The 57,671-nt window shown below is 40.9% G+C and carries 50 protein-coding genes and 1 pseudogene (1 of these 51 running past the window's edge); 8 read left to right on the top strand and 43 right to left on the bottom strand.

From position 1 onward, the window contains the following. Nucleotides 1-17, top strand: partial view of a PilT/PilU family type 4a pilus ATPase gene (locus tag D9K81_RS01890; RefSeq protein ID WP_120373915.1) — the end only. The gene continues 1,105 nt to the left of window position 1, outside the view; 17 of the gene's 1,122 nt are visible here — the last part of the coding sequence; the start codon falls outside the window, past its left edge; it ends in the stop codon at nt 15-17. Between the two features lie 115 nt (nt 18-132). Here the strand turns inward: D9K81_RS01890 and fur are convergent, their stop codons facing one another. Further along, the gene (gene fur / locus D9K81_RS01885) at nt 133-570 is read right to left on the bottom strand and encodes a ferric iron uptake transcriptional regulator (protein ID WP_120373916.1); all 438 of its coding nucleotides are present in this window, start codon (nt 568-570) and stop codon (nt 133-135) included. Between the two features lie 112 nt (nt 571-682). Here fur and D9K81_RS01880 point away from each other — a divergent pair, with 112 nt between their 5' ends. After that, nucleotides 683-1,081, top strand: coding sequence for an outer membrane protein assembly factor BamE (locus D9K81_RS01880; RefSeq protein WP_120373917.1), 399 nt, complete (start codon nt 683-685; stop codon nt 1,079-1,081). 43 nt (nt 1,082-1,124) lie between these two features. Here the strand turns inward: D9K81_RS01880 and D9K81_RS01875 are convergent, their stop codons facing one another. The 24 genes from D9K81_RS01875 to ndhC form a co-directional block, all read right to left on the bottom strand. Beyond that, on the bottom strand, nt 1,125-1,448 hold the full coding sequence (locus tag D9K81_RS01875) for an RnfH family protein (RefSeq protein WP_120373918.1): 324 nt from the start codon (nt 1,446-1,448) through the stop codon (nt 1,125-1,127). Then, complete coding sequence (locus tag D9K81_RS01870; RefSeq protein ID WP_120373919.1) at nt 1,448-2,530, bottom strand: hypothetical protein; 1,083 nt, start codon at nt 2,528-2,530, stop codon at nt 1,448-1,450. Before D9K81_RS01870 ends, D9K81_RS01875 begins: the two co-directional genes overlap by 1 nt. 141 nt (nt 2,531-2,671) lie before the next feature. Then, complete coding sequence (locus D9K81_RS01865) at nt 2,672-3,127, bottom strand: bacteriohemerythrin (protein WP_120373920.1); 456 nt, start codon at nt 3,125-3,127, stop codon at nt 2,672-2,674. A gap of 279 nt (nt 3,128-3,406) precedes the next feature. Beyond that, nucleotides 3,407-4,255, bottom strand: coding sequence for a class II glutamine amidotransferase (locus tag D9K81_RS01860; RefSeq protein WP_120373968.1), 849 nt, complete (start codon nt 4,253-4,255; stop codon nt 3,407-3,409). An 89-nt stretch (nt 4,256-4,344) separates the two neighbouring features. After that, nucleotides 4,345-5,136, bottom strand: coding sequence for a GNAT family N-acetyltransferase (locus tag D9K81_RS01855; RefSeq protein ID WP_120373921.1), 792 nt, complete (start codon nt 5,134-5,136; stop codon nt 4,345-4,347). 158 nt (nt 5,137-5,294) lie between these two features. After that, nucleotides 5,295-6,203 (bottom strand): acetylglutamate kinase, encoded by a 909-nt coding sequence (argB, locus tag D9K81_RS01850; protein ID WP_120373922.1) that lies wholly within the window; start codon nt 6,201-6,203, stop codon nt 5,295-5,297. A 10-nt stretch (nt 6,204-6,213) separates the two neighbouring features. After that, on the bottom strand, nt 6,214-7,635 hold the full coding sequence (locus D9K81_RS01845) for a phosphomannomutase/phosphoglucomutase (protein ID WP_120373923.1): 1,422 nt from the start codon (nt 7,633-7,635) through the stop codon (nt 6,214-6,216). 584 nt (nt 7,636-8,219) lie between these two features. Beyond that, nucleotides 8,220-8,672, bottom strand: coding sequence for a dUTP diphosphatase (gene dut, locus D9K81_RS01840; RefSeq protein ID WP_120373924.1), 453 nt, complete (start codon nt 8,670-8,672; stop codon nt 8,220-8,222). Nucleotides 8,673-8,715: 43 nt separating this feature from the next. Further along, entirely contained in the window at nt 8,716-10,755 is a 2,040-nt protein-coding gene (locus D9K81_RS01835; protein WP_120373925.1) for a UvrD-helicase domain-containing protein, read from the bottom strand. A 383-nt stretch (nt 10,756-11,138) separates the two neighbouring features. Then, nucleotides 11,139-11,432 carry a cold-shock protein gene (locus D9K81_RS01830; protein WP_120373926.1) on the bottom strand — a complete coding sequence of 98 codons (294 nt, stop codon included), beginning with the start codon at nt 11,430-11,432 and terminating at the stop codon, nt 11,139-11,141. Nucleotides 11,433-11,515: 83 nt separating this feature from the next. Further along, nucleotides 11,516-12,151 carry a uracil phosphoribosyltransferase gene (gene upp, locus D9K81_RS01825; protein ID WP_120373927.1) on the bottom strand — a complete coding sequence of 212 codons (636 nt, stop codon included), beginning with the start codon at nt 12,149-12,151 and terminating at the stop codon, nt 11,516-11,518. Nucleotides 12,152-12,274: 123 nt separating this feature from the next. Continuing rightward, the gene (nuoN, locus tag D9K81_RS01820) at nt 12,275-13,819 is read right to left on the bottom strand and encodes an NADH-quinone oxidoreductase subunit NuoN (RefSeq protein ID WP_120373928.1); all 1,545 of its coding nucleotides are present in this window, start codon (nt 13,817-13,819) and stop codon (nt 12,275-12,277) included. A 3-nt stretch (nt 13,820-13,822) separates the two neighbouring features. After that, nucleotides 13,823-15,433: an NADH-quinone oxidoreductase subunit M gene (gene nuoM / locus D9K81_RS01815; protein ID WP_120373929.1), complete on the bottom strand. Its 1,611-nt coding sequence runs from the start codon at nt 15,431-15,433 to the stop codon at nt 13,823-13,825. 1 nt (nt 15,434) lies between these two features. After that, entirely contained in the window at nt 15,435-17,324 is a 1,890-nt protein-coding gene (nuoL, locus tag D9K81_RS01810) for an NADH-quinone oxidoreductase subunit L (RefSeq protein ID WP_120373930.1), read from the bottom strand. Next, complete coding sequence (nuoK, locus tag D9K81_RS01805) at nt 17,321-17,629, bottom strand: NADH-quinone oxidoreductase subunit NuoK (RefSeq protein ID WP_005007970.1); 309 nt, start codon at nt 17,627-17,629, stop codon at nt 17,321-17,323. Before nuoK ends, nuoL begins: the two co-directional genes overlap by 4 nt. Next, nucleotides 17,629-18,147 (bottom strand): NADH-quinone oxidoreductase subunit J, encoded by a 519-nt coding sequence (gene nuoJ / locus D9K81_RS01800; RefSeq protein ID WP_171406857.1) that lies wholly within the window; start codon nt 18,145-18,147, stop codon nt 17,629-17,631. Before nuoJ ends, nuoK begins: the two co-directional genes overlap by 1 nt. Beyond that, on the bottom strand, nt 18,147-18,689 hold the full coding sequence (gene nuoI, locus D9K81_RS01795; RefSeq protein ID WP_120373932.1) for an NADH-quinone oxidoreductase subunit NuoI: 543 nt from the start codon (nt 18,687-18,689) through the stop codon (nt 18,147-18,149). The genes nuoJ and nuoI overlap by 1 nt, the downstream gene beginning before the upstream one ends. A gap of 16 nt (nt 18,690-18,705) precedes the next feature. Further along, complete coding sequence (gene nuoH, locus D9K81_RS01790; protein ID WP_120373933.1) at nt 18,706-19,713, bottom strand: NADH-quinone oxidoreductase subunit NuoH; 1,008 nt, start codon at nt 19,711-19,713, stop codon at nt 18,706-18,708. A gap of 3 nt (nt 19,714-19,716) precedes the next feature. Next, nucleotides 19,717-22,395 carry an NADH-quinone oxidoreductase subunit NuoG gene (nuoG, locus tag D9K81_RS01785; RefSeq protein WP_120373934.1) on the bottom strand — a complete coding sequence of 893 codons (2,679 nt, stop codon included), beginning with the start codon at nt 22,393-22,395 and terminating at the stop codon, nt 19,717-19,719. An 11-nt stretch (nt 22,396-22,406) separates the two neighbouring features. Further along, nucleotides 22,407-23,738, bottom strand: a complete 1,332-nt coding sequence (gene nuoF, locus D9K81_RS01780; RefSeq protein WP_120373935.1) for an NADH-quinone oxidoreductase subunit NuoF — start codon at nt 23,736-23,738, stop codon at nt 22,407-22,409. Continuing rightward, nucleotides 23,735-24,244 (bottom strand): NADH-quinone oxidoreductase subunit NuoE, encoded by a 510-nt coding sequence (gene nuoE, locus D9K81_RS01775; protein WP_106985483.1) that lies wholly within the window; start codon nt 24,242-24,244, stop codon nt 23,735-23,737. Before nuoE ends, nuoF begins: the two co-directional genes overlap by 4 nt. A 13-nt stretch (nt 24,245-24,257) precedes the next feature. Next, on the bottom strand, nt 24,258-26,045 hold the full coding sequence (gene nuoC / locus D9K81_RS01770; protein WP_106985482.1) for an NADH-quinone oxidoreductase subunit C/D: 1,788 nt from the start codon (nt 26,043-26,045) through the stop codon (nt 24,258-24,260). Between the two features lie 87 nt (nt 26,046-26,132). Next, nucleotides 26,133-26,810 (bottom strand): NuoB/complex I 20 kDa subunit family protein, encoded by a 678-nt coding sequence (locus D9K81_RS01765; protein ID WP_086212662.1) that lies wholly within the window; start codon nt 26,808-26,810, stop codon nt 26,133-26,135. Between the two features lie 6 nt (nt 26,811-26,816). Beyond that, a complete protein-coding gene (ndhC, locus tag D9K81_RS01760; protein ID WP_120373936.1) occupies nt 26,817-27,362 on the bottom strand; it encodes an NADH-quinone oxidoreductase subunit A in 546 nt (181 codons plus the stop codon). 612 nt (nt 27,363-27,974) lie between these two features. On the opposite strand from ndhC, the gene D9K81_RS01755 reads away from it, so the two are divergent. After that, the gene (locus tag D9K81_RS01755; RefSeq protein WP_120373937.1) at nt 27,975-28,331 is read left to right on the top strand and encodes a hypothetical protein; all 357 of its coding nucleotides are present in this window, start codon (nt 27,975-27,977) and stop codon (nt 28,329-28,331) included. Between the two features lie 111 nt (nt 28,332-28,442). On the opposite strand, the gene bfmS is transcribed toward D9K81_RS01755, so the two are convergent. Both bfmS and bfmR read right to left on the bottom strand, forming a co-directional pair. After that, complete coding sequence (gene bfmS / locus D9K81_RS01750) at nt 28,443-30,101, bottom strand: sensor histidine kinase BfmS (RefSeq protein ID WP_120373938.1); 1,659 nt, start codon at nt 30,099-30,101, stop codon at nt 28,443-28,445. Nucleotides 30,102-30,141: 40 nt separating this feature from the next. Further along, the gene (gene bfmR, locus D9K81_RS01745) at nt 30,142-30,858 is read right to left on the bottom strand and encodes a response regulator transcription factor BfmR (RefSeq protein ID WP_106985478.1); all 717 of its coding nucleotides are present in this window, start codon (nt 30,856-30,858) and stop codon (nt 30,142-30,144) included. A 599-nt stretch (nt 30,859-31,457) separates the two neighbouring features. On the opposite strand from bfmR, the gene D9K81_RS01740 reads away from it, so the two are divergent. From D9K81_RS01740 to D9K81_RS01735, 4 genes are all read left to right on the top strand, one after another. After that, entirely contained in the window at nt 31,458-34,289 is a 2,832-nt protein-coding gene (locus D9K81_RS01740; RefSeq protein WP_120373939.1) for a ribonucleoside-diphosphate reductase subunit alpha, read from the top strand. Nucleotides 34,290-34,579: 290 nt separating this feature from the next. Next, the gene (locus D9K81_RS18755; protein WP_265091320.1) at nt 34,580-34,702 is read left to right on the top strand and encodes a hypothetical protein; all 123 of its coding nucleotides are present in this window, start codon (nt 34,580-34,582) and stop codon (nt 34,700-34,702) included. A 59-nt stretch (nt 34,703-34,761) separates the two neighbouring features. Continuing rightward, nucleotides 34,762-34,896: a hypothetical protein gene (locus tag D9K81_RS18750; protein ID WP_265091321.1), complete on the top strand. Its 135-nt coding sequence runs from the start codon at nt 34,762-34,764 to the stop codon at nt 34,894-34,896. Between the two features lie 139 nt (nt 34,897-35,035). Further along, nucleotides 35,036-36,325, top strand: a complete 1,290-nt coding sequence (locus tag D9K81_RS01735) for a ribonucleotide-diphosphate reductase subunit beta (RefSeq protein ID WP_120373940.1) — start codon at nt 35,036-35,038, stop codon at nt 36,323-36,325. 271 nt (nt 36,326-36,596) lie between these two features. On the opposite strand, the gene ppk1 is transcribed toward D9K81_RS01735, so the two are convergent. The 6 genes from ppk1 to D9K81_RS01705 form a co-directional block, all read right to left on the bottom strand. After that, a complete protein-coding gene (gene ppk1, locus D9K81_RS01730) occupies nt 36,597-38,678 on the bottom strand; it encodes a polyphosphate kinase 1 (RefSeq protein WP_120373941.1) in 2,082 nt (693 codons plus the stop codon). A gap of 532 nt (nt 38,679-39,210) precedes the next feature. Further along, entirely contained in the window at nt 39,211-41,319 is a 2,109-nt protein-coding gene (locus tag D9K81_RS01725; protein ID WP_120373942.1) for a TonB-dependent receptor family protein, read from the bottom strand. Nucleotides 41,320-41,549: 230 nt separating this feature from the next. After that, a complete protein-coding gene (locus D9K81_RS01720; RefSeq protein ID WP_120373943.1) occupies nt 41,550-43,952 on the bottom strand; it encodes a glucose/quinate/shikimate family membrane-bound PQQ-dependent dehydrogenase in 2,403 nt (800 codons plus the stop codon). A 170-nt stretch (nt 43,953-44,122) separates the two neighbouring features. Beyond that, on the bottom strand, nt 44,123-45,403 hold the full coding sequence (locus D9K81_RS01715; protein ID WP_120373944.1) for a carbohydrate porin: 1,281 nt from the start codon (nt 45,401-45,403) through the stop codon (nt 44,123-44,125). A gap of 301 nt (nt 45,404-45,704) precedes the next feature. Further along, the gene (locus tag D9K81_RS01710; RefSeq protein WP_120373945.1) at nt 45,705-46,889 is read right to left on the bottom strand and encodes a low temperature requirement protein A; all 1,185 of its coding nucleotides are present in this window, start codon (nt 46,887-46,889) and stop codon (nt 45,705-45,707) included. 182 nt (nt 46,890-47,071) lie between these two features. Further along, a complete protein-coding gene (locus D9K81_RS01705; protein WP_120373946.1) occupies nt 47,072-47,740 on the bottom strand; it encodes an HAD-IA family hydrolase in 669 nt (222 codons plus the stop codon). Between the two features lie 100 nt (nt 47,741-47,840). Here D9K81_RS01705 and D9K81_RS01700 point away from each other — a divergent pair, with 100 nt between their 5' ends. Beyond that, a complete protein-coding gene (locus D9K81_RS01700; protein ID WP_120373947.1) occupies nt 47,841-48,608 on the top strand; it encodes a hydroxymethylpyrimidine/phosphomethylpyrimidine kinase in 768 nt (255 codons plus the stop codon). Nucleotides 48,609-48,657: 49 nt separating this feature from the next. Here the strand turns inward: D9K81_RS01700 and D9K81_RS01695 are convergent. The 10 genes and pseudogenes from D9K81_RS01695 to D9K81_RS01645 form a co-directional block, all read right to left on the bottom strand. Further along, nucleotides 48,658-49,659: pseudogene (locus D9K81_RS01695) on the bottom strand (DUF1176 domain-containing protein). A 142-nt stretch (nt 49,660-49,801) separates the two neighbouring features. After that, entirely contained in the window at nt 49,802-52,234 is a 2,433-nt protein-coding gene (locus D9K81_RS01690; RefSeq protein ID WP_120373948.1) for an AI-2E family transporter, read from the bottom strand. 187 nt (nt 52,235-52,421) lie between these two features. Further along, a complete protein-coding gene (locus D9K81_RS01685) occupies nt 52,422-52,868 on the bottom strand; it encodes a YybH family protein (protein ID WP_120373949.1) in 447 nt (148 codons plus the stop codon). A 59-nt stretch (nt 52,869-52,927) separates the two neighbouring features. After that, nucleotides 52,928-53,581 carry a DUF2939 domain-containing protein gene (locus D9K81_RS01680; protein ID WP_171406852.1) on the bottom strand — a complete coding sequence of 218 codons (654 nt, stop codon included), beginning with the start codon at nt 53,579-53,581 and terminating at the stop codon, nt 52,928-52,930. A 181-nt stretch (nt 53,582-53,762) separates the two neighbouring features. Further along, entirely contained in the window at nt 53,763-54,098 is a 336-nt protein-coding gene (locus tag D9K81_RS01675; protein WP_120373951.1) for a YegP family protein, read from the bottom strand. A 165-nt stretch (nt 54,099-54,263) separates the two neighbouring features. Beyond that, nucleotides 54,264-54,632, bottom strand: coding sequence for a 5-carboxymethyl-2-hydroxymuconate Delta-isomerase (locus tag D9K81_RS01670; RefSeq protein WP_120373952.1), 369 nt, complete (start codon nt 54,630-54,632; stop codon nt 54,264-54,266). Nucleotides 54,633-54,774: 142 nt separating this feature from the next. Next, nucleotides 54,775-55,119, bottom strand: a complete 345-nt coding sequence (locus tag D9K81_RS01665) for a zinc ribbon domain-containing protein YjdM (protein WP_120373953.1) — start codon at nt 55,117-55,119, stop codon at nt 54,775-54,777. Between the two features lie 217 nt (nt 55,120-55,336). After that, a complete protein-coding gene (locus tag D9K81_RS01655; protein WP_120373955.1) occupies nt 55,337-55,783 on the bottom strand; it encodes an SRPBCC family protein in 447 nt (148 codons plus the stop codon). Between the two features lie 287 nt (nt 55,784-56,070). Beyond that, nucleotides 56,071-56,454, bottom strand: a complete 384-nt coding sequence (locus D9K81_RS01650; protein WP_120373956.1) for a ribonuclease E inhibitor RraB — start codon at nt 56,452-56,454, stop codon at nt 56,071-56,073. Between the two features lie 206 nt (nt 56,455-56,660). After that, nucleotides 56,661-57,326, bottom strand: a complete 666-nt coding sequence (locus D9K81_RS01645) for an RluA family pseudouridine synthase (protein WP_120373957.1) — start codon at nt 57,324-57,326, stop codon at nt 56,661-56,663. Nucleotides 57,327-57,671: the final 345 nt, after the last annotated feature.

Below are 57,671 nucleotides of genomic sequence, written 5' to 3'. Positions count from 1 at the left end.
TCGATGGTCAAGTTTAAGCTGTAATTTTGTTAAGCTCTAAATTAAAGCATAACAAAAGGCTGATATATCAGCCTTTTGTTATGCTCAGTAGATTTGCTTTACCTCAAGGATAAACCAAACTCTAATTTGCCATTATTTTTTACGGTATGCCTCTTGGCATTCTGGCGCATCGCAGTAGCCATATAAATTTAATGAATGGCCTGTTAGTTCGAAACCGAATTTTTTCGCTACTTCGTGCTGTTCGTGTTCAATCACATCATTGGTAAACTCGACCACTTTGTTGCAGTTTTGGCACACGATATGATCGTGGTGATCTTCTTGCATAATCTCAAATACAGAATGATTATTTTCAAAATGATGACGTTGAATAATACCCGCAGCTTCAAACTGTGTTAACACGCGATACACAGTTGCTAAACCCACATCTTCACCTTGTTCAAGTAAAGTCTTATAAATATCTTCCGCGCTTAAATGATGTTGTCTTGAATTTTCGAGTAATTCCAATATTTTAATTCGTGGAAGCGTAACTTTAAGTCCAGCTTTGCGTAAATCTTGGTTTGATATTGGCATGAAAAAAGGTCTCTCAACAAAATTAAAGTTGGAATAGGCAACAAACTTTAGATGCAGTATGATCTATCCTTGGATCAAATGCATCATAATTAATTTGGGATAGTGTAGCAAAATGCAAAAAATCATGCTGACGTTGTTCGTCACTTCATTGCTCGTAGGCTGTTCAACCTTGGGCGTTTATAAAGTTGATATTCCACAAGGAACGCCATTAACCAAGGCGCAAGCATCAAAAATCCAAGTGGGTATGACATTCCAACAAGTTCGTTTTGTGCTTGGCAGCCCAACCATTACAGATCCAATGAATCCTTTGCGCTGGGACTACATCTACAATTATACCCCAGGAACCTATGCTAAAAAAGCGAAGATTCCTGCTGCATCTGGTCAACATTTAAAAGTCTATTTTAACCAAAACGGCATTGTCGAAAAAATCGAAGGTTTAGACACTATTCCAGAATCGCAACCAGGCTTACCTGGTTCTAAGGAAGCAATTTTAACTGCCCCACCACTATAATTCGTTTCAGATAAAAATAAACCCCTCAATTGAGGGGTTTTTTTCATGACCATAATTGTTTAAAGCGATTTCCGCGACAATAACGGCTCACTGGATTTTTTGCAGCCCGATTACGGCGGATCTCTTTTGGATTAATCGTTAAAGCACGATAAATCTCAACACGATCACCCGCCTGTAATGGTTGTTGATGGTCTTTTAAACGTACACCAAAAATTCCCAGTTGTAGATTTTCTGGTAACTCTGTTTTTTTCTCAATCTCACTGAGGCGAATCGCCTCTAAAGCAGTCATGCCTTCAGTGAAGGGTACAGCAATATGAAACTGTTCTGTTTGGCTTGCATAAGCCACCCAAATTTTTTGTACTGCCATTAGAACATCTGACCCAATACGGCCACAATCGCCAACACAATCGACAGTGGAATAACAATTCGCACGGCTATACGCCAAATATTATAAAACGCTTCATTGGAAAAATTCAGCGCTTTACGCAGATGGCTAATTTTCATAATCCAGCCCACAAAAACTGCGTATACCAGACAAATCAGTAAGCCCCAAAGAATCAGCACAGTATTGAAAATTGCACCAATACTTGGAATAGCCCAAATAAATACAGGAATAAGTAACACCAGCCACTGTATAGGCATCGCAATTTGACGCTGATGTAATTGTTCACGCGCTAAATTCAGCAATAAGCCTGCAAACATGGTAGAACCAAATGCCAATGCGTATGCAGGTATGTTGGTTTTCACTGCAAAGAAGCCAAATGCAATCACTGCAAGCAATTGTGCAAACCAAATAGGTAATGCAGATTGTGTTGCCGAGCTTTGGCTTTGAGACGCCAATAAACTACTTTGCCAATACAGGCCCAATCCTAAACCACTAGCGACTAAAGCTAGTACCGTTGCACTTCCCCATTCACTAAATTCAACTGGCGTAACGTGCCATGCTGGAAGTTCTGTACCCACCACATTGGCCAAGACCAGCGAAGCCAGTACACCAATTGCAGTTAATAACACTGTAATTTGACGTGGGATAAAGGACAACACAATGGCCAATACCGCTAGAGCGACAAATACAATCTGTATTGATACCGCAGGAAGCGCTGTATATTGTAAAAGTTGGCTGATATTAAATAATACTCCACCCACCAAGAATGGAATAAACACAGCGGCCAACCAGCCTACCAAACGCCATTTTGCAGATGCATCTGCATCGCGTGTTAATCTAGATAATGCTTGTAAAGCGGTGGTATTTGAGCGTTTGGCAAGTGCGATTTCTAAATAGCACAATGGCAATGCTAATATGAGCATTGTTGCAAGCCAGAGCAACCAGAAATCTAGCTGACGGTCAATTTGAATACCCGTTATTGGCGCAAGAGTCGCAATAATAATAAACGAGACACAAAAAGCCATCAGAGGCGATAACCATTTTGACATAGCATTATCCTGCATGAGGCGTTCCTTTAAAAAAGCTAGCGCTATTTTGCCCTGCTCTGTCTGGAAAATCAAAAACAAAAAGCAAACCACCTTACGGTGATTTGCTGCGCAAAATCATTATTAGATTTTAGTTCTTCTTATCTCGTTCATCTTTAATTATGAGAAGAAGCGAGCGAACCAGTTTTTACCTTTTTTCTGTTCTTTTTCTTTAATAATGCCCATCATATTTTCTTTTACGGCACCCACATAATCTGCATCATCGTGCTGAATATGATTGATCAACCATTTAGATAATACTTCATGAAGTTCAGCTTCAATCGCATGACCCATATTAAAGCGATCACGATATGACTCAATTTTTTTAATAAATAAGTCATGTACACGTTTATGTGGTACACGATATTTATAACCTGCTTCTTCTTGAAGAGATTCTTCAAAAGTAAAATGAGACTGTGTATAGTCAACAATATTATTGAGTACTTCTTGAATACGTGCACGATCCGTATTGGCATCTACAGCATCAATTTCATTAATATAATCAAGAATACGTTTATGCTGATCGTCAATCACATCAATGCCAGTATTATATTCTGGGATCCATTTCATTTTCATTACGACCACCTACCACTTTTGAATTATTTATCACATAAAATTAATCATATAGAGAAATAGATTAAATAAAAATAAAGCGATTTACTCGGGATTATAAGTATTTATAGTAAAAAATTTTAAGTTATTGTTTATTCTTATTTTAATATTTAAACCTGACCATAAGAGTAAGATATTTTTTAATCAATTTGAGTATAAATCATATAAATAATCGCATCTATTTTTCAAAAAAAACAATTGTTTAAAAATATATAGATCATTAATTTTGAATCTATGATGCCATTAATACTGATCAGCTAAAGTCACACGTTTTAAAGAAGGGTCTAAACGCTCACGTTCTAAGCGTGCAATTTCACTCATTGCATGCCGAATAGGTTGCCCATGCTGAAATAAAATCATTTCACCGGGTTTAAATGCTGTCCAAACTTCATTTTGGGTTAAAGGCTCGGTGGTAATCACCGCCACACGGTCCTCTGCAGTGGTCACTTCACTAAAATCTACTTCTACATCTAAATCAATTAACTGCGCGGGTTGAAATGGGTACTCACGCACCAACCAATGTAATTTAGTAATGGCGTAGCTAAACAAAGCTTGACCATTGGATAAACAAAAGTTAAATGTGCCGTGTTCAGCAATTTGAGGGGAAATTTCGATTAACACATCAAAGACTTGATCTAAACTTGGTTCTTCATACCCAAAGCGTTTAACCAATTGCTCGAGCAAATAACAAAAAGCCAATTCGCTATCCGTATTCCCTACAGGAGTAAAACGCCCCGCTAATTCAGGTGAAAAATCATGCAAATCGCCATTATGGGCAAAAATCCATTGGCGCCCCCATAACTCACGACTAAAAGGGTGGGAATTTTCGAGATTGATTTTGCCTTGAGTCGCTTTTCGAATATGTGCAATCACATTGCGTGATTTAATCGGATAATTACGAACTAATTCCGCAATAGGCGATTCAACAGCGGATTGATTATCTACAAATAAACGGCAAGCTTTATCTTCAAAAAAAGCGATACCAAAACCATCACAATGATCTGATGTAATACCTGCACGTTGAGAAAAACCACGGAAAGAAAAGGTAATATCCGTTGGTGTCGCACAATTCATCCCTAACAGCTGGCACATAAGCGTCATCATCATAAGCGTGGTCAATGATAACGCTATTCTGCATGAGTCCCGAAACGATTACAAATCAGAAAACCTTTATGCTATCGCTATATTGATAAGTTTTGAGTGATTTTTTGCTGAAAAATAAAGTTTTTCGCCATTTTACTCACTTCTAAAAAAACAAAATAATCTAAGCAATTAAAGTCCTGATCATAATATGCTTGTTGTGATAAAGTCGCCTGCATTTTTAAATACACATCAAATAACTTTGGAATACGCTCATCCTGAGCAAAACTAAATGAAGGATAAGCAGGCTCATAGGACGGTTTTGCTTGTATAGCATTTAGGCCCTGTTGTAAGTTTTGGATAAATTGATGGGTGTAATATGCTTGCGCTTCATTCCCTTTGAGTCGAATACTTACGCAACCAATGACATACTTAGCTTTCATTTCCCACAAAATTTTAGGCAGTAAGTTGAGCCACAATACAGATAATGCTTTGCCTGAACGATAACGTGGATGCACACAGGTTCGTCCAATTTCCACAATATGGTCTAAATGACCTAATTGGCTGGCAATATCAAATTCACTTTGACTATAGCTTTGGGTGGCTAATTCATCCCCTGTTAAGCGTTTAATACGGGTATAAGCCACAATCTCTTGAGTAACTTTGTCGCGTAATACAGCATGTTCACAACTAAAATCATATAAATCTTGATCCAGACCATTTTCAAAATTTAAATCAAACTGTGCAGCGAATTGAGTGGCTCTAAATTTTTGGACTTGTTTTAAGCCAGCTAAGTCTTCGACCCACTCAAAACTATAACTCGTTGCTTTTTGGTTTTTTTTATTAAAGGCTAAGCTAAAATTTTGACGGTACTGATTCAGTTTATCCAACATGTGCACAACCTCAGTGTTTTGACTTATTTTCTACACTAGGTAAACGCGATGACATTTTCATGACCACTGCGCATTCTGTTGCAATTTAATCGTGCAAAAAAAGCCCCATCAAAATGGGGCTTTTACGTTCTTACTTTATAACAGTCGATCTTAAAGTCTTAAGCTTTTTTAGCAGGCTGGCGGTTGGTAATTAAAGTACCCACCCCATGATCTGTAAAAATTTCTAACAATGTAGCATGAGGTACGCGACCATCCACAATATGTGCACTCACCACACCACCTTTTACAGCGTCTAAGGCACAGCCGACTTTAGGAATCATGCCACCATAAATCACACCCGTTTCGATTAAACGGTCAACTTCTTGCGTGCTTAAACCTGTTAATAGGTTTTTGTTTTCATCCAGTACACCACTGATATTGGTTAACAAAATCAGTTTTTCAGCACCGAGGGCTTCAGCAACTTTACCTGCCACTAAATCCGCATTGATGTTATAGGTATTACCGTCTTCATCGACACCTAAAGGTGCAATTACTGGAATGAAGTCACCTTGGGTGAACATTTCCAATACATCAGTCTTAACGCCAACGACTTCACCAACCAGACCTAAATCGATTTCTTTCACAGAACCGTCTTCAGCTGTTTTTTGCATCAAAAGTTTTTGTGCGCGAAGTAAATTACCGTCTTTACCTGTTAAACCAATCGCACGGCCACCATGCTGATTAATCAGGTTCACAATAGACTTATTTACGCTACCACCCAACACCATTTCAACCACTTCCATAGTTGCAGGGTCAGTTACGCGCATACCATCAATACGGTCAGATTCACGGCCTAATTGCTTGAGAAATGAATCGACTTGCGGGCCACCACCGTGTACCACAATTGGATTTAAACCTACAGTTTTTAATAAAACAATATCACGTGCAAATGAGCTTTCTAGCTCAGGATCAGTCATTGCGTTGCCGCCATATTTTACAACCAGCGTTTTACCTGAAAAACGTTGAATGTACGGCAAAGCCTCAGTCAAAATCTGTGCTTTGTCGATGCCGGTATGCTGATGTGGCATTCGCCTCTCCTTATTGAGCATCTGAAATGTCTTGAGCAATGCTTGGATACTGCTCAACTAACATATTGACAAACAGGCGCTGTATTTGGCGCATACGCGTCATATCATCCGCATCAAAACGAAGGGTGAAATACTCGCCTGTATTCGATGCTCGAATGATGCCAAATCCATCATCAAAATCAAGACGTATCCCATCAATTTTACTGATTTCTGCATCAATCTGCTGAGATTGACGTTCTACTTCGGCCAAAACAGCTTTGGGGTCAACATGATTTGTGGAAATATAAAGATCTTCCGTACCCACACGTTCTGGATAGCGTGCCAAGAGTTCCGCCAAGCTTAATTGGTTGGCTTGCATATATTCAATCACACGCAGTGCTGCATATAGGCCATCGTCATAGCCCCAGCCACGCCCGTCATTAAATACATAATGCCCTGCATATTCGCCACCAAATACCGCCCGCCCTTTCGATTGAGCCAAATACTTGCGTAAAAATGTACTTCCCGTACGCAACATCGTGGCTTGGCCTTCTAATGCGTGTACTGTATTACGAACCATCGTCGAGCATTTTACGTCATATACAATTTCGGCTTGTGGATGTGTTTTCAAACACATTTCTGCAAACAAGCACAGCAAGCGATCCGCCGTAATCACGTTACCTTCAGCATCAATTAACACTAAACGATCCCCATCGCCATCTAAAGCAATACCAATATCTGCTTGTTGCTTAATGACCGCTTCACGCAACTGACCTAAATGCGCAATTTGTGAAGGATCGGGTGCATGGTCTGGAAACTCACCATTGGCAATGCAACGCAATGCGGTCACGTCACAGCCCAATTTATTTAAGACTAAGTTTGCACAGCGCCCTGCTGAACCATGCATACCGTCCAGCACAATTTTGACGGGTGCTTGAAGCTGAATGTCCGTTAATAATACATGCTGATACTGCAAACAATATTGAGGTAAAATCTGATGAGGCAATGCGCTAGGTAATACTGATTTTTTAGGTACAAAATGATGTTTTGCATCTGTCGCTACATGCTGAATCATTTCTGGGGTGGGTGGCTCCCCTTGCACAATCCATTTTATACCATTGTCTGTTTTTGGATTATGGCTGGCGGTTACCATAATACCATTGCCATCAAAATCACGCGCAATGTAATACAGCATTGGGCTCGAACAGCAACCAATAATACATACATCTAGCCCATAGCTTTCACATACTTCTTCAATAATTGAAGCATATAGAGGGCTATTGATACGTGCGTCATAACCGATGGCTAAGCGGGTTTGACCAACTGCCAAAAATTGCTGTGCCAAACCGTGGGCGATCGAACCCACCATGTCACTGGTCAATAAGCTTGATTTACCACGGATGTCGTATGCGCGGAAAATATGAGACGGAAAATTGTTATAGAGTAAGCCCATAAGATATTCTTCTTTTAATTGCCCGCATCAACAGTAGCCTACTATTAGGAGGAACCATCAGTTTGATTTAACAATTAAGACATAAATACTTTAAAAAAGTGTTTCTTTTTTAAATCATTTTAGTTTAAGAATCAATTAATAAAACTTAAGCTTTTGAAGCTAAAAAGATAATATCAATTTACCATTGAGTAAAATTATTTTAGCCAAAATTCCTTAAAATATTATTAACTCCATAATTATAAAAGATAAAAATTGCAATTGCGAAAGTTCTACGTAATTACAAATGCAAGATCATTGGAGATTAAAAAATATAATATATCAAATACATAACATGGTATTCACTCTTCAAACACCACTCGTCCCAATCACTGCATTAAGCCATTTCATCTACCAGATAGTTTATGAGAAGTACATAATGCCAACAATCACTACTATTTGGGATATTTAATAAAGACCCTTTTGATTGTGCAAACAAGATCACAGTTTTTAAATTTTTAATCTTTTTTATGACTATTATTTTTATCAATTGATCTTTAATTTGCATGTAAGAGCAATGAAGACATTGCCCTACACACATTAGATGCTTAGTTTTTGCCAGTATGACCAAAACCACCAGCACCACGTTCAGTTGCTTCAAACTCTTCAACTAAATCGAATTGTGCTTGTACCACAGGCACCAATACATACTGTGCCAAACGCTCACCTGGTTCTAAACTAAATGCAGTTTGACTGCGATTCCATACAGAAACCATCAATTCGCCTTGGTAATCTGAATCAATCAAACCGACCAAGTTGCCTAACACGATGCCATGTTTATGACCAAGGCCAGAACGTGGCAAAATCATGCCTGCAAAATTGACATCTTCAATGTAAATTGCCAAGCCAGTTTTGATTAATACAGTTTGACCTGGCTCAATCACGGTGGTTTCTGTAACGCAAGCACGTAAATCTAGACCAGCAGAACCAGCAGTCGCATAAGCTGGCATTGGCCATTCTGTACCTAAACGTGAGTCGAGTACTTTAACTTGAACTTTCATGTTTCATTCCTATTTCAATGTAACTAATTTTACAAATTGCTCATTAGCGCTTAATCAGCGCACGTAAATTTTCTAAGTAATGTTGCGCTTGCAATTTCGGATCAATATTGCCAGCCAGTTTTTTCTTACGACCCAACCAATCTAGTTCATCTTGTGGCAACTCATCTAAGAAGCGACTTGGCGTCATTTGTTTCATTTGCCCACCCGCTTTGCGCTGCTCAGCCAAAGTAATGGTTAAGCCCTGACGTGCACGGGTAATCCCCACATACATCAGTCGGCGTTCTTCTTCCACCGTTTCAGCCGCAATGGAGTTTTTATGGGGCAAAATTTCCTCTTCTAAACCAATAAGGTAGACATAAGGAAATTCCAAACCTTTCGATGCATGTAAGGTTAATAAATTGACCTTATCCGTATCTTCTTCTTCTTGCTGTTGCTCTAACATATCCAGCAAGACCATTTTACGAATCACACTTTCAATGTTCTTTTCATCCACATCTTCAGCACGGTTAATCAAACTTTGAATACTGCTATACAGTACTTCAATATTGTCGAGCTTGGTTTTTTCCTGTGCTGGCGTAGCTGCCGTTTCTTTCACATAATCAATATAGCCAGCTTCAACCATCATTTGACGGATAATCGGCACGGGTTCATCATCTTCAATTAGATTACGGGTAAAACGATCAATGAAGTCATGAAATTCTGCCAATTGCGTGGTGGCTTTTTTAGGAATTGCCATGCTTAAGCGCTGATCACCTGAAGATGCTAACAAAGACTGATTACTCTCTTGTGCAAACAAGCCAAGCTTCTCTAAAGTCACAGGTCCAATTGCACGTTTTGGTGTATTAATAATACGTAAAAATGCACTGTCATCTTCTGGGTTAATAATCAGACGCAAATAACTCATTAAGTCTTTGATTTCAGAACGCGCGAAGAATGATTGACCACCCGATAACTTATAGGGAATCTGCATTTGGCGAAGCTGTGTCTCTAAAATTCGCGCTTGGAAATTACCACGATATAAAATGGCATAATCTTTCCAGTTTTTGCCATTCATTAATTTGTGGGTAATTAAATCTTTAACTACGCGTTCTGCTTCATCATCATCATTACGGCAGGTAATCACACGGATCACATCGCCATGGCCTTTATCTGACCATAATTTTTTATCAAAAATATGTGGGTTATTGCCAATCACAGTATTGGCTGCTTTTAAAATACGACTGGTCGAACGATAATTCTGTTCCAGCTTAATCACTTTTAGATTGCGAAAATCTTCATTCAACAAGGCCATGTTTTCAGGCTTTGCACCGCGCCATGCATAAATGGATTGGTCATCATCACCTACCGCGGTAAATTGACCCATCACCCCCACCAAGAGCTTAACCAATATATACTGCGCGGTATTGGTATCTTGATATTCATCGACCAATAAATAGCGGATTCGGTTTTGCCAACGTTCACGTACTTCGGCATTTTCTTGTAATAGGCGTGTTGGCATTACAATTAAATCGTCAAAATCGACAGCATTGTACGCACGCAAATTTCGCTCATAAAGTTGATACAAATGTGCCATTTGCACATCTTCCGCCGTTTCACAGGTAGTGTGTGCTTGCTCTGGTGGAATCAGGTCATTTTTCCAATCCGAAATCATTTTCATGGCTTTCGCAATCAGTTCTTTACTTTCAGCACCAGATAAATTGTCACGATGCATCAAGTCCATCAAAATGCGTTTGCAATCATCTGCATCTAAAATAGAGAAGTTATTTTTAAGCGGGGTATTTTTAAGCTCAAGACGTAGTAAATTTAAACCAAAAGTATGGAAAGTCGAAACGGACAAGCCTTTAGATTCTTCACGCGTTAATAATTTAGTTACACGTTCTTTCATTTCACGTGCAGCTTTATTGGTGAAGGTCATAGCCGTAATACGATGCGCGGGAATACCGCAGTGCTTCACCAAATACGCAATTTTACGGGTAATCACTGAGGTCTTGCCTGAACCTGCACCTGCAAGCACTAACAAGGGTCCTTGAGTATATTTCATGGCTTCAAGTTGCTTGTCGTTTAACTGACTTGCGAGTGACATAGTGATTCCTCATCCTGATTCGGTGTCGATTATAGTCATCTCAGTCTGCGCTGTATAACCCTAAAGATGATATCGCGAGATTGAAAGCTAAAAACTCAGTGCATTTAAATGTACAAGATATTGATAATCTATAGATTATTTAAAAAATTCATACAGGCTTGTTGCTTGTTTTTCAGCCATAGCAATTAAAATGTCTTTCACTGATAAACAACTTAAATAAATCTAAATTTCTATCTGTTCTAAATACAATTGAGTTAAAAAAGGCACTGTATATTTAAAAATCTAATCCTTCACAAACCCAATAAAAAAAGAGGCAAGTTGCCCCTCTTTTTTTATTACTGCATTGAACCTGTTATACAGAATCTAGACAGCAGAAAAATGACTTAACGCTTAAAGTTTGATAACAAAGCTGATGTAATAGATTTATTATTTTGCACGATTTTAGTTTTTTTCGCTTTGGCTGAATTGTCTTCTACACGTTCAATCTTGACCGCTTTAAATTTATCGCCATTTTTCACTGCGGTAAATTTTACGCGGTCATGACGTTTTGGTTCGCCATCTGCAGATGGAAAATCTGAAATATGGAAGAAAATATCTCCTTCAGATGAACCGATAAAGCCATAGCCTTTTTCAGGATCATATTGTTTGACTTTGCCTACGTACACTTCGTCTTTCATGCTACTGTCCTATACTCAAATATCTGTTCATCATTATATAAAAAAGAGGCTATGAAAGCCTCTTTTTTCATTCAGTGCAAAAATTAGTCTTTTTGTACTGAACCAAAAATTTTGTCGCCTGCATCGCCTAAACCTGGAACGATGTAGCCGTTTTCATTAATACCGTTGTCTACAGAAGCTGTGAAAATTGTCACATCTGGATGTGCAGTTTCAACACGTTTGATCCCTTCTGGCGCAGCAACCAATACCATTACACGAATATCTTTACAGCCACTTGCTTTTAGTACATCAATTGCAGCAACCAAAGAAGAACCTGTTGCAAGCATTGGGTCGATGATCATTGCAATACGGTTTTGTACGTCTGGTACTAATTTTTTATAGTAAGTACGCGCTTCAAGTGTTTCTTCGTCACGCTCTAAACCAAGTACTGAAACTTTTGCACTTGGAATGAGATTTAAGAAACCATCCAACATGCCAATACCTGCACGTAAAATTGGCACAACCGTGATTTTTTTACCTGCAATACGGTCTACAGATACTTTACCTGCCCAACCATCAATTTCATGGTCACAAACTGGCAAGTCTTTCGTTGCTTCATAAGTCAACAACATCGTTACTTCTTGCGCAAGTTCACGGAAGTTTTTAGTGCTGATGTCAGCACGGCGCAATAAGCCAAGTTTATGACGGATTAATGGATGACGGATTTCATGGATAGCCACGGGAGAACACCTAAAAGGTTAAGATCAAATTCTAGCTATTATAGTAAATTTTGCCGTCCGATAAAAATAAAAAAGCCCCCTTTACAGGAGGCTTTTTTGTAATAACTCAGCTAAATAGCTAAATTAGTTAAATCCGCTTTGTACTAAAGACAAAATGAACTGTTGTAATTCTGGTGAAATGGCAAAGAAAGCAACTTTAGAGATTGCAATGATTGGGTCTGGATATACACCAATCAACAATACCAAAGCAGCTGCGCCTAACACCATGATACCACCGACTTTTTGGCCCCAATGATCGACAGCATCGATACGTGGGTTTTCTGGTGGTGTCATATAAAGTACAACCATGACACGTAAGTAGTAGTACAAGCCAATACCTGAACCAATAATCACCATTGCAGCTAGGAACCATTCTTGGCCAGCAACAGCAGCTTTTACAACCATGAACTTACCAATGAAGCCAGCAGTTAAAGGAATACCTGCAAGAGACAGCATCATTACTGTTAAAGTTGCAGTTAATACTGGACGACGCCAGAACAAACCACGGTATTCAGCTAAGCTACCTGCTTCATCTGTATTGTTATATGGACTAGACATCAGTGTTACAACACCAAATGCACCAATAGTCGTTAACACATAAGTAATTACATAAATGTTTACAGATTCAAAAGTTGCAAAACCTTGAAGTTGTAAGAAATCAGTATTTTTCGCACTGATAATTGCAACCAACAAATAACCAAAGTGTGCAATTGAAGAGTATGCAAGGATACGTTTCAAGTTTACTTGACGAACTGCAAGTAAGTTACCTGCAAGAATCGAAAGTACTGCAATGATAGTCAATAGTGTTACGAAGCTATCTGCAAGGATTAAACCTGAAGATAATAAGTAACGAACAAATAAGCCAATCATCGCCACTTTAGCAACAGTCGCAAGGAAAGTTGCGATAGGTGCTGGAGCGCCTGCATATACGTCTGGTGTCCATTTATGGAATGGCGCAAGAGACAATTTAAATGCAACTGCAAATACAATAAGCGCTAAACCAAGTACAACAGCTGGTTGACCAAATGTTGTAAATAATTTACCTGGCTCAGATACGAAGTTTAATCTACCTGTGTATGCATATACATAAGCCATACCCATGAGCAACATTGCAGAAGCTGTTGCAGAAAGTACAAGGTACTTCACACCCGCTTCAAGCGATTGAGAACGTTGATGTGTGTACGCCAATAAGCCGTATACAGGAATCGACATTAACTCAAGGCTAATAAAGAACGACGCATAGCTTGTACTTGCAACCATAAGCATTGCACCTGTTACAGATACAAGCATAAGGATGTAAAGTTCTTCGCGGTTGTCTTTATACGTTTCAATATACGCATGAGACAGCGTGCAACATGCAAGTGCTGCTACCACAATCACAAACTGATACAGCATCGTAAACGGATCTACGATGAATAGATTCATTACGTTTGCAGGTGCGTATTGACCAGCAAGCACAATGAATACGATATATAAGGCAGCAAGGTTCAAACCGATAACGGATGTAGTTGCTGCTAAATTATGATTACGCTTGATCGCAACCAGCAACATCACCACCACTGCTGTTAAAGCAACGATCATGACTGGCGCTAGAGGCATAAGCTCTGCAAATGACATTGTGAAGTTCATGACTTATTGCATCTCCACATTTTCAGCTGAAACAACAGCCTGATGAACTGTCTCAACTGTTTCTTGAACAGGAATGTAGCTGTTCGCTAACCACGCCATGCTTGAATTAGAAACGTCAAGGAACGTTTGTGGGAATAGACCCAACCACACCAGACCCAACGCACAGATCAGTAGAATCACAACTTCACGTACATTCAAATCTTTTAATGGAGATGAATAATGTGCTTTTTGCTCTTCATTTGGCGTACCAAAGAGTGCTTTGTGAATCAGGATCAAACCATACAAACCAGCGAATACAAGGCTTACCGCAGCAAGAATTGTGTACACAGGGAATTTTGCGTATGAACCCATCAAGATCAGGAATTCACCGATGAAGTTACCTAGACCTGGGATACCCACAAGCGCAGCAACAAAGAACATCAAGAAGAATGCAAGATATTTAAACTGACCACGAATACCACCCATCAAACGCATATCACGCGTATGAAGACGTTCGTAAACCTGACCACACATAATGAACAAGGCAGCAGATGACAAGCCATGAGCCAACATCATAATCATCAAACCTTGGAAGGTTAAGATGTTACCCGCGTAAATCGCAAGAAGTACAAATCCCATGTGCGAAATAGACGTATACGCCAATAGACGTTTCATATCTGTTTGCTGGAATGCACACCACGCGCCGTAGAAAATACCAATCAGACCCAAAATAATCGCGATATCAGCAAATTGTGCTGAAGCCATTGGGAAGAATGGAATAACGAAACGAAGTAAGCCGTATGCCGCTGTTTTAATCAAGATACCTGCTAAGTCAACAGAACCTGCTGTTGGTGCTTGAGCATGTGCATCTGGTAACCAGCCATGTAATGGGAAAACTGGAAGTTTTACCGCAAAACCAATGAACAAACATACCATAAATGCATAAGCAAGTGCTGGTGCTTGAGCTTCTACTGTATGAGCAACGCCCATTAAGTAGTTGTAGTTGAAGTTGATTTGACCATTTAATGAGTAACCTACAGCAACTAAGCCAAGGATACCGATCAACATGATTAAACCAGCAACTTGTGTATAGATGAAGAATTTAGTTGCTGCGTAAACGCGTGACTTACCTTCCGCACCACGGTGACCCCAAAGTGCGATTAAGAAGTAGATTGGTACAAGCATCATCTCCCAGAAGAAGAAGAACAAGAACAAATCAATGGCAAGGAACACACCGATTACACCACCCAAAGACCATAAAAGGTTTAAGTGGAAGAAACCAACATTCTTTTGAATCTCACCCCATGAACAGCCCACTGCCAACACACCAAGGAGTGCAGTTAAACCCACCATAAGAAGTGATAAACCATCCACCGCAAGGTGAATGTTAATTCCGAGGGTTTGAATCCAAGGAATATTGAATTGAGCAGCCCAAGTCGGCGCTTGGCTACCTAATTCATAGCTATATGTACCTGTTTGCCAAAGTGCAATGGTTAAACCCAAAGTCACAAGCATACCAATCAAGGCGATATAGCGTGGCAAGTGTTGGTCGAGTTTATCGACCAACCAGCATGCGAAACCTGCAATGAACGGAATAAGGATCAGAGCGGGTAAAATTAAATTATTAGCTTCCATTTTATTTCCCCACGACCTGAATCACGACCAAGATCATTAGTAAGACAACCGTACCGAATGCCATACTCGATGCGTATTCACGCAAAGAACCCGTTTGACGTGAACTAGTGAAGCTGTTACCTGCTTTCACAAGTGCAGGCAATACTAACCACAAGCCATCAATTGGATCACGACCTAAGATTTTCGCGATAAGCAAATATGGTTTCACGAATACAAGGTTGTATAACGCGTCGAAACCAAGTGCATTACGGCAGATATTCGCAAGACCCGCACCCAAAGAAGTTTTAGCAAATGCTTTAACTGCATTGTATGCGAAGGCAAATAACACAACACCCACCACAAGACCTGCAAGTGCAATACCTACAGCTGTGTATTCAGCACTGTGCATACCATGCTCAAGCGCTTCAGGAACATTAAACGCAGGGATTTGAGCTGCATTTAAAATGTTAGTTACTGGTGCTTTTAATACATAAGCAAGACCTGTTGACAATACCGCAAGGATAGCCAATGGACCCCAGTAAGTTACACCTTTAATTTCATGATAAGGCGTGTTTTCTTTACCGAAGAATACAACCCAAATTAAACGGAATGTATAAATAGAAGTTAAGAACGCACCTGCAACACCTGTCCAGTATAAGCAGTCATATACTGCAACAGCTTGGCCTTTAACCCATACCGCACCCAAGATCGCATCTTTAGAGAAGAAGCCGATTGTGATGAATGGAATCGCAGCCAACGCACCGCCACCAATTGCGAAACATGCAAATAGGAATTTGTTCTTATGGAACAAGCCACCCATTTTGAAAATGTTTTGTTCGTGGTGATACGCCAAAATTACCGCACCAGAAGACAAGAATAATAATGCCTTGAAGAATGCGTGAGTTAGCATGTGGAATAGGCCTGCTTGGTAAGCTTCAGCACCTACAGCCATAAACATATAACCCAACTGACTCATTGTAGAGTAAGCAAGAATACGTTTGATGTCCGTTTGTACCAATGCAGCAAAACCAGCAACCAATAATGTTACCGCACCAGTGATAGAGATAAACATCATCACTTCAGGCGCTTGTTCAAACACAGTGAACATACGGCAGCACAGGTAAACACCTGCTGTTACCATTGTTGCTGCGTGGATCAATGCAGATACTGGTGTAGGACCAGCCATCGCATCTGCCAACCATGTTTGTAATGGAATTTGCGCAGATTTACCTGCCGCACCCAAGAACAACATTAACGCTGTCCAGATTGCGATCGATGAACTTTGTGCCAATACAGTCGGAGCAGCCGCAACCACTTCTGCAATGTTTAAAGTACCAAACTGTTGGTAGATTAAGAACAATGCAATCAGTAAGAATACGTCACCCACACGCGTTACAGTGAACGCTTTAATGGCAGCAAAACCATTTGCAGGATTTTGGTAGTAGTAACCAATCAGTAGATAAGAGCACAGACCTACACCTTCCCAACCTAAGAACAATAACGCTAAGTTATCGCCTAAAACGAGAAGTAACATGCTTGTTACGAACAAGTTAAAGTAAGAGAAGAAACGTGCAAAATCTTCTTCACCACGCATGTACCACGTTGCGAAGATGTGAATAAGGAAACCTACACCTGTAATCATGCCCATCATTAACAATGATAAACCATCTAGGTGTAGTGAGAAGCCTGGTGCTAAACCACCCACGCTAAACCAAGTCCACAAATGCTGTGTTGTTGCAACTGAACCGTTATTAACAAAGTCCAAGCCAGCAATCAAAGCAAATAATGCTGATAAACCAACAGAACCTGCACCAATAACCGCTGCAAGTTTTTCAGGTAGGTTATTACGACCTGCCGCTAAAAGGATAAAACCAATGAGCGGAAATAATACTGTTAAATATAAATAGCTCATCCGCGCATCTCACTAGCAGCATCTACATCCAAATGATGGAAGCGATGATAGAACTGAAGGACGATAGCAAGACCGATACAAGCCTCTGCTGCAGCAAGCGTTAAGATCAAGATGAACATGATTTGGCCATCGGGTTGCGCCCATGCGCTCCCTGCCAAAACGAACGCTAAAGCAGCAGCGTTCATCATGATTTCAAGGCTCATCAAAATAAATAGTAGGTTGCGTCGTACCATTACACCGTAGAAACCCAGTGCAAAAAGAATGGTTGCAACGATCAAACCATGTTCTAAAGGGATGTTGCCCATTATTCTTTTTCCTCTTCTGCACTTGGTTCACGTTTACCAAGATGGAATGCTGCAACAAGTGCGCCTAGCAATAACATCGCGGCAATTTCAACCAATAATAAGTACTGAGTAAAGAGTGTTGTACCTACAGCTTTAGGACCAACAATTTCCGTACCCATCACCAAAGAAGGTTTGGTGTAGTCAGAACCTAACATCCATACAAGAACGAGGCCCATAAGGAAACTCATCAACGCAGGATAAGCCCACGCAGATGAAGTCAGCCACTTGCTTTCTTGTTCCATTGTTTGTTGACCTAAGTTCAACATCATCACAACGAATACGAACAGAACCATAATGGCACCTGCGTATACGATGATTTCAAGTGCGCCAGCAAAAGGCGCACCCACGATCATGAACATACCTGCAACAGCAAGTAATGAAACAATTAAGCTTAATAAAGCGTGTACTGGATTCGTGTTAGTCACAACACGAATCGTAGAGACGATGGCCACAAGTGCCATCAAATAAAACGGCCACATCATGGTAATAGACTCCGTACATCAACAGGTGCACTTTCACGTTGTGCTTGACCTTTGTCTTTACCTGAAACTGCCATACCTGTTACACGGTAGAAGTTGTAGTCAGGATACTTACCAGGACCTGAGATAAGTAAGTGTTCTTTCTCATATACAAGGTCTTGACGGACATATTCAGATAATTCGAAGTCTGGCGTCAACTGAATGGCAGTTGTCGGACAAGCTTCTTCACACATACCACAGAAGATACAGCGCGAGAAGTTGATACGGAAAAACTCTGGGTACCAACGACCGTCTTCTTGTTCAGCTTTTTGAAGTGAAATACAGCCTACTGGACATGCAACCGCACAAAGGTTACACGCAACACAACGCTCTTCGCCATCTGGGTCACGCGTTAATACAATACGACCACGGAAACGTGGTGGCACGATTTCTTCTGCTGGCACTTCTGGATACAGAATCGTGTCACGTTTACGCGTTGCGTGGCTGAATACCATCCAAAGCGAACGTACAATCGATCCGAACCCGGCTAGAAATTTAAACATTTTGTTCTCCCTGCCCTTACCACAACACAACTGCGGCAGTAACTAGCAAGTTAACTAACGCTAATGGCAAGCAAATTTTCCAGCCAAAGTTCATTACTTGGTCATAACGAGGACGCATTAAAGAGCCACGCGCTAAAACAAACATCATTACAAAGAATGCTGTTTTGATAATGAACCAGAATGCTGCTGGAACATACGGAATTTCAAGGTTGAATGGCGCTAACCAACCACCGAAGAATAAAGTTACGATTAAAGCAGAGATCAGTACGACGTTTACGTATTCCGCAACGAAGAACATACCCCATTTCATACCGCCATATTCGACGTGGTAACCTTCCGCCAATTCTTGTTCTGCTTCTGGTTGGTCAAATGGATGACGGTGAGTTACCGCAACACCCGCTACCACAAAGATTAAGAAACCTAAGAATTGAGGAACAACAAACCAAACATCTTTTTGCGCTTCAACAATTTCACGCATATTGAATGAACCAGCAATTGCCACTACACCCATCAACGAGATACCCAAGAACACTTCATAAGAAATGGTTTGAGCAGCAGAACGTAAACCGCCAAGTAATGCATATTTGTTGTTAGAAGACCAACCACCAAATAATACTGCGTATACCGCAATACCAGCCATTGCCATAAAGAACAAAAGGCCAATGCTCATGTCTGCAACACCTAAAGTAGGTGAAACAGGAATAACCATGAACGAAAGCACTGCAGTTGCCATTGCCACTGCTGGTGCTAAACGGAACGTCAGTTTGTCAGCAAATTTTGGTGTCCAGTCTTCCTTAAACATGATTTTAAGCATGTCGGCAACAATCTGGAACATCCCCCCCGGACCAACACGGTTCGGACCGTAACGGTCTTGCCAAAGCGCCAAAAGACGTCGTTCAATGAACGACATCAAGGCTGCAACAAGTACCACTACAAGCAAGATCACAATCGCTTGAACTACAGAGTAGGCAATCGGCCAATTCTCAGCCCAAAGTGGCGTTTGACGTATTAATTCTTGTTCCATGAATTACACTCCTACCGCGACTGAAACAGGCTCAGCAAGAGAAACCGTTGGTGCTAGACCAATTGGGTAACCAATATAACCTGTCGGTAAATATTCAATTACTTGTACTGGCAATACAATTTCTGTTTCGCCAGCTTTCACTGTAATTGTTTGACCGTCTTGAACATTTAAGCGAGTCGCATCTTGTTCACCTACAGCAAATACCGCTTCAGGAATACGTGTTTCCATCGCAGGTGTTTTCACTGTAAATTCGCCAGATGCAAAAATGTGATGCATTGGCACTAGGCGGAAGCTTTCGGCATTTGCAACAACCGTTGCTGGTGCAACGAAAGTACGTGCTGGACGTTTCGCTAAACGATCGAATAAACGAACGCCTGAATCACCACCTTTCAAGTGACCACCCACGTTGTCTTGGAATTTATTCCAAGCTTGTGGTGAGTTCCAACCTGCAGACCATGCAAACGGCACCAATGGTGATGGTGTTTGATTACCTACATAACCTTCCATAGAGAATGTTAATGCAGAATCTTGGTCTGTAGGCTGTTTAGGCTCATGAATCGAAAGTGGTGCGCGCATTGCTGTACGACCAGAGTAACGACGTGGTTCACGTGCAACTTTAAGACCATGTACACGGAAGCCCGCATCTGGTGCAACATCTTGAATTGCTTCAAGTGCAGGTACGTTTTTCGCAACTGACTCGATTACATCATCAAGTAATGTCCAAGAAATCGCTTTACCTTTCACACCAGTTTCAATGGCATGTAACCAGCGCCAAGATTCTTTAATCGCAAGCTCTGGTTTGTAGTAGCTTGGGTCATACACTTGGTAGAAACGTTGTGCACGGCCTTCTTGAGAAACAACAGTACCGTCACCTTCAGCAAAGCTTGCTGCAGAAAGTACGATATTTGCTTTCGCAACAGTGGCAGTTTCTGAGTGGTCAAGCACGATCACTTCTTTGCCAGCAAGAGCAGCATCAACTTGTGCAGCTGGTAAACGACGGTAAAGGTCATTTTCCACCACAACCACAGTATCAAAGTCTTGTGCAAATGCTTGCTCTAGGCTTTGGCCACCAAAGATCGCTAAGCCCATTGAGTTCACTTCTGGAACAGTCAATGTTAGACCTGCATGACCAAGGTTTTGTGCAACTTGTGCAGCCGCTTCCATGATTGATGCGTCTTGTAAGCTTGTACCTGAGATGATCAGTGGTTTTTTCGCTGCTTTTAAGGTATCAGCAATGGTTTGCGCAAATGCTTTCGCATCATCAGCAAGACCAGAAACTGTTTCGCCTTTTACAGCAGCCGCAACTGCAAAGCCTAAACGCGCGATGTCATTTGGAGATGCAACCACTTCGCCTTCAGCAATATCAGACAAACGTGTTTGTGTTGCAGCAAGAATGTAAATTGGAGATTTAGCATCTTGAGCAATACGTTGTACAGGTTCCGCCAACCAGTCTTGCGTACGGCGCTCTGCAGCCATCTCTTTGCCTTTATTTTTCGCAGCTTGGCGAACAGATAAAGCCATACGAGGCGCAGTTTGAGTAAGATCTTCACCCAAAATTAACACAGCATCATAGCTTTCAATTTCACGCATACCTGGGTTGTAAACACCCTCGGTTTGCATAATAGAAGCGGCTAATTCAACAAGGCTTTGCTCTTTTTGAGACATACCAGTTGAGTAGTTGTCTTGACCAACCAATTCGCGAAGCGCGAAGTTTGATTCAAGTGATGCACGTGGAGAGCCAATACCCAATACTTTTTTGCCTTGAACTTTAGCAATTACAGTATCAAGTGCTGTATCTACAGATACAGTTTCTACATTTGAACCATTACGGAACTGCGGTTGACGTGGACGATCAGCACGGTTCACATAACCTGTACCAAAACGGCCTTTGTCACATAGGAAGTATTGGTTAACTTCACCGTTAAAACGGTTTTCTACGCGACGTAATTCGCCATAACGTTCACCCGGAGAGATGTTACAACCAGAAGAACAGCCTTGGCATACGCTTGGCGCATACTGCATGTCCCATTTACGGTTATAGCGTTCTGAGTGAGTTTTATCTGTAAATACGCCTGTTGGACAAACTTCAGTCAAGTTACCAGAGAATTCAGACTCTAAAGTACCTGATTCTGGACGACCGAAGTAAACACGTGACGCATTGGCATACACACCAAAGTCTGTACCACCCGCATAATCTTTGTAGTAACGAACACAACGGTAGCATGCGATACAACGGTTCATTTCATGTGAAATGAATGAGCCTAGCTCTTGGTTGTAATGCGTACGTTTTGTGAAACGATAGCGACGACGATCGTGTTGCGTCATCACAGTCATATCTTGTAAATGACAGTGACCACCTTCTTCACACACTGGACAGTCGTGTGGGTGGTTCGTCATCAAGAATTCAACAATAGAAGCACGGAAATCTTTTGCTTCTTTATCTTCAACTGAGATGTAGGTATTGTCAGATGCAGGCGTCATGCAAGACATCACTAAACGACCACGGGTATCTTCCGGGTTCGCATATTGAGTCACAGCACATTGACGGCAAGAACCGACAGAACCTAAGGATGGGTGCCAACAAAAGTATGGGATGTCAATACCAAGACTCAAACATGCTTGTAGCAAGTTTTCCGAGCCGTTGACTTCATACGATTTTCCATCGACATGAATTGTAGCCATAGTCGAATTCCTTAAGCTTGTTCTACGTTGCTAACTTGAGCAGCAGCATTCACTACTTTTGCTTCAAATTCGCCACGGAAATGTTTGAGTGCGCCCATTAATGGTTCCATCGCACCTGGAGCGTGAGCACAGAAAGTTTTACCAATCCAAAGCTTACGCGTAAGCTCTTGTAAATGGTCAATATCTTCTTTCTTACCTGTGCCATCTTCCAATGCTTTAAGCGCTTTAACCGCCCAAGGTAAACCATCACGGCAAGGCGTACAGAAACCACATGACTCACGTGCAAAGAATTCTTCGAGGTTACGTGTCGCTGAAACCATACATTGAGTTTGGTCAACCACCATGAGCAAACATGTACCCAAGCGTGAACCAGCCTTCATGATGTTTTCTGCATCCATCGGTAGATCGATGTGTTCAGCAGCCAAGAAGTCAGTAGATGCACCACCTGGTAACCATGCTTTAAGCGTTAAGCCATCACGCATACCACCCGCATGATCTTCGATCACTTCACGTGCAGTTGTACCAAATGGAAGTTCCCATAAACCAGGGAATTTCACTTTACCTGAAGCACCATAAATTTTTGTGCCTGGATCTTTTGATTTACCTTGAGATAAACCAACATACCATTCAGGGCCACGAAGCATAATTGCAGGTAAGTTGTTGTAGGTCTCTACGTTGTTTACGATCGTAGGACGACCCCAAGCACCAGCAACTTGCGGGAATGGTGGCTTAGTACGTGGGTTGGCACGACGGCCTTCAAGCGAGTTAATCAATGCAGTTTCTTCACCACAGATATAACGGCCCGCACCTGTATGCACATGTAGATCAAAGCTCCAGCCTGTACCTAGGATGTTTTCACCCAAGTAACCTTTGGCACGAATCTGCTCTAATGCTTCATTTAGGTATTTCGCAGCTTCAATATACTCGCCACGAATAAAGATATAACCGTGAGTTGCTTCAAGCGTATAACCCGCAATCAACATCCCTTCGATCAATTGGTGAGGAAGATCTTCCATCAACAAACGGTCTTTAAACGTACCTGGTTCCATTTCATCGGCGTTACAGATGAGGTAACGAGGACCTGAGTTATCATTTGGTGCCATAAGCGACCATTTAATACCTGCTGGGAAACCCGCACCACCACGGCCTTTTACGGTCGCAGCTTTAATCACGTCAAGCACTTCTTTCGGTTGCATACCTAAAGCTTTCTTGAAGCCTGCATAGCCTTCAAGTGCTTCGTATTCGTCTGCAGCACGAACGTTCGCTTGCTTACTCAAACGCCAAGTTAGCGGATGAGTTTCTGGGTTACCGTCGCCATAAATTGGTTTTGGTTCAGTATTCATACATACTTCTCCAATAACTGTTTAATTGATGTCACTTCAACTAGTCCGTGAGTATCTTCATCAATCATCAACGTTGGACCCTTGTCACAGTTTCCTAAGCAGCAGATTGGAAGCAAAGTAAAACGGCCATCAGCAGTCGTTTGACCGAACTGAATACCCAATTCACGTTGAAAAGCTTCCGCTAAAGTTTCTGCACCCATCAAGAAACACGCAATTGAATCACATAATAAAATTACGTGACGGCCAACAGGTTGACGGTAAATACGGTTATAGAATGTTGCTACACCTTCAAGGTCAGCAAGTGTCATGCTCAGCAATTGAGCAATCGCATTCATTTGCGCATCATCTACCCAGCCATTACGACGTTGAACGCATTTTAATGCATCCAAACATGCTGCGCGCGGGTACGGATAATGCTCAATGTGGTGTTGAATATCGTGAATTTCGTCCGCAGTCAAAATCCCTTCAACATTCACACGTGGCTTTTTATCAGTCAAAATCATCATAATGCGTTACCCCTTAGCGATCCACGTCAGCCATTACGACGTCAATTGTCGCTAAATAAATGATTAAGTCAGATACAAGACTGCCGTTAATCACAGAAGGCATTTGCTGTAAATGCGTGAAGGTTGGTGTACGAATACGTGTACGGTAACTCATCGTCGACTTATCAGACGTGATGTAGTAATTCGACGCACCTTTCACCACTTCTGCCATCACAGATGCTTCACCAGCAGGCATTACAGGACCCCAAGATACGCTCAAGAAGTGCGTAATCAGTGTCTCAATATCTTGTAATGTCTTATCTTTCGGTGGTGGAACAGCCAGTGGATGGTCTGCTTTATACGCACCAGAAGGCATGTTGTCTAAGCATTGTTTGATGATTTTCAGTGATTCTTCGATTTCACGGAAGTGAACAAGAACACGTGCATACGCATCGCCTTCATACTCAAGTGGAACATCGAAGTCGTAGTTTTCATAGCCACTGTATGGACGGTACTTACGTACGTCAAAATCGATACCTGTAGCACGTAAACCTGTACCTGTTACGCCCCATGCCAATGCAGATTTTGCATCATACTGAGCAACGTTACGGGTACGACCGATGAATACTGAGTTTTTCAGCGCAGCGGTGTAGTACTCTTTCAAACGACCAGGCATCCAATCCAAGATTTCACGGATAAGTTTATCCCAACCATTTGGTAAGTCATGCGCAGTACCGCCAATACGGAACCATGCTGGGTGCATACGGTAGCCTGTAATCGCTTCGATTGCGTCATAGATTTTTTGACGATCGGCGAACATATAGAATACAGGAGTCATACCGCCGGCATCCTGAATTGCAGTACCAATAAACAATAAGTGGTTATTAATACGGAACAATTCAGACATCATGACACGGATACATTGCGCACGGTCAGGTACAGTAATACCCGCCATTTGCTCCACACCCATCACATAAGGCATGTTTTGTGCACAACCACCTAAGTAGTCAACACGGTCTGTATACGGAATAAATGAGTGCCAAGTTTGACGCTCAGCCATCTTCTCTACACCGCGGTGGTGGTAGCCGATGTCTGGTACGCAGTCTTTAACTTCTTCACCGTCTAACTGCAAAATCACACGGAATGCACCATGCGCAGATGGATGGTTAGGACCCAAGTTCAAGAACATGAAGTCTTCGTCAGCATTACCGCGTTTTAGACCCCAATCTTCAGGTACAAAACGTAGGTGTTCTTGCTCGAAATCTTGCTTCGCTTGGTTCTGCATATACGGTGTATATTCAGTTGCACGCGCAGAATATTCTTTACGAAGTGGATGACCTTCCCAGTAGGTTGGCAACAAAATACGACGGAGCATTGGGTGCCCTTCGAAATTGATACCAAACATGTCGTAGGCTTCACGTTCATACCAGTTCGCATTCGGCCAAATGTTGGTTGCGGTTTGGATATTTAGATCCGATTCGCTTAACGCAACTTTAATACGAATGTCACTGTTACGCTCTAGCGATAACAAGTGATAGAACACAGTGAAATCAGACGCAGGTAAACCGTCGCGGTGCGTACGTAAACGTTCATCTACCGCAGACAAGTCAAACAGCATCACGTAAGGGCGTGACACTGTACGCAAGAACATTAATACGTCTTGTACACGTGCGCGCTCAACCCAGACTGTTGGAAAGTCTTCGAAAGTCGTTTGCACATAGAAGTTCTCACCAAATTTGGCTTTGAGCTCTTCTACAATTGCAAATGCTGGGCGTGAATCAACAGGCGTTGATTCTGGCATAGCAATTTCAGTTTCAGCCATTAGCTTGGCTTCCTATTTAATACAAATTCAGTCAACCTAAACGACAATTACACCCATATAGGGTGCATCAAACAGATGTCGTTTAAATTATTTAATTTCATCCATCGAGCGCAGGTTTTTCACAGCAATACGCTGTGCTTGTTTGCGATCACGTTCTGGCTGCATCTTTGGCTTATACACTGGCTTAAGATCATCACCAATTACCGCAGACAATGGGCGACGCTCGAGTTGAATTTGGTCTTGCAATAACATTAATGCTTGAATTAACGCTTCAGGACGTGGTGGGCAACCCGGAATGTACACATCCACAGGAATAATTTTATCCACACCTTGTACAACTGAATAGATGTCGTACATACCACCTGAGTTTGCACATGCACCCATAGAAATCACCCATTTAGGCTCAAGCATTTGTTCATACAAACGTTGAATTACAGGGGCCATTTTCATGAAACATGTACCAGCAACAATCATCACATCGGCCTGACGCGGTGAAGCACGAATTACTTCGGCACCAAAACGTGACAAGTCATGCACGCCTGTTAAGGTCGTTGCATACTCTACGTAGCAGCATGATGTACCAAAGTTAAACGGCCAAACTGAGTTCTTACGACCCCAGTTTACTGCTGTATGCATCAAGTCCTCTAAACGAGTCATGAATACATTTTTATTCACTTCTTCTTCAAGCGGATCTGTAACGATTTGACGCTCTTGAAGTGGATATTGATCAGCATCCGGATTCGCACGGGTTAATGTATATTTCATCCCGTCTTACTCCTTATCAGATGACGCAGCCGCTGATTTTTTCACACGGCCAGAAGATTGAGCTGGAATTTGACCAGTAGGGTCAATAACCAATTCTTCAATTGAGTTAAAGCGGGTAATTTCAGCAAGGTCCATCGTTGGCGAACCAATTTTAGGTTTAATCCCTGCTGCTTTACGTTTGTCTGATGGTGACCAATTCAGCGCACCAGTAGAGAATTCGTAAATCAAACCAACGAGTAAAACTAAAATAAATACGGCAGCAGCTGCAAAACCAATCCAGCCCACTTCACGCACTGATACAGCCCATGCATAAAGATAGAGTGCTTCTAAATCGAAAACGACAAAGAAAATAGCCACTAAATAGAATTTTGCAGACAAGCGGATACGAGCACCGCCTGCACCAACAACACCTGACTCAAACTGCTCTTGCTTAGCACGGCCCCACGATTTACCCCCTAGGAGTAACGGGACAGTGAGCATAAAGGCGCATAGAAACGTAACGCCGATCACGAAGGCAATGATTGCCCATTCGTATGGAGTAATGGCACTCATGCGGGGATAACTCCTGGCAGGCCTAATTTATTAACAAAGAATGTATGTATTGGCCTTCAAATACACCAAACACAAAATTAATCCCGCCAATTGTACCTGATTTCTGATTTCACTTGCTAGTTCATAAGCCTTAGTCTTTTGGATGATTTTTTGGACATTTTTAGCTTTAAACTAAGGTCTGGCCGTATTTACACCCCAATTAGCGCTTACATAAATATTTTTCCAAGTGATGATTATTTTTATAAATTTTCATCATTCTGGCTTTTCAGCATGGCTGAAATATCAATAATTCATTAAAATATCAAGCTACGATCTAAGAAAAAATTTAAAACAAATAATTAATTATTTTTTTAATTATATTTTCACAATGCGATAATTCATTCAATTCAAAACCACAACTCCAACCCTAAATTACTTGTGATTCCATTTATTTTTCCATTAATTCCAAGGCCAAATTACAACTTATAAGCCGATGCTTTTCACAATATCATTCCCTTTCAAACATCCGCATTTGTATTTTTTTGCAACAAATTCGAACCAGCTATCTGCTTTTAAAAAAATTTATGCTATTCCTATTGAAAACAACTCAAATACAACCTGATGGAGCAAAAAATGACTTTAGAATTTACGCATAAACCTAACTATTTTATGTTTGCCCAGCTTATTGTTCGCCATATTGAAAATTATATTGAAAAGCACCCCGATGCGAATAATGCGATTTTTGATTTGCGTGATATCTATGAATTGTTCCGCCAAGACAAAGCTTCTGCAACCACCAATCTCGATGGTATTTTAAATATTGCTGATGAATATAAAGTAGAAACACTCAACGGTGATGAAAAGCTGATTAGTCGTTATTCTATTGATACTCAAAACAATTCATTACTCATCGACTTTAACAGCAGTGCATTAGATAGCCTCAAAAATGGCAAAACGATTATTCCACCCGATGCAACAGTCTATGAATAAAAACTAACGCTTCTAAATAAAGCCCCATAAAAAAGCCATTCTTGAAAGAATGGCTTTTTAAGAAGATCAAAATTTTAAAACTCTAAGCTTTAAGCAAATCGGTTTGAGTCATTATGACTCGGTACCGTCTCCACCACTTCGCTCAACAGGCTTTGTACGCTTAAATCGGTTCGCAGGCCATGTCATCGTAAAGCGTGCGCCACCCAAACGTGGGCTCTCATCTATGGTGACTTGACCGCCAAACCAGTAAGCAATACGACTCACAATGGAAAGACCTAAACCATATCCACCCGAAGCACGAGTACGACTATCATCCAAACGTGCAAAGGCTTCAAAAATACGGGTACGCTCCTCTTCTGGAATACCCGGACCATCATCTTCTACACATACGTATGCGTTACCAAAACCATCTAAACCACCGCTCACCACCACACGGTGATCACAATACCGCACAGCATTGCCCATCAAGTTTTGCACTACACGATGCAAATAGCGTCGCTCTGCATCCACTTCTACGTGCAATGGTGGTGCTTGTAGCTCAAGTATTTTTCCAGTTTTTAAGGCTTCTGTTTCTATCACCACCTGATCGAGTAGCTCAAACAATGGGACCTTTTCAAATTCTAAAGAAGGCATGCCTTGTTCTAGTTTTGCATAGGTCATGATTTCATCAATTAAGGTATTGAGTGCCTCAATATCTTTATCAATCATTTCGACCTGCTGTAAGCGGTACTCATAGTCATCTTCATCGGCCAACATTTCCATGGCAAAGCGAATACGAGCAACTGGCGTACGCAGCTCATGTGAAACTGCGCGCATCAACTCACGCTGTGCTTCAATCAAGCGCTCAATATGATCAGACATATTGTTATAGCTAGATGCCAAGGAACCCATTTCATCTGCACTATCTACAGGTAAACGCACTGTCATATCGCCTGTTTTCATTTTATTTAAGGCAAAATTAACCGCACGTAGCTTGCGTTGCATAGGCACCAACAAGCCATATACCCCAAGGCTTAATACAAATAAGCTTAATAAGGTAATACCCGCCGCCAATTGGAAAGGCATCCAATTAAATAATGGCACAGGCCCCATCACCAAGACTTCAGAGGTTGAACTTGGAATAGGAGAAACAATAGAGATGGTTGTACCACGCACAGAAGCACTGTCACGATACAAAATAATACTGTGATCTAAACGAAGGCGCCCAATTTGCTCTGAATCTAGAGGCAAATCTTGCACATTTTGAATTTCAATTGGATAAGAAAAATAATGCTGAATTTTTTCTAAATACTTCTTCTCTTGCCCAGGATAGTAGACCAAATAATCCAGCACAAATACCGGCAATGCTTTCATTTGCCGTTCTGTAATTTTGTCTGCCTTAATATACAGCAAGTGTTCAGGATCATCCTGCAAGCCCATAATAATATAAGCCACAGTTGTCTGAGCATCCCAACGTACAACAGCTTTACGCTTTTCTAAGCGCTTGGCTTCTGCACGAGTTAAATCAACTTTTTCGGCTTTCACATAATAAATAGGCAATTCCAGCAAAGCGGATGCGTCTGAAATCCAATCCATTTTTTGTTGTGGATTATTCTGACGCGCTACCCCTTCACTGATGATATATGCCATGCCATCCGTTAAAGTCTCGCGATATTCTTGCGCACGCTGATAATTAATGATCTGTACCAGTAAATAACTGAACAGCGCCACCAGCACCACAAGTATGACTAAACCTGTGTATATGCGCAAAAAGATACTATGTTTTAACACTTAGGGTGTCCTACAGCTCAAACTGGCGAGACGGCATCGCTTAAATGCCGTTAGTTTCTTTAACAAAAAGATAACCTTTACTACGAACCGTTTTAATTCGTTTTGGATTTTCTGGATCATCACCAATTTTTGGACGAATACGAGAAATACGTACGTCGATTGAACGATCTTGACCATCGTATTCAATACCACGTAGACGCTCAAAGATATCTTCACGCGACAAGATACGCCCTGCATTTGATGCCAACAACCATAAAAGGTCATATTCCGCACTGGTAAAATCAACAAGTTCATTGTTTAAAGTCACCGAACGACCACCGTTGTCAATCACAAGATCATCAAATTCAATGCGCTGTGCCACTTCTTCTTCTGGCGCTTTATCTGTACGACGTAACAATGCGCGAATACGTGCAAGCAATACACGTGGTTGTACAGGTTTTGCCACGTAGTCATCTGCACCCATTTCTAGACCCAATACTTGGTCCATATCTTCAGTACGTGCAGTCAACATTAAGATAGGTTGATGATAATGCGGGCGTACTTCACGGCAAATGGTTAAACCATCAGCACCTGGAAGCATAACATCAAGCACCACAAGATCTGGTTGTTCAGCAATGATACGACGAATCGCACGATTACCGTCTGGCTCCACCCCGACTTCCAATCCATTACGGATTAAATATTCTTGCGTTAAACGTGCAAGACGCTCGTCATCTTCAACAATTAAAATTTTTGGTAACTTTTCTTCTTGGCTCATGTGGGGCCCCTTATAGTAGTGCTTAGGTATCCTTTTGAAATCCAATAGATACCGCTCAATATAATTTGCAATATACACACGTTTACATTGTAAACAAGGGGTCGTTCACCAAACTGATACATCAATGCTACTTTTGATTAAAACTTATAGAGACTTTGAATTCCTTATCTTTTTTCTTTAAAGCCCCACTAATCTCTACAGCTTATTTAAAAATTAAGCGATGAAATGAATATCGATTTGCAACATTTTTATACATCTGATGACTCTGTGTTCAAATAAGTTTTCGTGCATTTTTACTTATCCACAAGGTTATCTATAAGCACTTAATCTCAGCTTTGTTATGCTAGTGCCTTGTCTAATAAGGCATATACAAGAATCATAAAAAAAAGGGATTTTTTTTCGACCGCATTAAGCCAAAACTGATCGAAACATTTAGGTAAATGTCAATATTGATCTACCCAAATTTTTCCCGTATCTTGTGTCCAATTCACTTTTAAACCACTAAGTCTTGTGTTTATTCCTCAAACACTGTGGCATATTTTTTGCCCAGTTCAAACGGCCATGAACATAACAATAGATGATAATGGAGCTATGCTGACATGAGCGTAATTACTTCAACCCCAGGCCAAATTCAGGTGATCAAACGCACCGGAGATGTGGCTGCTTTTGATGCAGAAAAAATTTCTGTAGCAATTGGGAAAGCGTTCTTGGCTGTTGAGGGTCAACAAAGTACTGACTCTAGCCGTATCCACGACCGTATTTCTCAACTTACCGAGATGGTATTAAATACGTTCAATCGCCGTTTGCCTTCTGGTGGCACGATCCACATTGAAGAAATCCAAGACCAAGTTGAACTTGCGCTAATGCGTACTGGCGAGCAAAAAGTTGCACGCGCATACGTCATTTACCGTGATCAACGTGCGGAAGCTCGTAAATCGACAGCTGCGCATCATCACCCTACACTACAAATCACAGGTGCGAATGGCCAGCTTCAACCTTTAGATTTGAGCGCTTTAGAAGCCAATGTTGTAAAAGCCGCTGAAGGCTTAGAAGGCATTGATGTTAAAGCGATCGTTGAAGAAACAATTAAAAACCTATACAACGGCGTAAAAGAGTCAGACATCTCGACAACGATGATGATGGCGACACGTACACGTATTGAACAAGAACCAAACTATACATACGTGACTGCGCGCTTATTGCGTAATGAGCTTGTTGCAACTGGTTTAGAGTTTTTAGGTTTAGATGTAGAAACTGCTGAAGGTGAAGCACTTGAAACTTTCTTAAAGAAAGGTATCGAGCTTGATTTACTTTCTCCTGAACTTCTTAATTTTGACCTCGCAAAATTGGCAGCAGCAATCAAGCCAGAGCGCTCAAACCAATTTACCTATTTAGGTCTACAAACTTTATTTGACCGTTACTTCATCCATTCAGACGGCGTACGTTTCGAATTACCACAGCTATTCTTCATGCGTGTTTCTATGGGTCTTTCACTCAATGAAGCAAACCGTGAAGAACGTGCGATCGAATTCTATGACCTATTGTCTAGCTTCGACTATATGGCATCTACGCCTACCCTATTTAACTCAGGTACGCTTCGTCCACAGTTATCTAGTTGCTACTTAACAACTATTGATGATGACCTGTACGACATTTATGGCGCAATGCGTGATAACGCAATGTTGTCTAAATGGGCAGGCGGTTTAGGTAACGACTGGACACCAGTTCGTGCGCTTAACTCATACATCAAAGGTACAAACGGTAAATCACAAGGTGTTGTACCGTTCCTTAAAGTTGCCAACGATACTGCTGTTGCGGTAAACCAAGGTGGTAAACGTAAAGGTGCCGTATGTGCATACCTTGAAACTTGGCACTTGGACATTGAAGAATTCCTAGAGCTTCGTAAGAACACAGGTGATGACCGTCGTCGTACGCATGACATGAACACTGCAAACTGGGTTCCTGACCTATTTATGCAACGTGTATTTGAAGATGCTGAGTGGACACTGTTCACGCCATCTGAAACACCTGATTTGCATGACTTAACAGGCGCTGAATTTGCTGAACGCTATGCATACTATGAAGGCATTGCGAAAGAAACAAATATGTTGCACAAGAAAATCCGTGCAAAAGATTTGTGGCGCAAAATGCTGTCTATGTTGTTTGAAACTGGTCATCCTTGGATCACATTCAAAGATGTATGTAACTTACGTTCACCACAACAACACGTTGGTGTAGTTCACTCTTCTAACTTATGTACAGAAATCACGCTGAACACAAGCAAAGACGAAATTGCGGTATGTAACTTAGGTTCGATTAACCTTGTACAACACGTTCAAGGTGGTGTGTTAGACCGTGAAAAACTTGCGCGCACAGTAAAAACTGCAGTTCGCATGTTAGACAATGTGATTGACATCAACTACTACGCTGTTCCTCAAGCACGTAATTCAAACTTGAAACACCGTCCAGTAGGTATGGGCATCATGGGCTTCCAAGATGCACTTTACGAAATGAAATTGGCCTATGGTTCAGAAGCTGCTGTTGAGTTTGCTGACGAATCAATGGAAGTGATTTCTTACTACGCAATTGCAACATCAAGCGATCTTGCTGTTGAACGTGGTACGTATGAAACATTTAAAGGTTCATTATGGGATCAAGGTATTTTACCAATTGACTCGCTTGACCTTGTTGCGAAATCACGTCCTGACCGTATGTTTGAAGTAGATCGTACGACTCGTTTGGACTGGGATACTTTACGTACTAAAGTTCAAAAAGATGGTATGCGCAACTCAAACGTCATGGCGATTGCACCAACTGCAACCATTTCGAACATTTGTGGCGTTTCACAATCAATCGAGCCAACATTCCAAAACTTATATGTGAAATCTAACCTTTCTGGTGAATTCACTGTAATCAACCCGTACCTAGTACGTGCGTTGAAAGACCGTGGTCTTTGGGATTCTGTAATGGTGAACGACCTGAAACATTTTGAAGGTTCTGTTCAAAAGATTTCTCGTATTCCTGAAGAGCTTAAAGCGATCTTCGCGACTGCGTTTGAAGTTGAGCCACGTTGGATTGTTGATGCTGCATCACGCCGTCAAAAATGGATTGATCAAGCACAGTCTCTTAACCTTTACATCGCTGGTGCAAACGGTAAGAAACTCGACATGACTTACAAAATGGCATGGTTACGTGGTCTTAAGACAACTTATTACCTCCGTGCATTGGGTGCGACTTCTGCTGAGAAATCTACCATTAATACTGGCGCATTAAATGCAGTGAAACCTGCAACTGTAGCAGCTCCTGTTGCAACAGTAACAGCGCCTGAAACAAAACCAGAAGTTCCTGCTGAGGAAGATGGTTTTGCCAATGCAGCACCAGTGCCACAAGCATGTTCAATTGACAATCCTGATTGTGAGGCTTGTCAATAAGTAATCCTCCCCGACCCTCCTTTTTAAAAGGCGGGAGATTCCTCGAAGCAAATGACGGGATGTTAGTCCCCCTTTGCAAAAGGGGGATTTAGGGGGGATTAAAAAATTTAAGCAATAAAAAAGCCCTCTACAGGCCGATCAAAACTCGTAGAAGGCTTTTAATCTCGATGTGATACCAAGATGGTCACAAAGAGGCTGGCATCGGAAAATGCGTGAACGAATTGTATCACCGATTCAAGAAGCGAGCCAGTACGAGTCATCTTGATTTTGTATTAATGAGGTACTGAGTCATGGCTAATAAAGCTGCTCGTAGTGCTATCACAGGTCAATATGTAACTTTGGAATATGCTAAAAAGCATCCAAAAACTACTGTTGTTGAAACTGTGAAGTCAGTTAAATCATCTAAAAAATGATTTTAATTTGATTCTTAGTCTCATCTAAGAATCAGCAATATAAACAAAAGGACACCACCATGCCACACATGACTCATAACTATCAGTTAGGGCTTATTGCCTTGGTAGTGTCCTTTATTGTTTGTTTTTATGTACCCCTGACCTATGCATGGGTCAAGATTCGCGCACAACAGCGTAATCAAAATAAGTCGTGAGGATATTTGTTCTAACGAATGGTTTTAGAACAACAATCGGCAAAACTTAATTTTGCTTACACAAATTAAGCGTATAGTAGGACATCTTCGTATGTGAGATGTCTTCATAAAAGATATAAGCAACGAAGAGAGAATTGATATGTCTATCCTAAGTTGGGACGATTTCGAAGATGATGAACCGAAACAAGCTGCACCAGCACAGCAGCCTGCGCCCGTCGAACCGCAAAAAGCGGCTGATTCGCAAGTGGTATCTCATGCACAGCAACCACAGACGAATTTGGCAACTGCACAATCCGCTGGAACCTCTTCAACCCGAGGAGCAACAGCACATTCAACCAATTCCTTGGAAAGAGCATCTGCTGCCCTAAGTAATTTAGATGTCGCACCAGGCTTAGAAGAGTTGGAAATGGGTGCGCAACGTGTACAAGTTGACGACAAAGCGATGATTAACTGTCGTGCTGACTTGAACCAGCTTGTGCCATTCAAATACGAATGGGCTTGGCAAAAATATCTAGACGGTTGTGCAAACCACTGGATGCCTCAAGAAGTAAACATGACTGCGGATATCGCGTTATGGAAGTCTGAAAATGGCTTAACTGAAGATGAGCGTACGATTGTAATGCGTTCACTTGGTTTCTTCTCGACTGCGGATTCATTGGTTGCAAATAACTTGGTATTGGCAATTTACCGTCACATTACCAACCCTGAATGCCGTCAGTACATTTTACGTCAATCGTTTGAAGAAGCGATTCACACACATGCTTACCAATACTGTATCGAATCTTTGGGTATGGATGAAGGCGAAGTCTTCAACATGTACCGCGAAGTTCCTTCTGTAGCACGTAAAGCAGCGTGGGGCTTAAAATATACTCAACAGTTAAGTGACCCTACTTTCCAAACAGGTACAGCTGAAACTGACCAAATCTTGCTTCGCAACTTGATCGCATTCTACTGTGTACTTGAAGGTATCTTCTTCTACTGTGGTTTCAGCCAAATTTTGTCTATGGGTCGTCGTAACAAAATGAACGGTGTTGCTGAGCAATTCCAATACATTTTACGTGATGAATCTATGCACTTGAACTTTGGTATCGACATGATTAACCAAATCAAGATTGAGAACCCTCACCTTTGGACTGCTGAATTCCAAGAAGAAGTGGTTCAAATGATTCTTGAAGGCACAATGCTTGAAATAGAATATGCACGTGACACGATGCCACGTGGCGTATTGGGTATGAATGCCAGCATGATGGAAGAATATTTGAAATTCATTTGTAACCGTCGTTTAAGTCAGCTTGGCTTGCCTGAGCAATTTGCTGGTGTGAATAACCCATTCCAGTGGATGTCAGAAATGATGGACTTACGTAAAGAGAAGAACTTCTTCGAAACTCGCGTAACTGACTATCAAACTGGTGGCGCACTGAGCTGGTAAATATTTTACCCACTAAAATGACAAATCAGTTGTTAAAAAAAACCGCCATTATTGGCGGTTTTTTTAAATATACAGCACTAAAACAATTATTCTTTAGGAAATCAAATTCCTCTATAAAAACATTAATAAAAATGAATTAACTCAAAATCATCCGAAAATTAAGTTTGGAAAAAACTTTGTAATAAAAAGAATGAACCATGCTATTGAAAATAGCTAAATATTATTTACCTTACTTTTCAAGCAAATATAATCTTAAAAAAGATAATACCGTTCATAATTTAATTTTCGTTACTCTCTGATCTACCAAATATTGTTGTGCAATAAATCGTTCTTCATTTTCTTTCGGCTGAATCAGAACCCATTGATCATTGGCTCTCAATTCCCATGCACGCGTATTATCCTGTAAATAGTTGAGCAAGCCATCTTGAATAATTCGCTTTTTAATTTTTTTATTCTCAATTGGAAAACAGCTTTCTACACGTGAAAATAAATTTCGCCCCATCCAATCTGCGCTGGCACAATATAGCTTTTCTTCTCCATTATGATGGAAATAATAAACTCGAGTGTGCTCTAAATAGCGTCCAACGATCGAGCGGACCGTAATATTTTCAGACAGACCTTCAACCTGTGGTCGTAAGCAGCAAATTGAGCGAATAATCAAATCCACTTTAACACCTGCTTGAGAGGCTCTATATAAAGCTGAAATGAGTTGTGGCTCTGTTAAGGCATTCACCTTAATAATAATCCGCGCGGTTTGACCCAAAAGAGCAAACTGAGTTTCTTGCTCAATATAATTCAGGAGTTGGTCATGCAAGGTGAATGGCGCATGGAATAGTTTTTTTAATTTTGCCATACGCCCCATGCCAGTCAGTTCTTGGAAAATTTTATGCACATCTTCCGCAATATCATTATCTGTGGTCAGTAGGCCATAATCTGTATACATTTTGGCATTACCAGCATGATAGTTCCCTGTACCTAAATGCACATAACGACGTAGATTCTCACCTTCACGTCGCACAATGAGAATCATTTTGGCATGGGTTTTATAACCCACAATACCATAGACGACAACCGCACCAGCTTCTTGTAAAAGGTTGGCCACAATAATATTAGACTCTTCATCAAAACGTGCACGAAGCTCAATGATCGCGGTAACTTCCTTACCATTACGAGCCGCTTCAACCAATGCTTGGACAATTTCAGAATCAGGGCCACTACGATATAAGGTCTGTTTAATGGCTAAAACATTGGGATCCTTCGCCGCTTCACGCAGTAAACTAATGACAGGTTGGAAAGAATCAAAAGGATGATGCAAAAGTACATCTTCATTCTTTAAAACATCAAAAATTTGGTTTTGATGACGCAATACTTTTGGAATAATCGGATGAAATGGCTTAAAGCGTAATACATCAATATCGAAATTACTTGGGAAACGTGTGAGATTAACAGGACCCCTAACGCGATATAACTCTTGCTGAGTTAGATTAAACTGCTCAAGCAAATAGTGATTCAAATTTTCAGGGCAGTTATGATCAATTTCCAATCTTACTGCACGACCAAAGCGGCGCGATGAAAGCTCATCCTTTAGAGCAATTGCCAAATCATCGACATCCGCTGCCAAGGTTAAATCAGCATTTCGTGTTACTCGGAACTGATAGAAACCTGTTGCCGTCATACCAGGGAATAAATCATTGACATAATGTTGAATGATAGCCGAGAGCAATATGTAATGTTGCTCACCAGCCGGGCACAATTCGTCAGGTAAACGCACCACACGTGGTAGCGAACGTGGCGCAGGAACAATCGCCAAATCGATATGTCTACCAAAGGCATCTTTTCCTTCAATCGATACAATAAAGTTCAGGCTTTTATTGACCAAACGTGGAAATGGATGAGCAGGATCTAGACTAATTGGTGTAACAACTGGCTGAATTTGCTTAAAGAAATACTCTTTAATCCAATCTTTATGTCTCTCTAAGATGTCATTAAATTGAATAAAACGAATCCCATAATTTTGTAGTTCGGGCAATAAAATTTGATTCAGTATTTTGTATTGCTCTTCAACTGCTTGATGGGCTTTATTTGAAATTTCTTGCAAAATTAATTCATTGGGAATGCTGTCAGGTGCTGTGGTATCCAGCTTAAGATCAAGCTGTTTCATTAAGCCAGCTACACGGATCTCAAAAAACTCATCTAAATTACTAGAAAAAATTTTTAAAAAGTTAAGCCTTTCCAATAGCGGATGATCACTATCATTTGCTTGAGCCAACACACGCTTATGAAATTCTAATAAAGAAAGCTCGCGATTTATATAAGTTTTAGAGTTGTGCGTATTTTTTATTTGGTTAGACATGATAATGAGTCATTTTTAAAGCAAGCCAGTGACATCCATATTAGAAATCAATTGTGACAGAAAAGTTACAGCAAGGTTGTTATTTAAACTCTGCGTTAAAATTAAATATTTGTATATAAATATTTTTTAGCCTTTATATTTAAATTTTCACTATACCAAAGACCTATAATACGACTAAACAAGTTGTAAAAATCTAAAATTACAACTTTGTGGCTACTACTCAATTTGCTCGTTATATGTGATTAAGATGAATAAGCAATTGAAATAATATTGATTTTAGCAAGATGACACTTGATGTGTAGCAAATACCTATTACTATCAAGTAGTTTGACCATTACGACCAAGTATATTCGTATCTAATCGTTGGTTTTTAGCAATTTTGATTGCTTTTACTTGATTTGAAGTTATTCGGTTTACTTTTTTATCCTCAACTCCACTCATGCTAATAGCTATGGAAATAATCCGCATCCGACGACAGTTAACAAATAAAAAAATCCCGCTCAATTAACGAGATTTTTTATTCAAAAGCTATTTAAAATTCCTTCGTTACACTCAAGCCTGCACTCCAATTTCGCCCTTCTGCAGGCTCAAAAAAGCGCTTATTGCTTTCATTTACAATGACTGACCCTGAATAATCCTTATCAAATAAATTATCTACACGGGCAAAGGTATTAAATGCCCAATCCTTGACTGTCCATTTGTAGCCAATATTTGCAGCAGCAACCACATAACTTGGTGCTGTATCCGAGTTCGAATCATCTACATATATTTTATCGCTATAACGTACATCCACACCTGCACGCAAACCATTTTCAGGTTTCCATCCCAAAGCTAAAAATGCCTGATTTTTGGCGATACCCGGAATATAGTTACCATTTGGAATTGGGCTAATGCCTGCAATATCTACCGTGTCTTTATCAAAGGTTGCATCTATATAGCTATAGCTGGCTTGCGCGCTCAAATCACGCCATAAATCTTTTTGCCACGACAATTCAATACCCTGTCTGAGGGTTTGATCTGCATTTCGGAAAGTTGCCTTACCACCTTCATTTTTAAGAGGCACAATGTCGTCTTTAGTCAGTGTGTAAAAGGCTGCAGCGGTGAATTGTCCAAGTACATTATCAGATTTTAAACCCAGTTCATAGGTTTCACTTTCGGCTGCTTTTAAACTAAAAGGTGTATTCGCTGTGACTGCTGGATAAGCCATTTCTGTAAAGGTCGGCGTTTCAAAACCTTGGGCATAACTCGCATAAGCCATCAGTTCAGGTACAATCTGCCAGCTCAATGCCAGTGACGGCAACAATTTTTGATAATCAGTTTTACCCGAATTATCGCCATTTGTTAAAAAATGATCTTCTGTTTTAAAATGCACATTGCTATAACGCAAACCTGCATCTACATTCACAACATCATTTATGGCATAAGATGCTTGTGCATAAGGGTCAATATTCCACAAGGTATTATCTTCATTACGGCGTAAATTACCTTTTACACCCAACACGCTCCCAGCAAAGTTTTCATAGCCACGGCGTTCTTCAGTCATGGCATCTATTGCAACACCTGCAATAAGTTTTAAATTAGGTAAAAGCTCTTTGCCTGTCCAGCGTACATCTGTGCCATAAAAATTACGGTCAAAATCAATCACACCACCAGCGTGATTGGCACCGCCCTGCGCTGTTTGCGGAATCGACTGATATTGCGTCACAGAACGCTGACCCGCATAAGCCATGGCATAAATTTCGTGCTGATCATTGAGCGGCTTATTCCACGTTAAGCCTGTTTGTAGTTGCTCAATTTCTTTACGAGCATTATAAAGTGATACGTTGCCCGCAACTTGTTTCGGATTTGCTTTCCATTGTTCTCGTGTTAAACCGCCGGGATCATCTGCGTCAATTTTAACGTAATTATTAATCCAATTAATTTTAGAACCGTCGTCTAAATTCCATGTCAGTTTTGCATTACTCAAAACTTTATTGGCGCCACTATGATCGCGAAAACCGTCAGTATCAAAATAAGATGAACTTAATATATAGCTGGGTTCATTGGCATTCTTCGCACCGCCTTGTAACACAAGACTGGCTTGACCTTTATTTTCACTCCCTCCCGCATAACCCAAAGTAATGGAATCATCACCTTGCCCTTCGCGGGTAGTGGTCAAAATTGTCCCTCCCGATGAGTTGCCATATAGTGAAGATAGTCCCCCGCCTAAAACCTCGATATGATCTAGACTATTTAAATCAATATTTGAAGTTTGACCTTGCCCATCTGGCATGGTTGCAGGAATACCATCAACATATAAACGCACACCGCGTACACCAAAACTCGAACGAGCGCCAAATCCACGCATCGAAATTTGTAAATCCTGCGCGTAGTTTTCACGGTTGTTAAGTTGTAAACCTGGCACACCTTTTAATGCTTCTGATAGGTTTACATTCATGCCTTTTTGCGGCTCTTGCTGGATGTAATATGCAGATGCAGGCGTCGCCATGACATCGCGATCAGTTCGAGTGGCTTCTATGACAATGGTATCTAATTTTTGAACTTTGCTTGTGTCATCTATTGCATAAGCACTGTGTGCTATACATGCAATGAATAAAGATAACGTAGTCTTTAAAAAAGGAAAATTTTGTTGATCATACATAAATGACAAACCTTATATTTAAGTCACTCAATAAAATTGTGCGACATGAGCACATTATCTATTTTTTAAATCTGTATTTTCTGAACATTCTAATGTCATATTGCGTGAAGTAGCTTTTAAACAACAAATCAACATCACTTTTATGCATCTATCGCTTTAAATCATCTTTAGAAAGCTAGATAAAAAAAGCCTGACGAATCAGGCTTTTTTTAATTAAGCTGAATACTCAATTATTTTTTATCAGGAAGTGCGTAAGCCACAATCGAGTCACCCATTTTGGTACCAAATGAACCATGACCACCCGCCATAATCACAACGTATTGTTTACCGTTGCTTTCATAAGTCATTGGTGTTGCTTGACCACCCGCAGGTAAACGACCTTTCCAAAGCTCATCACCATTGGTTACATTAATGGCACGAATGTAATCGTCTTGAGTTGCACCCACAAACATCACATTACCCGCAGTTGAGATAGAACCACCCAACATTGGTACACCCATTTTAAATGGTGGTAATGGAATACCCGGCATACTGTCGCGAATCGTACCAATACGGCGTTTCCAAACAGTTTCGTGCGTATTTAAATCGACACCCGCAACGAAGCCCCAAGAAGGCTGTTTACATGGCAAACCAAATGGAGATAAGAATGCGCTAATTTCAACACCGTAAGGCACGCCATACATCGGTTGAACACCCGCTTCTGTACCTGCACCTTTGGCAGTTTGTTTACGGTTCGGATCTTGAGGGATCAATTTAGTTACAAATGGCAATCCAATTGGATTAGTCACAGCAATTTGACGATCAGGGTTTACTGACATACCGCCCCATTCGAACACACCTAAGTTACCAGGGAAAACCAAAGTACCATTTTCAGATGGTGGTGTATAAATGCCATCGTAGTTCAATTTATGGAACGCAACACGACATACCAATTGGTCAAACATAGTGGCACCCCACATTTGTTTGTCAGTCAATTTGTCTTTAGGTGCCAAGTTGAAATCAGAGAATGGCTGTGTTTTAGAATACCATTCACCTTTGGTTTGCGGACCGAGTTTGACTGTTTGCGGCACAGGTTTTTCTGTAATTGGTACAATCGCTTTACCATTACGACGGTCAAGTACAAAGGCATTACCAGTTTTGGTCAATACATAGATTGCTGGAACAGTATTGCCATCTTTGTCTTTAATATCCGCCAATGATGGTTGCGATGGTACGTCCATATCCCACAAGTCATGATGCGTTGTTTGGAAGTTCCAAATCAATTTACCAGTCGTTGCATTCAAGGCAAGCATAGAGTTTGCATAACGCTCATCTAACTCAGTACGATGACCACCGAAGATATCAGGAGTACCCACACCTGTTGGTACATACACGATGTCCAATTTAGCGTCATACGCTAGAGGTGCCCACGCATTTGGTGAGTTATGCACAAATTTTTGACCTGGTGCAGGAATCGCATTTGGATCTTCCGCACCTGTATCAAATACCCAAAGCAATTCACCAGTATTTACATCGTAGCCACGGATTACACCAGAAGGCTCTTCTGTAGAGAAGTTATCTGTAGTTGAACCACCAATAATAATCGTAGTACCTGTAACTACAGGTGGAGAAGTTGGAACATAACCGCCTGGATAAGGGAACGGCATATCTTTTTGCAAGTCCACTTCACCGTTGTTACCAAAGTCACTACAAGCCTTACCTGTTTTAGCATTAACAGCCACAATACGACCATCATTTACAGGCAAGATTACTTTTTGAGGACATTCAGTGGACGTTGTTTTTTTAGCAGCTAAGCTTGCTTCAAAACCAACCGTATTATTGACATCATAGTAAGATACACCACGACAAGTTAAATGTTGATATGTGTTATCTGCTTTAAGCTTTGGATCATAAATCCATTTTTCTTTACCAGTAGATGGATCAAGAGAAATTAAACGTTGGTGAGTTGTACATAAGTAAACGTTGTTTCCAACTTTAATTGGAGTGACTTGGTTTGTTGTTTCACCTGAGTCATTTTCTGTTTTACTTTCACCTGTACGATATGTCCATGCCACCTTAAGGTCTTTTACGTTATCTGAATTAATTTGTTTTAAAGGTGAATAACGTAAGCCTGATTGAGTACGGCCATAAGCAGGCCAATCTTCATCAGCCACACCGGGAATTGAAGCATGCTGTGCAGGTTGCTGAGTTTTCAACTCACCGCGGATTTCTTGCGGGTCATTAAAAACAGAGTAGATCATTACTAAAATCGTAATAACCAAAGAACCACCTAGCACCATTTTTGCGGTTTTCGATGCATCAAAACCGCGGGTTACTGCTGGAATAAGGAGCAGTAAACCAAAGACACCTAAAATATCTAGACGAGGAGCAAGTGCGAAGAAGTCAGAACCAACTTCCCAAAGCCCCCACACGACTGTACCAAGTACCAGTACGGCATAGACAATAAGTGCAGAACTTTTTAGCTTTTGTAATAGTACTGCAGTTGAAATGAAGAGAATACCAGCAATGATGTAGTACCAAGACCCACCAAGTACTGCAAGATAAATCCCTCCAATCAGTAGGCCTAAACCGAAGATGGCAGCAACTACTGCTAAAATCGTTTTAAGCACTGAACCTGATGTCGAAGTATTCATGTTGAACACCTATAAAAAGATTCTATAAAAAGCCAGTGGATGAGGAATCCTCTGGCACCTTGTTATTCTTAGTTCCAAATGCAGTGATCACCATCAACATGCACTAATTAATTATGAATGCATCAAAGTGTTAGAAGAATCAAGAGTGCATTTGCAACTAAGAACTTTCACTAAAATGCAGTATTAAATTTAATACCGCCAATCCAAGCATTTTCGCCATTTTTATATGCACCGACATGGTGTACATATTGGACATTCGGGCGAATCGTTAACCAATTTGTGGCATGAAAACCGTAATAAATTTCTGCGTCATACTCTTCGCTTTGTAATCCACGAGCATCTACAGTGTTGTTGGCAATTCTGGCATCATTCACATCATCATTAATGCTGATACGGCCCAAGCCAATCGCAATTTCATCCTTTGGTCGAGCATCAAATGCGCCTTTGTACACCAAACCGATATTTTGCATATTGCTGACATTGTTGGTGTCTGAGTCGTGAACTGTAATATTTACAAAACCGCTTAAGCCACGTGATGCATCATCTTTATGTGCAGTCAGTTGTTGCTTTGCAACCACCCAGCCACCTTGATGATGATCTTGTTGTTTGACAGAAGTATTAATTACATCGGCATCAGCGGTGCTGTAGTAATAGCCCGCACGGTATTCACCAGGAAGTTTGGACGCGCCAATTTTGGGTGACCAAACCACTTCTGCAGGGATTATGCTGCCATGTGAACCATCTGTACTTAAATTCCAGCCTTTACCACGTTCTAAGTTTTCTGGGTTGTATTCATAAACCCCGACTTGAGCAAAGACATCTGGACGAATGTTATATTTAACACGAGCCGCCCACTGACTGACAGGCCAGTTGTACCACTGATCCCCAACCCAGTTTCCGACTTGAGAACCACACAATGCAAGGTTTTGAAAATCACAGTCAAAACTATTAAAGTCTTCACCTTCGCCAAAACGACCCACTTTCACATCCAATTTTTGGTCTAAGAATTTTTTCTTAATCCAAAAATCGGTCAGACGCCATGTTTGACCACGGCCCCACACTTCTTGAGCAGAGCTCAAATGCCCACTGAGTGCATCGGAAGTATTTGAAAGATTTCGCCCATTACGCTGTGTCACGGTAATTTGTGCTTCTGTATCTTTCCAGCCTGCGATTTTTTCTAAATCGAGGTGAGCGCCTAACGCGAATTGATCAGCGTATTCGGTTCCATGGTCTGATGATTTTTTTGCATCGAGCAAAGTCGCCATTTCACCAGTATAGCCAAAGCTAAAGTCATAACCTTTTTTTTGTAGTTCGGTTCGCTGACCATTCCAATCGCCAAACATCCATTGGCTTTCTGGGTTAAATGCATCTGCTGCATAAACAACTGAATTAGAAAATAAAAAAGCGACTAAAGTAGCATATACAGCCTTATTTATTGGATGAATATTCATTAAAATAGTACCTACATCACAATTTATGTATATTTATAGTACTCCTTTTATATTTTATTAATGTAACTAATATTTAAAAAGTATAAATTTTAGTGTATTTTTGTAAAATTCGTATGGTTTTATTTATTAATATTCAAAATTAAGTTAATGATTTTTAAATAAAAATTATAAATATATAAAAATTTAAAAAAGATGAATAAAATCTTAATCATGAAATTTACTAACTATTCAATTCTATTTATGTAAAAAGTCCTGCCTAGGCAGGACTTTTATTTTTCATGATTCGAAAAGCTTGCTTAAATCAACCTTGAACTTTCGCAGTTGCGATGAAACTTTTCGCTAAAATTAAGCGCAACGCATAGGCGATAGCCATTGCGAATATGGCATAGCCAGCAGGCTCAATACACTGTGGAATAGCCAGTACAATCACAACTGTGAGTGGATACAATAGCTTTTTAAACCCAACCTGATGATGTGCCTCATGCAATACATACAAACTGGTGGTATATAGAACCAAACAAAATGCCACAAAATAGCTTTCACGCATGGAGCTAATTAAGGCTTCATGTGACACCACATCTACAGCAGCGGCCAAGCTTGCACCTAAAGCTGCAATACTAATAAACACAAAGAAATGCCCATAACCCCATGCAAAAGCCATTTTTCGGCTATTTAAACGCTCAGCAATTTCACTGTCAAAATATGCCCACCACATGGTAAACATCATGACCAATCCACCAATCATCAGAAAGATCAACTCAGTACTAAAGCGTTGATTGGTTAACGCATCTGTCATGGCAATTGAACACCCCACAATAGATTCGCCCAACACAATAATAGTGAGTAATGAGTAACGCTCAGCAATATGATGCGCATGCCACGGCGTACGGCTGGCTGCTTCTGCAAATATAGGTACGCATAGCTCCGCACTCACCAATAAAATAAACAAATAGCCCGTGAAATTGACAGGCGAAAAATGGAAAAATAACCAGCCCAACTGCACTACAATAATACCGCTCGCATAACGTAATGCAGTTTTACGCCGTTCAGTATCATGCTTTGCCACCCTAAACCACTGTGTGACGAGTCCCAAGCGCATAATGGCATAGCCAATAATAATCACGTCAAAGTCTTGTTGCTGAAATGCACTCGGAATGCCTGCAGCAATGACCAATGAACCTATAATTTGTACAAAAGTCACTATGCGGTAAAAGGCATCGTCATTATCATAAGCAGAAGCGAACCAACTAAAGTTCATCCATGCCCACCACAGTGCGAAGAACACCATCAAATAAAGCTCTAAACCATGCCATAAATGGTTTTCAACAATCGCATGATGAAGCTGTTGCCCTGCTGTCGCAATCGCAACAACAAAGATCAAATCAAAGAGTAATTCGAGCGAGGTCGCAACACGGTGCTTTTCGTGAGGATCTCTCGGGGAGAGCGGTTTTAACCACGTGCTGGGAGATATAATTGGATTTGTCATGAATGCAGAATTATTCTTTATTTAATTCTGCAAATTTTTTCAAATTCAGCCCTTAGATACAAGCCAAGCTTACAAAATTACATGAGAATGAATGCAGAGATTGGGCTAATTTCTGCATTCAAAATTAAACTGTCAATACAAATGCGCTCTGTTAATCTGAGAATAAAAAATGCAAATACTTATTAAGCAGATTGACGACCTAAGATTGAAATGAGTGGCATTAAATCATCAAAAGACTCAATCTGAGCTTTAGGCTGTGCTTGCGCCAGCTCTTCTATAGAACCATAACCATAGGTCACTGCAATCGTTTCAATTCCATTTCGACGCGCGCCCAATATGTCATATTCACGATCACCTACCATCATACATTCGCTTGGCTTAAGTTGCTCTTGTTGCAAAATATAGGCTATTAAATCTCCCTTATTTGTACGCTCACCGCTCAGCTCACTACCATAAATAACTTTAAAATATTGAGCCAAGTGAAAGTGCTCTAAAATCTGTTTTGCATATATGGTTGGTTTTGCTGTAGCAACAAATAGCTGAAAACCCTGATTTTTAAGTGCCTGTAACGTTTGGGCCACGCCCTCATAAACTTGATTTTCAAATAATCCCGTCACAGAAAAACGCTCTCGATAGCCCAGCAACGCCTGCTCAGCAAGATCATCTTCCGGAGCAACATTTAAAATTTTTGCCAGCGATGCTTTTAAAGGTGGACCGATAATCCAGTCAATATTCATATCATCTGCAATCGGATGCCCAACTTTAGCCAAACCATAACGTGCACAAGTCGTAATACCCACTTTTGGGTCTGTGAGTGTTCCATCCAAATCTATCAAAATATTTTTAATCACAGGTATTCCTTGGCTTGATTTACGCAGAGTAAAAATGCACTCGAGTGTTTTTTCAAAGTTGCCTATACTAACGCATATTTATTCAATGAAGGATATCCTTGTGCGCCCTACAGTGCTATGTTTTTCAGGCCTCGACCCTTCTGGCGGTGCCGGGCTTCAAGCAGACATTGAAGCGATTGGCCAAAGTGGTGCACATGCTGCCATTGCCTGTACCGCGCTCACCATTCAAAACTCACAACAGGTTTTTGGTTTTGAAGCTACTCCTAAAGCATTGCTCCTTGCACAGGCCAATGCCGTGGTCAATGATCTTCCTATTCGCTGTGTAAAATCTGGGATGTTAGGCACAACCGATAACATTGCAGCGCTTGCTGAATTTTTACAGCAACATCCAGACTATCAATATGTATTAGATCCTGTATTAGTTGCAAACAGTGGTGGCTCTTTAGGTAATCAAGAAACTTTGGTCAAAGCTTTTGCCGAGCTGATTCCATTGGCAAGCTTGATTACCCCAAATACAGTTGAGCTACGTGCGCTTACAGGTGAAAATGATTTAGAGCATGCAACGCAAAAACTTTTTGCCATGGGTGCACAAGCTGTACTTGTGAAAGGTGGCCATGAAGATACACCCGAATATATTCGTAATGCCTTATATATTCATGGTGAATTAATTTCAGAAACACGTTGCCCACGCTTAGAAGGTGAGTACCACGGTTCTGGCTGCTCATTGGCGAGCTTTATTGCGGGTCGTTTGGCACAAGGTGATGCATTGAAAAATGCGGTACAGCATGCCGAAACATGGTTATTTGGCGTGTTAAAAAATGCCGAGTCTCCTGTTGAGGGTGGACAAAAGATTCCTAAACGTTTTTAAACAAAAAGCCCTGAATCATTCAGGGCTTTTTACATGCGCTAACCAAGCTTTAAAAGCCCTGTTGTACATGCATGATTAAGGTTGGCATAGACCATGCACCACCAAGAAAGCCTTTACATTGTTCGGTTCGTGCTTGGTAGCTGTGTACAAAGCGAGTGCCATTCCAAGCCCATTCGTTGATGCTGTTACAATCGGCTATACCACGCCCACGTTGGTTCGAAAAAATCTGCCCTTCACTAAAACTATTTCCCGAATAGGTCGCCACTTGCTTGACCTGTTTCAAGTTACGGTCCATCAACCAATAACCGTTGCCATAGTTATAAGTAGCTCGCCAACAAGGAATTTCCAGCAATAGATGTTGCCCATTAATTGGATAAGCAATCACCCGATCTTCTTCCATAAAGTTTTGTTCAAATATTAAAGGGCAATCAGACGCTTTGGTCTGTTGTTTAAGTCGAACGTATAACTACTTTGCCGTTTGTGAACGCGCATGATAACGACTTTGCACACCTTTTTGATAATGCTGAATGTTCAGTTTTGGAATATCTTGTGCTTTAAGCACCTGCTCTGAAGTGCTCTTTCCTTTACGTAGCGTTGCAGATGTTGTACCTATACGGCGCTGAAAATCATCCATCCGCAATAGCACAGCACTCGCACCATCGACCGACAATTGCCACCGCTGTTGGCCATTTACCCACAGTACAGGCTTTGTACCCTGTAGAGCAGTCAACAACTGCACTGTTTGACCTGCATTTAACGCACCTTCACCCGTTTTTGGATTTAAGTTAATTAAGCCTTGCGGTTTGCCATCTTTATAAAACTGCAAGGTGTTTTGCGCACCATCCAATGCTGTCGTATCTATTTTTACACGTGCACTCAGTTTACTTTGTGCACCTGCTGCACGTTGTAGCAACACCGAAATAATTGCTGACTGTTGCGCTGCTTGATAACCCGCAACACGACACGTGCCCGTATTGTCACATGCAACTTCCCAGTCTTTGTGCGCAAAATATTGGCCTTCAATTTGTGCATGCCCCAAGGCACTACACATCACTATGCTTAAACCTGTCCAGCATTGGATGATAAATTTATTTTTTTCCATTCCTTTGGCTCTAAATTTATCTTATTTGCATGTTAAAACCGTTTGAGTTGAAACACCAGTGCAAAGCATTTACTGCCGAGCACACCTCTGTTTAGGGTGAATCGCTTAAGTGCTCTAATTCATTTAATTTTTTAACCCGCGTACGTTCATCGCTCAAGACTTTAATTAAATCATTCGCCAAACCTTGTAATAGGCTCATATCATCTTCAGTAAGTTTTTTCGGTTGTCGATCCAATATACAAAAACTACCGAGTGCAGTTCCTTCACTGTTACGTAATACCACACCAGCATAAAACCGAATACGGTTATGTAATAACTCGGGCAAATGAGCAAAGCGTGGGTCTCGCTGTAAATCTTCTATCATCAAATTTTCATTTTGATAGACCAAATGACTGCAAATCGAATCATGTTTAGATTGCCGTGCTTTCATCGGGTCTGCCACATCCTGTGCTAATGGGCTGGCAGGCGTATACACCCATTCCTGCTTAACCCATGAAATTTGTGCATATTTCACATCAAAAGCTTGTCTGGCTTCTTCTATGTATTGGCTATAAATACTTAGATTCTGCTCATCAAAAGCACCAAGCTCCTCTAATGCTTGCACGCGTTTTTCTTCAAGTTCTGGGTCAGGTTCATCTAACCATTTTTCACCTTGGCGTAGCCTTAAAGCATCAATACTGAGCAATAAATCATTTAGGTTATTGACCACGGCATCGACATCAAACTGGGCTTTGATCTGATCTAATTGTTGTACATCATCACAACTCCATAAGGCAAAAATCAGCTTTTTATCTGGATGTTGCTCACGTATAAGATGCGTCAACAAGCGTACCTGCGCCTCAGGCGCAGTATGAAATATAGAAATACAGATGATCTTAAGTGCCGTATCTAACGTAGTCAACGTGTCTGTATGATGCTGAATTAATACCTCAGAATATGCCTGTGCGGGAATCTGTTTTAGGTTCAAGCTATGCGCCAGCATGTCGGACACTTGCACGTCGATTTCCCAGCGTGCGCCAGCACACCAAACTTCAGGCAATGCTTGAGAATGTGCAACTTCATAGCTTTGCTGAAAATGATGATTAAATTGTTTTAAGCCCAAATGTAAACGTAAGCGGTGTTCTGCACTCACTTCTGTGTTATGGCCTTTGGAAAAAAATCGAATCGCAGGAATCGCCACCTGATCATAAAATTGATATACCCGACGCACCCGTTGCTCTGAGGTGGGCTTTTTAGGCAACTGCTGTTGAATATAGCCATTCGCCACATCCATGGCATCTTGCACATCGTCTGCAACCAAGCGCTGATAAAATCGCTCATACGGCGCCAAAGCAGACTCACTACCCAACAGAATTTTTAAAAAACTTAGTGCAGGTACATAGTTAGACAGAACCAATAAGCAGGCGGTTAAGGGTGTTGATAGAATTAAACCAATCGGCCCCCATAAGGTGGTCCAAAAGGTCGCTGCCAAAATAATGGCCAGTGTAGACAGTCCCGTACTTTCACCATACAGCCATGGTTCAATAATATTATTACTAATAAGCTCCAGCACCAAAATCAAGCCAATCGTCCACAGCACCATATTCCAACCAGGGTCTACAGCAAAGGCTAAAGTAATCGGAAAAATCGCCGAAATCATGGGGCCGACATAAGGCACAAAGCGCATCACCACAGCAACCATTCCCCACATAATGGCCGCAGGTACGCCAATAAACCACAGCCCTGCCGCCATCGGAATGCCATAAGTTAAATTGACGGTTAATTGCATCCTTAAATAGGTTCCGATTCTATTCGCGGTTTCATCGAGAGCATCAGTACCAATATTTAAATTACCGCCCAAAAGCTTTAAAAAACGGTCATGTAAATCTTTACGATTAATTAAAATAAGAATCACGAATAAAAACACAATACCCGCGGTTGCCAATGGATTGAGGACTCGATCACTCCATTCTAGCGCTGCCTCTGCTGTACTTTGCTCCTGCCCAATCACTTTAACTTTCTGCACACTTGGATCAGGCTTTTCGGGTATGGTTTTATCAATAGAGCCTTCTATAGTATCTAAGGTATTTTTAGCCCCATCCCACACGCTCGGACCTTGCGAATACTGCCGTACTGAGTTTAATTTTTTTTGTATGGTGCCATGATATTGGGGCAATTCCTGACTTAATTGCCCCAGTTGATAACCCAAATATGTCGCAGCACCTGAAAGTACACCTAAGACCAAAGTAATCACCAATGCAATGGACAGCCATTGAGGAAGGCCTCTTTTTCTGAGTCGCATGACCAAGGGATCAACTAAAAATGCCAGCAAAATCGCCAACGCCAAAGGAATAAGAATATCTTTACCCCAGTACAAGGCGGCAATGACCAACGCACTAATAATAAAACCCGTGGTGATGCTGATAATTTTTTGTAGACTGGATGGAACTGTTGCAACTGGGGAGTTTATCTCGCCCATCGTCTGGTAGTTTTTCGGCTGTGGTTGATACGGCCTATGGGTGCTATTTTTGTTGTTATGATCCATTGTCTTCGTCCTGAACCATGAATTCTTCTTATTAATTTAGGCCGAACATCAAACACTGCGTACGATAATCATGTAATGATTTGCAACGTTTAGCTACACGTCAATGTGATTGAAGTCTTTATTGTGACGTGCTGATCATACAGGCTTTAAATCATAGGCCATCCGACCTACAAGCACATATTTATACTTAAAAATGTAAAGGAATGGCCCGCTGTGTAGCAAAATCCACAGGCAAAGAAATATGTTGATGCTGAATTTTCCAGCCCTGTGCAGTTTTTCGTACTGCCAATGTTGAACGACACCATGGAATTTCTGGGGTTTTAATTCCATCATTTCGATCTACTTTAGAATAGCAACTGATAAAACCCATGCTTTCAGTGGCATGAATAAGTACATCTCGACGAAAAACCCGAATGTTAGATTGGAACACACTGCTATATCGTTGCCATAAAGCCTGATAGGCCAAAATACCGTTGGTTTGACTACTGGTATCAAAGAAACAAACATCGGCAGTGCAATAGCCCACAATGAGCTGAATATCTAGCTGGCATACCACATGATCCCAAGCGGACAAAAATTTTTGAATTTCTAATCCAGCCTGTTGCTCACCATGAATTTTGACTGGATAACTCATTATTTTGTCCTGTGAATAGTTCTTCTCTTTGGCTTCGCTTTAAAACGCTCAATCTGAATTTAAGGCAATTGCACTGCTATAATTTTCCAGCTGAGCCCACGACGTTGCATGATAAACCGCGTACTTTTTTCTGCCTGCATATTCGGTTCTGCCTCATGTGGTACAATCACTTCAAAACGATTCCAGCCTGTATAGTGTGCCTGTGGTCGGCTTCGAGCTTGCTCAATCGCATTTGGCACTTGTGCTCGCTCATCTACTGTACTCAGTGCATGCAGACCTTGTTTCTCTATATCTTGTATAGACTGGGCTTCATGCCATACTTGTTGCGCAGACCCTAACACAGATTTTGCGCCCAATAAATCCTGCTTTTGAATCAAGTCAGACAAGGTTTTTCCCTGCATCAAAAGCATCATTGTCTGTGGGTTGAGCACCATATCAAGGGCATAGTCTGAAAATGTGTGGCTGAGTTTAACTTGCCATTTCTGTAAACTTGGGGGCAGTGCATCACCCCCCATATAGTGCTGAAAGCGTTGTTCTAACTGGGGTTTTAAGCTCACCTTCACAGCATCATAATCAATGTATTGGGATATTTTACCTGCCTGATTATGTTCATAGGCTTGCTGAATACGATACAACACCCAATAAGGTGAAATAATATAAGCCAGTATGGCTAAGCCTAATCCCACAAAAAAACTGTATTTCAATACTTTCATGACGCTTATATTCATTCCATATACAAAAGACCTAGGCCAAATGTGCCTAGGTACTTTCATGTTTTTCACTTTTTTCTTTGCAAAGGCCATCAAGCTTTCATGATTTGACTTCATTACGCTAGCGTCAAACATACTCAGTTAGAAGCAAAGCTTTGAGTCTTTGAGAATGAAAGCTTAGGCTTTAGCTAGTCATATCTTTCACCACGGTTGAAACACCATTGGTTTTGACCGACTCAATGCCCTTTTCACGCGATTGCTCACTGGCATAAAATTGACTCGTCCCAATAATTTGATGATTGGCAGCTTTTAAATTGAAATATGGCTTGCCATTTTTAGCCTCCAATCGATCATAGCGTTGATCATCAGTACAGTTTTTTTGCACAGACTCAATGCCATTGTGTGCCGATGCTTTTGCTTTATAGAGCTCACTCGTTAAGATTGGTTCGCCATTTCCTGCTTTAAGTACAAAGCGAAATTGACCGTCACTTGCAAGCGATAATTCATACCAACCCGCCATACTACACCTCTTGTTATTATTGACTATTTTTAGATCACATTTTAATCAACATACCTTATTTAAAACGCTAAATAAATGCCATAAACTAAAAAAAATGAATGATTTTAAAAATACCTAGGCGTGTATAACAGCATTAAAAATAGCGCTGAAAAGCGCTATTTGAATTTAAGCTTGAACCAGCTGTTTACTGTAAGTGGTTTTGCTCATCTCTAATACTTCAACACACATTTGCACAGTCATATTTGGCTCAGTAGGTAGTGCCTGTTGCAAGGCCTGCAAGAGCTTCGCAGAAATCTCTGCTTGGGTTTCAATGCTTCTACCACTTAATAATGACAATTTAATATGCACATAGGCTTGGGTCTCATCAGGCTCTAATCCAATCAGCCAGTCCTGTTGGCATACCGCACGGCTTTTAATGTCCAAAGCCGAGCTCACATGACCCGTCTCAAATAAACATTGATTTAAAGCCTTGAGCACCTGTTTGGCATCAATATTTTTAATATTGTTAGAATATTCAACATGAATATGAGGCATAGCTTGGCGTCCCAACAAAGTAAAAACAAATTATGCCTGATCCCCGACTACAGCGCATGCATTCATCTTCTAAACAGGTTTTAAGTCCTCGCATATTGGAAGCAGATGATTAACATCTGCTCAACAACCATCAATCTGCAATTCAGACTTTTTTGACATATTCAGATTTTAGTTTAATCGCGCCAATTCCATCCACTTTACAATCAATATCATGGCCATCAGAAGCTTCTGGTAATAAACGGATGCTTTTTACTTTAGTGCCCACCTTCACAACAGAAGATGATCCCTTAATTTTAAGATCCTTAATCACAGTTACAGCATCGCCATCCGCTAAAACATTGCCATTTGCATCTTTAATGACAACCTCAACTTCTGTCGCGTCTTGCTCGCCTGCACGCCATTCATGTGAGCATTCTGGGCAAATCAATAGATCGCCATCTTCATAGGTATATTCAGATTGACATTTTGGGCAATGGGGTAAAGTCATAACAACCTCAAAAAATGTGGACAAAACACAAAAAAACGGCACAACACATGCCAAAAAAAGCCACTATAACAGGAAGCTTAAAAGACATACAAAAATTATGGTTATTTAACTATTTTTTAAATCGGCGCGCACTCTACAAAATTAGATTCGCCCGACATATCAGGAAACTCGGCGAATCAAATTATAGACAGAATAAAAGTCGCAATGCACCTTAACATTATTGGTCTGGAATAGACGGATTCACTAAAAAAGACAGCAACTGCAAGGATTCTTGCCAACCCAGATGGCATGCATCTGGTGGGATTACGTCAGGAAGTCCCTGTTGCACAATCGTGACTTCTGTACCTACAGACACTTCTTTTAATTGCACAATCACCTCAATTTCACCAGCCAACTCTTCGGCATCAAAAACATCGCTATACCGCAACAGCTGATTTTTAATGACCTCATGATAACGACCATGAAAGGCATGACTTGAACCCGTAGAAAAGTTGGTAAAAGACATCCGATAACTGCCCCCAGTACGTATATCCGCATGTTCGACTTTGGCAATAAAACCATGAGGTGCCATCCATTTGACTAAAGCAGCTGGGTCAGTAAATGCACGAAATACGCGCTCAGGTGGTGCTGTAAATATCCGTTGTAAATGAACTTTATGACTCATGTGCATATTCCTTATTGTTGTTGTATTTTTTTCAATCAACCACGATCTACATTCTTTATTGTATTATTCGTTTTCCGAGCAACAGATATAACGCGTTCAATACATCAGATCAAGTCTGTTACGTCTACATCCGCACAGTATTAGAGATGATCGTTATAGCTTAGACCAATGCTGTTGATACTAGCTTAAAATGAGTACCTCTATTTTGTCCTATCAAATCGTTTTAGGAGCAAATAAAAAAGCCCAATCTCATTGATTAGGCCCTTTTGAAATTTAATTTTATATTGTTATTGTTTATTGAATTCTTCTTCTGGATCGAAGTCTTCATCGTCATAAATATAAGCCATACAGCCCCAGCCGTCATATTCGCCTTCAAACTGGGCTGCAATTTTGCTAAACCATTCTTCTAAATCCACAATATCGGAATATTCAGGTTCCATATATACATAAATGGTGATCACCCACTCAGCGGTATCTTCATCTTCAAATAAGCTAATTTTTTGTTCTTCTTTGAGTAGATAAATTGCGCACTGATCTGCTTTTTCTTCACTGCTAAACGCAATTGAATATTCAATTTCATGCGCTTCCGTTAAGTCATCACCATCTTCTTGCATTTGCCACAGTACGTTGCCATTGTCATCGTCTGGGTATTGTTTGTAATCGCGCGACATATTCGAATCCTTTTATGATTGTCATGGGTTCTCGATATAAAGTAGCCGATTTTTATTGCAATTTGGCGATTTATTTAAAAAACAATGCCTAGCACCATCTTTAGCACAGATTTGTGCTCATAAAGACCTGACTGGGCGCTGTTTTGTATTTTCGATATGTTCAATCTAGGTTTTTTAAACCGACTCTAACTTAAAACCCAAACATCTTAAAAAGGCACAACCCCTTGAATTTCGAGTTGTTCTCCACTTAAGGGCTGTTTAAAAGCCAAATAGCTTGCATGCAAAGCCATACGATTGAGTGGACTCCAATCTGGGTTTGGATGATAAAGCCGATCACCTGTAATAGGATGTCCAATACTCATCAAATGCACCCGCAATTGATGTGAGCGCCCAGTAATAGGTGTTAGTCGTACACGGCTAATATCTTGGCTGGCATCATAATCTACAGCCTCATATAAAGTTTGTGCTGGCTTGCCCAATTCATAATGCACCATTTGACGCGGTCGGTTTTCCCAGTCGGTAATTAGAGGCTCATTAATACTGCCCTCACCTGTGAGTTCACCTTGCACCAAAGCAATATAATTTTTCCGTACTGTACGGGCTTGAAACATTTTACTGACCGCTACCTCTGCATCGCGATGTTTAGCAAACATTAAAATGCCCGATGTTGCCATATCTAAACGATGGGTAATTTTGGCATGTGGATATAAGGCCAATACGCGTAAATAAGCACTGTCATGATGCTCAGGTAAGCGCCCTGGCACAGACAATAATTCCGCAGGTTTATCAATAATCACCAAATCATCATCTTCATACACAATCTGAAGCGGTCCTTGGGGAGGCATATATACAAATTTTTCGTCGGCAGGCATGAGGCTACAGCATTTGGAGCAGGTTCGGGCGCAAAATATCAACTGCAATGCGGTGTGTCAATCATCCGCGTATGGTTCAGCTGGCAAAACTCATTTGCCACAACTCATTTGTCACATTCGGGATTACTGTGTACGAAAATATGGCTCAGGTATGAATAATATAACTGACATTAAAAGTTCCTCTTCATGTGTATGACAACACAAACTAGAAGATATGTTCGAGCGAATGAGATTCGTTTGAAATGTATTTTTTATTGAAAGCTTTTTTTGCTGATTATGTTTGGCATCATCTTTTTTTAATTGTTTATTTTTATTTGGTTATCACTTGAATTTTGAGGGTGGTGT

It is taken from the genome of Acinetobacter chengduensis (assembly GCF_003664645.1).
Classification (GTDB): domain Bacteria; phylum Pseudomonadota; class Gammaproteobacteria; order Pseudomonadales; family Moraxellaceae; genus Acinetobacter; species Acinetobacter chengduensis.
This window is presented reverse-complemented; position numbering and strand designations above follow the sequence as displayed.

Excerpts from the sequence above, each read along its gene's own strand:
- fur (WP_120373916.1), bottom strand. The coding sequence starts at position 570 with ATGCCAATATCAAACCAAGATTTACGCAAAGCTGGACTTAAAGTTACG.
- D9K81_RS01880 (WP_120373917.1), top strand. The coding sequence starts at position 683 with ATGCAAAAAATCATGCTGACGTTGTTCGTCACTTCATTGCTCGTAGGC.
- D9K81_RS01875 (WP_120373918.1), bottom strand. The coding sequence starts at position 1,448 with ATGGCAGTACAAAAAATTTGGGTGGCTTATGCAAGCCAAACAGAACAG.
- D9K81_RS01870 (WP_120373919.1), bottom strand. The coding sequence starts at position 2,530 with ATGCAGGATAATGCTATGTCAAAATGGTTATCGCCTCTGATGGCTTTT.
- D9K81_RS01865 (WP_120373920.1), bottom strand. The coding sequence starts at position 3,127 with ATGAAAATGAAATGGATCCCAGAATATAATACTGGCATTGATGTGATT.
- D9K81_RS01860 (WP_120373968.1), bottom strand. The coding sequence starts at position 4,255 with ATGTGCCAGCTGTTAGGGATGAATTGTGCGACACCAACGGATATTACC.
- D9K81_RS01855 (WP_120373921.1), bottom strand. The coding sequence starts at position 5,136 with ATGTTGGATAAACTGAATCAGTACCGTCAAAATTTTAGCTTAGCCTTT.
- argB (WP_120373922.1), bottom strand. The coding sequence starts at position 6,203 with ATGCCACATCAGCATACCGGCATCGACAAAGCACAGATTTTGACTGAG.
- D9K81_RS01845 (WP_120373923.1), bottom strand. The coding sequence starts at position 7,635 with ATGGGCTTACTCTATAACAATTTTCCGTCTCATATTTTCCGCGCATAC.
- dut (WP_120373924.1), bottom strand. The coding sequence starts at position 8,672 with ATGAAAGTTCAAGTTAAAGTACTCGACTCACGTTTAGGTACAGAATGG.
- D9K81_RS01835 (WP_120373925.1), bottom strand. The coding sequence starts at position 10,755 with ATGTCACTCGCAAGTCAGTTAAACGACAAGCAACTTGAAGCCATGAAA.
- D9K81_RS01830 (WP_120373926.1), bottom strand. The coding sequence starts at position 11,432 with ATGAAAGACGAAGTGTACGTAGGCAAAGTCAAACAATATGATCCTGAA.
- nuoN (WP_120373928.1), bottom strand. The coding sequence starts at position 13,819 with ATGAACTTCACAATGTCATTTGCAGAGCTTATGCCTCTAGCGCCAGTC.
- nuoM (WP_120373929.1), bottom strand. The coding sequence starts at position 15,433 with ATGGAAGCTAATAATTTAATTTTACCCGCTCTGATCCTTATTCCGTTC.
- nuoL (WP_120373930.1), bottom strand. The coding sequence starts at position 17,324 with ATGAGCTATTTATATTTAACAGTATTATTTCCGCTCATTGGTTTTATC.
- nuoK (WP_005007970.1), bottom strand. The coding sequence starts at position 17,629 with ATGGGCAACATCCCTTTAGAACATGGTTTGATCGTTGCAACCATTCTT.
- nuoJ (WP_171406857.1), bottom strand. The coding sequence starts at position 18,147 with ATGTGGCCGTTTTATTTGATGGCACTTGTGGCCATCGTCTCTACGATT.
- nuoI (WP_120373932.1), bottom strand. The coding sequence starts at position 18,689 with ATGTTTAAATTTCTAGCCGGGTTCGGATCGATTGTACGTTCGCTTTGG.
- nuoH (WP_120373933.1), bottom strand. The coding sequence starts at position 19,713 with ATGGAACAAGAATTAATACGTCAAACGCCACTTTGGGCTGAGAATTGG.
- nuoG (WP_120373934.1), bottom strand. The coding sequence starts at position 22,395 with ATGGCTACAATTCATGTCGATGGAAAATCGTATGAAGTCAACGGCTCG.
- nuoF (WP_120373935.1), bottom strand. The coding sequence starts at position 23,738 with ATGAATACTGAACCAAAACCAATTTATGGCGACGGTAACCCAGAAACT.
- nuoE (WP_106985483.1), bottom strand. The coding sequence starts at position 24,244 with ATGATGATTTTGACTGATAAAAAGCCACGTGTGAATGTTGAAGGGATT.
- nuoC (WP_106985482.1), bottom strand. The coding sequence starts at position 26,045 with ATGGCTGAAACTGAAATTGCTATGCCAGAATCAACGCCTGTTGATTCA.
- D9K81_RS01765 (WP_086212662.1), bottom strand. The coding sequence starts at position 26,810 with ATGAAATATACATTAACCCGTGCGAATCCGGATGCTGATCAATATCCA.
- ndhC (WP_120373936.1), bottom strand. The coding sequence starts at position 27,362 with ATGAGTGCCATTACTCCATACGAATGGGCAATCATTGCCTTCGTGATC.
- D9K81_RS01755 (WP_120373937.1), top strand. The coding sequence starts at position 27,975 with ATGACTTTAGAATTTACGCATAAACCTAACTATTTTATGTTTGCCCAG.
- bfmR (WP_106985478.1), bottom strand. The coding sequence starts at position 30,858 with ATGAGCCAAGAAGAAAAGTTACCAAAAATTTTAATTGTTGAAGATGAC.
- D9K81_RS01740 (WP_120373939.1), top strand. The coding sequence starts at position 31,458 with ATGAGCGTAATTACTTCAACCCCAGGCCAAATTCAGGTGATCAAACGC.
- D9K81_RS18755 (WP_265091320.1), top strand. The coding sequence starts at position 34,580 with ATGGCTAATAAAGCTGCTCGTAGTGCTATCACAGGTCAATATGTAACT.
- D9K81_RS18750 (WP_265091321.1), top strand. The coding sequence starts at position 34,762 with ATGCCACACATGACTCATAACTATCAGTTAGGGCTTATTGCCTTGGTA.
- D9K81_RS01735 (WP_120373940.1), top strand. The coding sequence starts at position 35,036 with ATGTCTATCCTAAGTTGGGACGATTTCGAAGATGATGAACCGAAACAA.
- ppk1 (WP_120373941.1), bottom strand. The coding sequence starts at position 38,678 with ATGTCTAACCAAATAAAAAATACGCACAACTCTAAAACTTATATAAAT.
- D9K81_RS01725 (WP_120373942.1), bottom strand. The coding sequence starts at position 41,319 with ATGTATGATCAACAAAATTTTCCTTTTTTAAAGACTACGTTATCTTTA.
- D9K81_RS01720 (WP_120373943.1), bottom strand. The coding sequence starts at position 43,952 with ATGAATACTTCGACATCAGGTTCAGTGCTTAAAACGATTTTAGCAGTA.
- D9K81_RS01715 (WP_120373944.1), bottom strand. The coding sequence starts at position 45,403 with ATGAATATTCATCCAATAAATAAGGCTGTATATGCTACTTTAGTCGCT.
- D9K81_RS01710 (WP_120373945.1), bottom strand. The coding sequence starts at position 46,889 with ATGACAAATCCAATTATATCTCCCAGCACGTGGTTAAAACCGCTCTCC.
- D9K81_RS01690 (WP_120373948.1), bottom strand. The coding sequence starts at position 52,234 with ATGGATCATAACAACAAAAATAGCACCCATAGGCCGTATCAACCACAG.
- D9K81_RS01685 (WP_120373949.1), bottom strand. The coding sequence starts at position 52,868 with ATGAGTTATCCAGTCAAAATTCATGGTGAGCAACAGGCTGGATTAGAA.
- D9K81_RS01680 (WP_171406852.1), bottom strand. The coding sequence starts at position 53,581 with ATGAAAGTATTGAAATACAGTTTTTTTGTGGGATTAGGCTTAGCCATA.
- D9K81_RS01675 (WP_120373951.1), bottom strand. The coding sequence starts at position 54,098 with ATGGCGGGTTGGTATGAATTATCGCTTGCAAGTGACGGTCAATTTCGC.
- D9K81_RS01670 (WP_120373952.1), bottom strand. The coding sequence starts at position 54,632 with ATGCCTCATATTCATGTTGAATATTCTAACAATATTAAAAATATTGAT.
- D9K81_RS01665 (WP_120373953.1), bottom strand. The coding sequence starts at position 55,119 with ATGACTTTACCCCATTGCCCAAAATGTCAATCTGAATATACCTATGAA.
- D9K81_RS01655 (WP_120373955.1), bottom strand. The coding sequence starts at position 55,783 with ATGAGTCATAAAGTTCATTTACAACGGATATTTACAGCACCACCTGAG.
- D9K81_RS01650 (WP_120373956.1), bottom strand. The coding sequence starts at position 56,454 with ATGTCGCGCGATTACAAACAATACCCAGACGATGACAATGGCAACGTA.
- D9K81_RS01645 (WP_120373957.1), bottom strand. The coding sequence starts at position 57,326 with ATGCCTGCCGACGAAAAATTTGTATATATGCCTCCCCAAGGACCGCTT.